Raw genomic sequence first — 55,174 nt, forward strand, 5'->3', positions numbered from 1 at the left:
ACGATGAACGATTCGTGAGTGACAATACACTCACTGTAAACGTCAACCGCCTTAGAAAAAAACTAGACGAAATCTCCCTTGGCGCCTTCATTGAAACAAAAGTGGGTCAAGGTTATCTTGCAAAAGAAAAGGATGATCTATAATGCTGCAAGCATTTCTAAAAGAACGAAGAAGCTGGATCTTGTTCTTTCTTAGTTTGCAGCTTCTCATTCTCTTTGTTGCATATTTGGATACAACGATTCCGCTCGCTTCTCTTTTTTATATCGTGCTTTTGTCTACATTACTCTTCATTGTTTTTCTTTTTTTTCGTTATCGGAAAGAAACTGCTTATTACATGCAACTGAAAGAATGGGATGAAAACATAGACCATCAAATACGTCTCAAACCCTCTTCCCCCTTTGAACAAATTGTACAGGAGGCAACGTCAGAGCAAATTGACCGATACCGCCAGATGACGGCTAAGCAAAAGACTGCGCTGGAAGAAGAAAAAGATGAACTGCTCTCATGGATACACGAGGTGAAAACGCCGCTCACGGCGATGCACTTAATGATTGACCGCATAACAGAACAGCCGCTCAAATCAAATATGACATATGAATGGCTTAGAATACATTTACTCCTTGATGCACAGCTACATCAAAGCAGGATCCAACATATTGAAAATGATTTATTTATTGAAAAACTGGATCTCCAAAACATGCTAACGAAAGAAATCAAAGCGCTCCAATCGTGGTGTATGCAAAAAGGAATTGGCTTTGACCTTTTATTAGAAGAGCGAGACGTATTAAGTGATACAAAATGGTTATCCTTTATGATCAGACAAGTGCTGACAAACGCCGTCAAGTACAGCCAATCATCTGACATTATCATCGAAAGCAAACAAATGAACGAACAAGTGGTGCTCACCATCACAGATCAAGGCAGAGGAATTGACCCAAGAGACGTGTCCCGTATTTTTGAAAAAGGCTTTACCTCCACAAGACATCACAATGACACGGCCTCCACAGGCATGGGGCTCTATTTAACAAAAAAGGGAGCTGACGCTCTTCATATCACAATCGAGGTCAACTCCACATTAGATCAAGGGACAACTTTCACCTTTATCTTTCCGAAAAAGAATGATTTTGTGCATATTGCAAGCATGTGAACATGCAGTTCAAGAAACCCAATCTCTTCATCCAACGATGCATTGAAGAGATTGGGTTATTTTATACAGCCATATCACGCTACTTCACGGCATATTTCTCCTAGCTGTTTCCTTCTATAAATACTCATTAGCAGCCCGACTGACATCATTTCTAGAAGAATATGAGATCCCCCATAGCTCATAAAAGGCATGGAAACTCCTGATATAGGCAATAATCCAAAGTTTGTGAAAATACTTAAGATAAATTTTGCTGCAAATGTGGTTGCCAAACCAATCATTAATATTTTGCCATATGCAGATTGAACTCGTTTCGCTGTATGAACTACTCTATAAATCAAAGTCACAAACAAAATAAAAACGGCCAATCCTGCGAACCATCCGAATGAATAAATGATATACGTCAACATCCAATCAGTGTGAACATCATACAATGCGTACGGATTTATCTGAAAACCATTTGAGCTAAATTCATGAAGTGAGTATTGGTAAAAGTGGGACATATCAGCTTGATAAAGAGAAAATAATTGAACAATGAGATAGACAATACCTGCTGCTGTAAACGGAATAAGCTGTCTCATTCTTGCATGAGATACATACATCATCGTTATGCATATGACCATAAAGGTGATGGTTGCAGAAAGATATCCGACTATATGTAATAAAATAATAGGTAAAGTGACAATCGCTAACCCTAACCAAGACTTAAAATCATTCTTCCAGTTCCAAGATTGGTAAATGCCCGCTAACGAAATAATCAGCAGAAATGGAAAAATTTCAGTCAGATTGATCGATCCATTATTTAAGCTTAAAAAGAGAATACCGTTCACTCTTGTCCCAATCATCATTGTAAGAATCAGCATTCCAATCGTTCCTATATATAAATGCCAAGAATAGGGTAAAAAGCGCCGATAATCAAAAGCAAACAGCCCAAACATCAACGCAAGACCAAATACATAGTAAATGAGACTTTTATAAAAGATATTCGTGTCTTGAAAATGCAGTACATGAGAATGAAACTGAAAATAATACATCACAAACAGCCCAAATGAACAAGTAGCTAGTACAAGAAGTATCGTTTTAAAGTCAACTTGAGTTTTGTGTGTTTCATGGAGCTGCATTCCGAGTATGGCTGCATCTCCAATTTGATTGAGCGCTTGATCTATCGCCTCTTCTTCTGACATGCCCGCACTGACCGCTTCCTCTTTCAGTGTGTATAAATGATCACGAAGCTCAAGCTTTATACTTGCATGTACGTCTTTATTTTTGATTCGTTTACACACATTTTTGATATATTGTTCAAATTTTTTCTCTAGTCCCATACGACTTTCTCCCCATTCAAAACGCCATCTACTGCATCTTTGAAGACATTCCATTCTTCCTTCTTTTCTTTCATAAACGCTTTGCCCTGTTCATTAATCTTGTAATACTTTCTTTTTCGATTGCCATTCCCTTCGCCCCAGTAAGACACAATGAATCCTTTCCCCTCCAAAGTGTGCAAAATAGGATATATCGTCCCCTCTTTGAAGCTAAAAATTCCTTCGGATTTCGACTCTAATTGCTTAATCATTTCATATCCATACATTGGCTTTTCATTTAGCAAGCTTAAAATAAGGGTAGCAGTACTCCCCTTTAGAAGCTCTTTACTCACTTTCATCCATCGTCACCTCTAATACATAGATTTACTATGCATATATTTGATATGCATATCTTACATGAAATCACATACTCTGTAAAGTTTTCATCAGAAAAAAACAAGAAATTTGATACATCATAGCGAAAAACAGATAAAATAATTGAATAACAATCTGAATTCTACATAAGGCTTTGACATATAAAACAAGCATGTGACAACAATGTCACATGCACGTCTGTTTTGTTCGCCAAATCGCAGGAAGTCTGGTCAGCTTCTTTTTATACTAGAGATATCAATTAAATAAAAAAGGGGTTCGACAGATGAACATTTTAGAAGCTCGCAAATTATATAAAAGCTATGGAAATAAATTCAATAAACAAGAGGTGCTGAAAGGCATTGATTTGACGATAGAAGCTGGAGAATTTGTCAGCATCATGGGGCCATCAGGCTCGGGGAAAACGACCCTTTTGAACGTATTGTCATCGATTGATCATGTGTCCAGCGGATCGATTCGGATCGCAGATGCTGAAATGACGCAAATGAAAGATCAGCAGCTCGCTGAATTTAGAAAGAAACAGCTTGGCTTTGTTTTTCAGGATTACAACTTACTTGATACACTCACGGTTAAAGAGAACATCCTCTTGCCATTATCCATCTCTAAAACGCCTAAAAAAGAAGCTTTTGAACGCTTTCAACAGCTTGCAGAGGATATGGGGATTTATGAACTAAGAGACAAATATCCAAATGAATTGTCTGGTGGACAAAAGCAACGGACATCTGCGGTACGTGCCTTTATTCATGAACCAAGCCTCATTTTTGCTGATGAACCAACTGGAGCACTTGATTCCAAATCTGCTTCTGACTTACTGAACAAACTGCAAGAATTCAATCACAAGCGCAAAGCAACCATTGTCATGGTGACGCATGACCCTGTTGCAGCCAGTTATTCAAGACGAGTGATTTTTATCAAAGATGGACAGATCTATACACAATTGAATAAAGGCGCACTAGAGAGAAAGATGTTTTTCGAGGATATTATGAAAACGCAAGGTGTTTTAGGCGGTGTGAAGCATGAACATTAATCAGCTCGTCTTCCGCAATCTGAAGAAAAACTTAAAAAATTACTATTTATACGTGTTTGCACTTGTATTTAGTGTGGCGCTCTATTTTTCTTTTGTCACCTTGCAGTACTCACCAGCACTTGATGATGTAAAGGGGTCCATTAAGGGCGGTGCGTCGATTAAAGCCGCTTCAGTACTACTCATTGCCATTGTTGGAATCTTCCTGTTATATGCGAACAGCATTTTTATTAAACGAAGAGGGAGAGAAATAGGTCTCCTGCAGCTCATTGGCATGACGAAACAAAAAATTGCCAAACTACTCAATGCAGAAAACTTTATCCTATACGTGGTCTCCATGGCTATTGGTATCATAGCTGGATTTATCGGTTCAAAACTCATGCTGATGGTGCTATTTAAAGTAACCGGCGTGAACGCCATCGCCAACCTGCATTTTTCAGGCATGGCCCTTTTGCAGACACTGATCGTCTTTTTCGTCATCTATGGATTAATTATGTTAAGAAATCGATGGTTTATTAATAGACAGACGATTTTATCTTTATTTAGAACCACGTCTTCTACAGAACAGCGTGTGAAAAAAATCTCTGTGTTTGAAATCATCATTGGGGTTCTAGGCATTGCATTCATCAGCTCAGGCTATTATATTTCTTCTCAGCTTTTTACCGGCACATATACGTCCATGCTTGCGTTACTTTTAGCGATGATTTATATTCTAGCCTCTGTCATTATCGGTACCTTTCTTTTCTATAAAGGCTCTGTTTCGTTCATTGCCAATATCGTACGCAAACGAAAAAATGGCTATCTCGCCATTCATGAAGTCCTGTCTCTGTCATCTATTATGTTCCGGTTAAAATCAAACGCACTGCTTTTAACGATTATTACAACGGTATCTGCGCTTGCCATCGGGTTGTTATCTTTAAGCTACATTTCCTATTACTCAGCAGAAAAAACCGCTGAACAACAGATCCCATCACATTTCGTCATGGGTTCTGAGAAAGATACCGATACCTTCACTCGTGCACTTTCTGACAAACATATTGCGTATGAAACAAAGCAGTTCAAGGTCATTCAAGCGAAGTTTGACGCAAAAAAGATCATGGATTCAGAGATTAAAAATATGAATAATGATCCAGGCGTCTTAACTCTACCTGTGATCAGTGAGAAAAACGCACCAAATATTCATGTGAAAAGCAACGAAGTCACCTTAAGCGGCTACAGTGATTTATTGAAGAAATTCATGCCGATTCAAAGTTCAGGTGATGTGAAACTACTTATTAAGAAACCCCTTGATTTAAAGGTCATTGATATGAAGAAAGATTACCTCATTTCTTACAACTTTACGTTTGGTGGTCTACCTGTTGCTGTCGTCAGTCAAAGTGTCTTTGAGCAGCTTGACCAGCAGAAAGATCCTAAACTTCAGATTGAGAATAATCAATATCACGCAGTCAATATAAAAGATGATCAAAACCTTGAACAAGCGAATGATGTGTTTACCTCTTTAAAACTAGGTGACAACAGCATGTCTCAATTGGCTTCAGCTCAGCAGCAAAAACAAACCATCGGATTGATGATGTTTGTAGTCGGATTTTTAGGCCTCAGCTTCCTTGTCACATCAGGCTGTATTTTATACTTCAAACAGATGAATGAAAGCGAAGAGGAACAAAGCTCATACACGATTCTGCGTAAGCTTGGTTTTACGGAGACAGATCTCTTAAAAGGCATTCGGCTCAAACAGCTTTTCAACTTTGGCATTCCGCTTCTCGTTGGGCTCTTGCACAGCTACTTTGCTGTACAATCTGGCTGGTTTTTATTTGGTAGCGAACTGTGGACACCTATGCTGATTGTCATGGCGATTTATACCGTTTTATACTCCGTCTTCGGATTCCTATCTGTCCAATATTATAAAAAAGTCATTAAAGAATCGTTGTAAAGTATTCCCCATAGGCAGTGGCCTATGGGGATATTGCACGTCATTTTGTTGATTCAAACTGATGCGATAAAATATGATCTCTTGCCGCATAAGCTTTTTGTTTGACCTCTTCTAAGTTCACTCCAACTAGCTTCCCATTTTGTTTCACTGCTTTTCCAGCCACATAGACAGAATCAACATTTGAAGGGTGTGCCGTTTGCACAACTGCCCCAGCTGGATCTGTCATCGGAAGAAGATTCATGCTTGTCCGATCGATCAAGATAAAATCAGCTTCTTTTCCAGGTGTGAGCGAGCCGATTTTGTCATCAAGCTTCAAGGCACGAGCCCCGTTTATAGTGGCTGCTTCAAGCATTTGCTGTGCAGACAATCCAAGTTCAGGCCCTGGCATCGTCCCTTCCATCAATAAAGATTGATTTTGAATCGCTCGTTCCGCCTGTAGTCCGAATTTCATTTGAGCAAACAAATCTCCGCCTGTCGCTGTCACCACATCTACACCAAGCGTTGGCAGAACGCCATTTTCAATGGCGAGCCCTGTGACAGGATATCCGTGTCCCATCATCATTTCAATCTCAGGTGTAATCGAGATGGAGCTTCCGCTGTCAGCTAACATCTTCATTTGATCTGCATCAATTGCATTGATATGCACCATATTCAAATCAGGCCCGAGCAGCCCTGCTTGATGAAGCCGCTCAATCGATCGATCCGCCGCTCCCCAATTTCCAAAGCCAATGTGCATACTGCATAATGCATCTAGTGATCTCGCTGTTTCAATATCAAAGACGGTCGTCTCCCATGAAGAAAATTCAGGTCCACGAATGGCAAGTCCCATCGTCAACAGCTGATCCGATGATTGAAAATGTTTTTGTTTCACGCGGGCTGCGTCTTCCATATTCGTGAGCGTACTCTCTCTGTCCCAATACGCTGCATCTCCAGAGGTACCAAAACCAAAGACCGCTCGAATACCCGCATCTTTTAAACCTCCAATGAGTTCTTCTGTATGATCCATAGAATTGATCATCGTCCAGTCGAAAAACGTGGTCACTCCTGCATCTAATGCCTCTAATGCGCCTAAATAATTAGCAATTCGATCATCTGATGGACGTCTCATCGCCCCATAGTTGCCATAATAAATTTTGCTCAAATACGTTTGCAAAGACCAATCTGTTCCGATCCCCCGTATGACAGACTGCCACACATGACGATGGGTATCCACAAGCCCTGGCATGATGACCATGTCAGACGCATCCACAACATCAGCACCGCTTGCTTCAATCGAAGGTCCGACTTCTAAAATATGTGCCCCTTCAATTAATAGATCTCCCTTCTCCAGAAAACCTAAAGATGGATCAAGTGTGATAAGAGCCGCATCTTTAAACAATGTTTTCTTCATCCATATCCCCCTTTTCAAATAAAGAGAATGATTCACTCACTCTCTCTGTCATTTTAAGACATAACAGGTTCAAATTAGAAGAAAAGTGACTCAAGGAATGTGGTTTTATGAGCTGATATTCCGAAAATAGTTGTATATCCGTTTTAATTTCACGTCATGCTTCCCTTTTGGACTTTCCATCATGCCAAATTCAAAGAATTTCACCGGTTTAATCCCGACATATTGTAAAAGAGCTCGTTTCATTAAGATTTTGTGGGCATTTTGCAAAAAGAAGAAAGGGTAGTGGGTCGGTCCTTGCATTGTCGAAACACATACAGCCCTCTTTCCTTTTAACAAGCCTTCTGGAAGCAGCCCGCCTGTTTGACGATAAGCAAAATTCGCTGCAAACATGCGATCAATAAAACCAAGTAGCATGGCTGGCGGCCGCCCCCACCAAATCGGATAAACAAACACGATGTTGTCTGCCCATTTGATTTTCTCTTGATATTCTTGAATCTCAGGGTCCTTATGCATATCACGTCTTTTTTTCTCTTCATTAAAAATAAGTACAGGATCAAATTTGTCTTGGTATAAATCGATGATTCTCACTTCTTGAACGTTTGGATTTTCTTCACTGCCCTTTAGGATTTCTTTAAAAAAAGCACCATTTAAACTATTGTGATGGGGGTGAGTATAAATAATGAGTACATTCATGGCTCGGCTCCTTTAGTTATCATTTGATAACCAAAAGCATACACCCCTCTTTTTTAGTTGTCAAATGATAATTGTTTTTTGATAATAAATTTGGTATGGTACGTAGGAGGTGAAACATAATGAAAAACCCACATTTTTTCAAAGAGTTTGTCACATTTGCTTCTACTTTTTCTGAGCTGAAACATGCTATGATGAGCAAGATCAAACCATCTGATCTAACCACTCTACAATATTTGATTCTGGAGCAGTTAGCCGTCAGTGAGCCGCTAACACCTAGCGAAATCGCCGATTGTCAGCACATGTCTCTTCCGAATGTCAGCAGAGAATTGAAAAAGCTTCACGAAAAACAATTCATTGATAGACAAGAAGATAAAGATGACAAGCGAAAACATGTCATTATGCTGTCTAAAAAAGGCCGTGCGTGTATGGACAAAGCATTTCAACAAATTGAATCCATGCTCATGGACAGCCTTTCTTCCTCTGACCGAAATCAAATGGATGATATCGTACAAGCTCTCCGTCTATTAAATCAAACCATCTTCAAAAAATGATCGAATGAAAAAAGCATGAGCGTATCGCTCATGCAAATGATTTTTGAACACATTAGTAAAGAGATGCTAAAAGATACGTGATGAAACCTATGTTTTATTCGTATTCTTATATAAATTTCACAGCAAAACTGGTACACCAAACGTCAATGTATCAAAGACAGCAAGCACTGCCCCTTTACGCTGTTCTTTATGAGCCATTTAAAACCTCTAAATTACATTTTTATAATGTAGCATAGATCCTATTTTGATCATTTCCTACAGGTAATTGAACCGTCAGCATGTCTGATAAAAATGAACAGGATGTAACTGAAGCTTCTCCCGAAATAGTAGTCAACAAAAAAGCGCCAGATGTTTTCCATCCAACGCTTTTTCCCATGACATGTTCAGCACTCATTTTCATGCATCACGTCTCTTTTGCTCTATGTATCCTTTATCCAATAAGCTGATAGGCGATATATAATGCAACCAGCCAGATCATGACGGCTGATGCTTTATTGATCCGGTTCATCCACTTGCCGTTTGTATCTAGCTTTCCTAACATTTTCCCGAGAAGGGCAAGACCCATAAACCATAACCACGAGACGATGATACAGGCTGCGGTAAATGCCACCTTTTCCGCCCCATGATATTGAAGAGAGTTCGTTCCTATTACTCCTATCGTATCGAGAATCGCGTGAGGATTTAATAGGGAAACGGAACATGCAAATACGATTTGTTTTCTCACAGGCATCAAGTCCATCTTTTCTTGATTACCTGTTGCGGAGCTCGTGTTCCAAACTGACCACCCCATATAAAGTAAAAAGAAAAATCCAATGATAAAAAGACCTATTTGCAAGATAGGAATGGTGAGTACAACAACCGAAACCCCAATGACAGCTAAAGTAATTAAAAGTGTGTCGCAGAGAGCAGCTGTAATGACCACAGGCAGTACGCGATATAATCGAGGCTGAAGGGCTCCTTGCTGAAATACAAATACATTTTGTGCGCCCAAAGGTAAAATAAGACCAAAAGCAAGCACAATCCCATGAATTATCGCAATCGACATTTTCAGAACATTCTCCTTTTCAAGTCATCCTTACACATTTTAACATAAAACATCATGAACGAATTTTACATATTTGATTTGTCCAATAAAAAAAGCGCTGGATGATTTTCCATCCAGACGCTTATTGTTTCTACTGTTATGATGATTTTCGCGCAAGCTCTCTTTCTCTCAGCTCGACACGTCGAATTTTCGCTGACGGAGTTTTTGGTAGCTCGTCAATGAATTCGATTTCTCTTGGATATTTGTACGGTGCTGTTGTATTTTTCACGTGTGTTTGCAGTTCTTTAATCAGCTCATCGCTTTGTGTAGATGCATCACGCAGGACGACGTATGCTTTCACGATTGATCCTCTGATTTCATCTGGACTTGCCACGACCGCACATTCTTTCACTGCTGGGTGTTTAATCAGTGCATCTTCAACTTCAAATGGACCAATTGTATAACCTGAGCTGACAATGATGTCATCCCTGCGGCTTTCAAACCAAAAATACCCGTCTTCATCTTTTTTCGCACGGTCACCGGTAATAAAGTAATCCCCTCGGCGCTGCGCCTTTGTACGCTCTGCATCTTTGTAGTATTCCTTGAATAAAGCCGGCGTTTCAAGATGAACGGCAATGTCACCTATTTCTCCTGGAGCACAGATCTGGCCATTCTCATCAATAATCTCTACTTCATTGCCAGGTGTTGGTTTGCCCATACTGCCCGGCTTGATGTCCATTCCTTTCAGCACCCCGACTAGCAGCGTGCTTTCTGTTTGCCCGTAACCATCTCGCACTTCGATATCGAAATGTTTTTTGAACGTATCGATGACTTCACGGTTGAGTGGCTCTCCCGCAGAAACAGCACTATGCAATTTCGGCAGCTCGTACTGACTGAGGTCATCTACTTTTGCCATAAACCGATATTCCGTTGGTGTACAACATAAAACATTGATTTCATTTTTTTGAAGCAGCTCTAAGTACGTATCCGGATTAAACTTTCCTCCATAAACAAAACCTTCTGCTCCGCTTCCTAAAACAGATAAGAGAGGACTCCACACCCATTTTTGCCAGCCTGGTCCTGCTGTTGCCCATACTTTATCCCCTTCATTAATGGAGAGCCATGCTTTGGCCGCTGTACGTAAATGTGCATACGCCCAGCCGTGTGTATGAACAACCCCTTTGGGATTACCTGTTGTGCCTGATGTATAAGAGAGAAATGCCATGTCCGTACGTGTTGTGTCTGCCAATTTCAACTCGCTTGACTGCTCTTCCTTTTGCGCAACAATGTTTGTCCAGCCATGATCATTCTCACCAATCGAGAATGTTTTGAAATCTTTTGGCTGGTTGGTTCCTTCAAACGATTGAATGAATGATGCGTAAACAATCGCTCCTTTTGCTTCTGCATGCTCAATTCGGTAATCTATATCTTTAGCGCGAAGCATTTCTGAACAAGGAATTACAACCATTCCTGTTTTTAAAATGGCTAAATAAATGCTGTATGCCTCTAGCATACGAGGCACCATCACAATGATTTTATCGCCTTTTTTAAAGCCTGCATTTAATAGAACATGACCAATTTTATTCGCCTCTTCTACTAATGCTGCATATGTCACATGCGCTTCATGGCCATTCCCGTCCTGCCAGTGCAGGGCGATTTTCTCCTGGTCATGACTGAACGCTTCAATCTCACTGACTAAGTTATATTGTTCTGGTGCAATTAAGTCTTCTCTTTTCATGGTACAGCTCCTTTTAGCCTCTTTCTATGAAACGAATCATGTTTCAATTTACCTATTCTAACACTCATAACTGAAAAATGCTTGAATTAGGACCTACTCCTAGTATTATGCCATAATTTTTTCATTTCGTCTTCTTTTTTAAAAATATTCTAACAATTTATGTACAAAAAAAAGAGCGGGAATAAACCCGCTCATAAGCCATAGCTTTTTAATTGTGTGTCTTAGAAAGATCCGCCACCCATATGTTGTTGAGCGTAAGATACAAGACGCTTAGTGATTTCTCCACCAACTGATCCGTTAGCGCGAGCTGTTGTTTCTGGTCCAAGGTTTACGCCAAATTCTGAAGCGATTTCGTACTTCATTTGGTCGATCGCTTGTGCAGCGCCTGGAACGACTAATTGATTAGAACTGCTTTGTCTGTTTTGTTGAGCCATGTGTTCTCACCTCCTTGTGAATATAGAATGTGTAGAAACACATGACTTCATGCGATTGATTTTATGGTAATTATTATGAAATTTTTTATTTAGAATAAATCAGCGAATTTGTCAGCTGCTTTCTTTTCATTTGTGACAACGATTGTTTCGATCTGCTCCACTGCCTCGTCAAGCATTGGCTCGAATTCAGCAAAGCTTTCGTAGCGTTCTACTTTTTCAAGCTTTGGTTTTGTTTTTGGAGATGGCGGTGTAAAGATCGTGCAGCAATCCTCAAATGGCTGAATGCTTGTCTCATATGTGCCAATTCGTCTCGCTTCTTCGATAATGTCATTCTTATCCACGGCAATCAGCGGGCGAATGATCGGTGTGTTTGTGACATGATTAATGGCATACATGCTTTCAAGTGTCTGACTTGCCACTTGACCAAGGCTTTCACCTGTAATAATGGCAAGCGCATCACGCTTGGCTCTTATTTTATCTGCAATTTTGAGCATCATTCTTCTCGTTGAAGTCATCGTATAGTTTTCTGGTACTTGTTTGTGAATGAGCTCTTGGATTTTCGTAAAAGGAACGATGTGAAGCTTGACTTCGCCTCCATAAGCAGCTAAGCATTCCGCTAGATCAATGACCTTTTGCTTGGCACGTTCACTTGTATAAGGTGGGCTAAAGAAATGAACAGCTTCAATTTGAATGCCTCGTTTCATTGCCTGATAGCCTGCCACTGGGCTGTCAAAGCCGCCAGAGAGCATTAGCATCGCTTTTCCGCTTGAACCAACTGGCAGTCCGCCTGCACCTTTTACATCTTTAAATGTAATGTACGTCGCGTGTTCTCTTATTTCAATTCGCAAGTGAACATCTGGCTGTTTCACATTAACGGTTAAGTTGTCTGTATTCCTTAGAACATGTCCACCAATTTCTCGGTTCATTTCATTTGAATCAAGCTCAAATTGTTTATAAGAGCGTTTCGTTGAGACCTTAAATGTATTTCCTTGTTCATACACTTCCTGAACCGCTGAGAGTGCCGCTTCTTTGATGGCATCAAGATCTGTCTCACATTTTACAGCCAGGCTAAAGCTTTGAATGCCAAATACACCTTTAAGCTGTTCTGAAATCGGTTCAGGGTCTTCTCCGTTTAGCATGATCGTAATGCGGTCTCTGTCAGATGCATACTTTAATGCTTCAAAGTCTTTTAATACAAACCGGATATGCTGTCTTAGTTTTTCGATAAATTTCTTTCTATTTTTCCCTTTTGTTGAAATCTCACCAAAACGGACTAAAATATGGTCATACTTCATGTTGTTATCTCATTCCTTTTAATTTTTTCACACTTTGTGCGATCGATGTAATGATTTGTGGCGCTAGCTCTGGTCCTTGTCCATATGTCAAACTGATTCTCATACTGCTTTTGGCTGCTTCTTCTGATTTCCCCATCGCCAGCAGGACACGGCTTGGTTCCTTTTTCTTAGCAGAACAAGCAGACGTTGTCGAAACGTAAATGCCTTCTTTTTCGAGCATATGCAGAAGGACTTCAATTTGAATACCTGGCACTGAAAAATTCACAATGTGCGGTGCACTATGCGTCAGCGGTGTGTTTATGACGACGCCTTCTATCTTTCCAAGCTGCTGCTCTAGCTCCGTTTTTAAAGCGACCATCTCATCATGATGCTTGTTTAAATGTTCAAATGATTGCTTGATGGCTTTTGCTAAGCTGACAGCTCCAGCAGGGTTCTCAGTCCCTGAGCGAAGGCCAAGTTCTTGCTCTCCTCCTGTGATAAAAGGCGCAAGCACGATCTCTTTCTTTAAAAAGAGGGCACCAGTTCCCTTCAAGCCGTGAATCTTGTGGCCTGACATCGTTAAAAGATCAATATCCATCTCTTTAGGCAGCGGAACCTTGCCAATTCCTTGTACGCCATCGACATGAAAAATCACCTCTTTGGCATACGTCCGAATGATGCTTGCCGCTTCCTCTATCGGCTGAATCGCGCCTGTTTCATTGTTTACATGCATGAGACTGACAAGCACTGTATCAGGGCGAAGCACTTCTTTTAAATGCGTCATATCTGCACGGCCATGCTCATTTACTTGAATATAGGAAATATCAAAGCCAAATAATGTTTTCAGCTGTTCAAACGATTCGATGACAGATGGATGCTCAATCGCTGTTGTGACAATATGTCTGCCTCGGTTCATCTTGGCAAGAGCAGCCCCTTTGATGGCAATGTTATTTGCTTCTGTTGCACCTGAAGTAAAAATAATCTCATATTGTGTAAAGCCTGTATAGTGAAGGATTTGTTTTCGCGTTTCACTTAATAGACGGCTCGCATCAATTCCAAGTTGATGCAGCGAAGACGGATTCCCAAAAAAACGCTCACTCACTTGCTGATGTACTTGTAAAACCTCTGGATAAGGCTTTGTTGTGGCACTATTATCAAGATAAATCATATCTTAAACTCCTTACAAAAAAACTTAAAAAATAAATGCATTTATATGTTACCATAATGAAGTCAGACAGAGAATTTTCTGAAAATGGCAGTTGACAACTTTTCATTTTCACTATATCATCCATAGTGCAATTGTCATATAAACACCTAAATTGTCAGAATATTTAAATTTGACACAATACACTGATTGAGGAGGGACTATTTTGAAAAATAGTTTAAGTATAAAAGAAACATTGGCTATTGGACTAATGCTTTTTGCATTATTCTTTGGCGCAGGAAATATGATTTTCCCGCCTGTTCTTGGACAATATGCTGGTGAAAACGTATGGCTTGCCATCGGCGGATTCCTACTTACAGGCGTAGGTCTTCCACTATTAGGGGTTATTGCTGTCGCCCTTACAGGTACCGGAGCCAAAGGCCTTGCCGATAAAGCACACCCTAAATTCGGGACTATCTTCACCGTGATTCTGTATTTATCCATTGGACCATTTTTCGCCATTCCGCGAACTGGTACGGTTTCGTATGAGATAGGATTAGCTCCATTTCTTTCTGAAGGACAGGCTGAATCATGGATTCCATTATTCATCTTTACTCTGGTGTTTTTCACCATTACGTATCTTCTTGCTTTAAACCCTTCAAAGCTGGTTGATCGAATTGGTAAAGTGCTGACACCAATCTTATTAGCGGTTATTGCCATTATTGTGTTTAAAGCTATTGCTACACCGATGGGAATGATCGGTGCGCCTGATGCGACATATAAAGCAAACCCTCTCTTTACTGGGTTTTTAGAGGGTTATAAAACAATGGATGCTCTTGCTTCTATCGTTTTTGGAATCGTGGTCGTAACAGCTGTGAAAGATAGAGGGATCACAGAACGAAAATCACTTGCATCGGCTTGTATAAAAGCTGGTCTTGTTGCAGCAGCGGGACTAGCACTCGTGTATATTTCACTTGCTTATGTTGGTGCTTCAAGCCCTGATGCAACTGGAATGGTCGGAGCAAATGAAGGAGGAAAACTACTTTCACTTTCTGCAAACTTTTTATTCGGTTCTGCTGGTAACATTGTTCTTGGCGCAGCCATTTTATTCGCTTGTCTCACAACAAGTGTTGGACTTGTCTCGTCATGCGGGGAATATTTTTCAAAGCTTTTCCCAGCACTTTCTTATCGTACCGTCGTTCTAATTGTTTCTTTATTTAGCACATTCGTTGCAAACCTCGGACTGGCCCAAATCATTTCTCTATCGGTGCCTGTACTCGTAGCGATATATCCACTGGCCATTGTCATTATTTTATTATCGTTCCTTGACCGCTGGATTAACGGCAGAAGAATCATTTATATCACTTCTCTCATCTTTACTGGTTTCTTTGCCATCATTGATGGATTATTAGCTGCCGAAGTGAATCTAGGCGGATTGCCTGGCATCTTGAAATCAATTGTTCCGTTTTACGATTTAGGCATTGGCTGGATCATACCAGCTATTATCGGTGCTGTGATTGGTGTACTTATTTCCATGTTTACCAGCCCACCAAAGCAACTTGCCTCATAATCATCGCAAATCAAAACATCCCCTTCCAAAGAAGAAGGGGATGTTTTTTATTGTCCTCCATATACTAAAATAGAAAAATTCATGACTTTTGTACGAAAACACATGTTGACATCAGGCGTACATCCTTTATAATTAGTGAATGTTAATGATGAACGATTACTTAGCAGGTAATTAACAGAATATTTCAACATAATAATGGAGGCTTTAAATGCAATGAAGGCAACTTTGTCGACGAAAGATACGGTTATCATAGGTTTTATGCTGTTTGCTCTATTCTTCGGCGCCGGTAATATGATCTATCCACCTGAGCTAGGTCAATATGCTGGGCAAAATGTGTGGAAAGCAATGGGCGGATTTTTATTAACAGGTGTCGGTTTACCGCTTCTTGGGATTATTGCGATTGCTTTAACAGGTAGAGATGCGAAAGGACTAGCTGATAAAGCTCACCCAGCTTTCGGAACAGCGTTTACCGTCATTTTATATTTATCTATTGGGCCACTTTTCGCTATTCCTCGTACAGGAACTGTCTCATATGAGATTGGCGCACTACCCTTTTTAGCAGGAGTACCAGCTTGGCTCTCACTTCTTTTATTTACACTGGCCTTTTTTGGTATTACGTATTATCTTGCGCTCAATCCAACGAAAATTGTGGATCGTGTAGGGAAAGTGTTAACACCGATTAAATTTACGATCATTTTGATTATTATCGTCAAAGCCATTTTGACACCGATGGGCGTCATTGGCACACCTGATGTGTCCTATAGCAATGGATCATTTTTCAAAGGGTTTTTAGAAGGCTATAAAACCATGGACGCTCTTGCATCTATTGTGTTTGGAGTTGTTGTCATCAACGCCATTAAAGGACGCGGCGTGACAAGTAAAAAGGCGCTGACATCTGCTTGTATCAAAGCAGGTCTAATTGCAGCTTGCGGATTAACATTTGTTTATCTATCACTTGCTTATTTAGGCGCTTCAAGTACACACGCCATTGGTTTTGTTGGAGATGGCAGTAAGATCTTGGCTCAGTCTTCGCAATTCCTTTTTGGCAGTTTAGGTAATATTGTGTTAGGCGCGGCGATTACGGTTGCCTGTTTAACCACAAGCATCGGTCTCGTGACATCGTGCGGAGAGTATTTCTCAAAATTACTACCTAAGCTTTCTTATAAAACAGTTGTGACACTCGTGACATTATTCAGTTTTATCATTTCAAATTTTGGACTTGCTCATATTATCGCTTTTTCAGTACCTGTTTTAACTGCGATTTACCCGTTAGCGATTGTGATTATCGTTTTATCACTTGCTGACAAATGGCTTGGTCATAGAAGACCTGTGTATGTCCTTACTTTGATTTTAACTGGCTGCGTTAGTCTGTTTGACGGCTTAGCAGCGGCGAAACTGCCGATTGGTCCTGTGAAAGATCTCTTTCAAACGATCTTGCCGCTATATGATCTTGGCATTGGCTGGATTGTACCTGCCATACTCGGAGTCGTGATTGGATTTGTCATCTCTCTTTTCACTTCTTCTGCTTCAGAAGAACGTCAAAAGCAAGCTTCATAACATGGAAAAAGCTGAAGTCCTAAAATGGACTTCAGCTTTTTTTATTGATGCTGATATTCTTTTTCTTGCTGAGTTAAAAGCTTCTGGACGGCTCCAGGTGATGCTTTTTCGACAGCTGCTGCTGCCACTTCAAATGAATCGTTATAATCATAGGCATAAAATCTTCGTTCTGCCTCTTTTAATTGCTCTGAAAGAATGTGATTTTGACTTCTAAACCGGTTGCCGTATTGTATAATCCGTTCAATTTGATCCACTTTACGAAGCATGTCATGTGTTTCATCAACGACATGTTTTACTGTTTCAGAGGCTTCTTTTAATTGCTGGTTCACTGCTGGCATATTCAGCGGCAAATTTTCTAGCTGCTCCTGCACTTGCTGAATCATCTCCTGCGCTTTTTCAGCACGTTCTTTGATGTCAGCAGGTACACCTGGAATGTTGCTTTTGTGCAGCTGGCGCACTGTATCTGTCAGCATGGTTTTAAGTTCAGCCAATGTTTCTCTTGCCTGTAATTCTTCTTTTCGTAACGATTGAAGGTGATCTTTAAACGCTTCATGAAGCGTTTTGGCATCCTCAATAAAGGTCTCAAGCTGATTGATTTCATCCATTAATAATGTGTATGCGACATGGTCACGATCAAGCTTCTCTCGTATTTGCTTCATGAGCTTTTCAATTTCTTCTAATCGTTTTTCGAAGGCTTTCTGCTGATCCAGCTCTCCCGCTGTCAGCTTGTAGCTTTGTTTCACAAGAGCCGTTTCTGCCTTTGTCTGCGTGTGGTCTTGTTCAAGTTTTTCAAATGCTTCGGTCAGCTCAGGCATTTTGCTCTTGATTTCCTGACCTGCTTCTACTTCTGCTTCTAGCTGATCATACAGCGTCTGAATCGCATCATCAATCATTTGCAGAATGCTTGATGCTTCATCTAAGTTGAGTTCATCAATCAGCAGCTTCTCCGCCCGGGTCAGCTGTTTATTCAAGTTATCCAGCTCTTTTGTGATCTGGATGTGCTCTAGTTTGTAGCCTTTGTCTGTCATTTCTTTATAACCGTCTTTCAGCTTCGTCAGCTGACCTGGCACAGTTTGTTTGCAGTCTGCGATGAGCTTCGGTACATCATTGATATATAATTGCAGCTGATCGAGTCTGCGGTCTTGCTCAAGCAAAATTTTCCTTGCTGTCATGTAGTTTCCGTTTTCTGTCTCTTCTTCATACTGCTTGATCCCTTCCCAGGCCTCGTCCAAGTCCTGCTCCATTTTGTCATAAAGGGTGCCATATAAATGGCTGTAAGCAAGTAGATTTTTTCGTACCGTTTGATATTGCTCTTTGACCTTCTCGATGTCTTTTCGGTTTTGCTCTTCACTTGTGACAAGGTCTGCAATCTCTTTTAAAATGTCTTCGATGTTTGAATCAGCAGCGGTGAGCAGATCTCCTATATGTGCAAGAACTTGCTTCGCTTTGGAGAATCGATATTTATCAGAATACTCCTCTGCATCATATAATAGCTCCTCTACCTTTGGAAGATGGGCTGTGACGATATCGTCCCACTCTGCACGCCATCTTTCAAAAAACTGCTCTGTTTCTCCGGTCATTTTTAAATGTTTGATTTTTGAAATTTCTTCTACAATTGATCTGTTTAAAATTTCAATTTTCCATGCTTCCAATCGGTCAATCTCTTTATATATATTTTTTCTGAGGAAATAACCGACTGAAAACAAAGCAAGCAAAATGACAATTAAACCGATGATAAACTCCATAATGAGCCCCCTTGTTGTGATCTAAGTGATGTCAGGGTAGTGTCCCGAGTAGACCTGAGAACCCTTTCGTGTCCGCTTTGCATTTGTTTTTTATAAGCAGGATTGTATTTTTGCCAATACGATCCATTCACGGTTTTATGTATGTTTTTTCAAGAAAGTCATTCAGGCTTTCTATCATTTGATCACATGTATTGATGTGACCTGTTTTTATGTATGCGGAAGCTGTCGTTTTCATTGTTATTATGATACCATGTAACCAGCATTTTTGGTCATGATTTTTCATTATTTTCGCTGATAAACATGACGTTTTTCAAAATATCGACAAGAGGTGACGACATGTTGAAACAAGATGCACATTTACATACGCCATTTTGCCCGCACGGTACGCTTGATCCTTTTCATTCTTATATTGAAAAAGCAATGAAAAAGGGATTTGATTCCATCACCTTTACCGAGCATGCCCCGCTGCCTCCTTCGTTTCGAGATCCAACGCCTGAGCAGGATAGTGCCATGAAGCTTCAAGACCTTGAAGCGTATTTGACGAAGCTGGATCAGCTGAAACAGGAATACAAAGGACAGTTAATAGTAAAAACTGGGCTTGAGGTCGACTATATCAAAGAGTATGAAGAGGAAACAAGTGCCTTTTTAGACTGCTACGGACCTGAACTAGACGATAGCATTTTATCTGTTCACTTTCTTCCTGCTGACAATGATTATATTTGTCTTGATTTTGATGAGCATGCCTTCGAGCAGCTGATCAGCATCTATGGCAGCACCGAACACGTCTATCAAAGCTACTATGACCAAATTCATTCTTCTATTCTATCATCTTTAGGTCCATATAAGCCAAAGAGAATCGGTCATATCACCCTTGTCCAGAAATTCAAACAACTTTTCCCATACGAAATGTCGCCAGAACTTTGTCAAAGGGTGACCCTTTGTCTTGAAGAAACGGCAAAAAAAGGCATGTCCTTAGATTTTAATACATCAGGTCTTCGTAAAACATATGCCAGAAGTATCTATTTAGATCAATGGATGATTGATCTTGCAAAACAGAAAAAAATTCCGCTCATATTCGGGTCTGATGCCCATCAAGCGGAAGATCTCGGGTATGCGTATGATCAGTTTGAAGACATCATGAGTTTCAGGTGAGGATCAAGTGCCGATTCGTTTGGTTCTAACAGATGATGAAGCGACCGGCTCAGTTCCTTATAGTACGTTTGATAAAAGTAAGGCTCGCTTGGGTTGATATAAAGCACCTCTGTTAAATATTGCGGCTGCAGATATGGCATCATCAGAAGTGATTTTAGCTGGATCATAAATGATGAGAGTGACAGCTGCTTACAAATCACATGGGTGCTTTTTCCTTTTTCAATGATGAGCTGAAACAAGTATTTTTCCTTTGTTAAATAGGTGGACATGATTTCCCTGATCAGCGTTGAATCAATGGTCACTTCTCGATAAACGAAACGGGTTAATTGACGATTTTCATGCTGATAAGATAAAATATCAAAAACCACATGAAGTAAACATTCTTTTGCATGACGGGTTTCCATGTGCTGGATGTGCGATTCAATCATCTGAATATAGCCTTCATAAAAATCGGATACGAGCTGCTCAAGCAGCCCTCCTTTTCCTTGAAAGTAATAAGATATATGGGCAACGTTGACGTTTGCTTCCTTCGCAATCTCACGGACAGAGGTTCCAGAAAATCCTTTTTGGTTAAAAAGTCTGATGGCAGCTTCAATAATACGGTCTTTTGTTTGCACGGTTGTTGATGTTTTCATCCGCTCACCCCTCTTCATGTGTACATACTTCAAGGTGAAGGCGGAAGTTCCTTTAATCATTGCTCGACAAATCCCACATGCGAAGCGCAAGTTATGTATTTTTGAGATAGAAAGTAGGAGATTTTCATGTTTCATGTCGAAAAACAGTCTGGTGATCCATCGAAAGACTATCAATTACTCATCAAGCAAGTAGAAGCGATTACGGATGGTGAACCTGATCTCATTGCCAACCTAGCCAATGCTGCGGCGCTACTTTATCACTCGCTTCCTGAAGTCAATTGGGCAGGATTTTATTTAGCAAAAGGCGGAGAGCTTGTGCTTGGTCCATTCAACGGACTGCCCGCATGTGTACGCATTCCTTCTGGAAAAGGGGTTTGCGGTACAGCATTTGCGACAGGTGATGTACAGCGTATCGCTGATGTCCATGCATTCCCTGGTCATATTGCATGTGATGCAGCATCGCAATCTGAAATTGTGATCCCACTTAAAGTAAATGGACAAATCATTGGGGTACTCGATATTGACAGTCCAGTGAAAGATCGTTTCAATGAAGTGGATGAAACGTACTTAGTTCAATTTACAGAGGTTCTCCAAAATGCGTTATCAGCCTCTACTGATGCGTCATGATGCTTGAAAAGCAGACAATGTGTCTGCTTTTTTATTTTGCATTCTTCCCGGATGAATGCCGACCACGTTTGACCTTCTCCTCTTTAAATAGGTTGACTTCTCCTATCTGGCGTCATATAATAGAGTTTGTGTGAAATATGGCAGCCTTTTTGTTCGGCTTTTTTGTATCATTTTGTTCCTTCTATATGGAGGTGCATCTTGTAACTCCCTGCTGCTGGAGCGAGGATGCATGAAAACATAATGACGGAAAAGACAAAGAACAGACGGTTTTTATTTTTCACAAATAAAAACAATAAGGAGGAGTCACATTATGGCTCGCTATACAGGTCCAAGTTGGAAGATTTCCCGCCGTTTAGGCATTTCATTAAGCGGAACAGGTAAGGAACTTGAAAAACGCCCTTACGCTCCAGGCCCACATGGTCCAGGACAACGCAAAAAACTATCTGAATACGGTTTACAATTACAAGAGAAGCAAAAGCTTCGTCACATGTACGGTGTCAACGAACGTCAATTCCGTACACTATTTGACAGAGCTGCTAAACTTCCTGGTAAACAAGGTGAAAACTTCATGATCCTTCTTGAAACTCGCCTTGACAACCTAGTATACCGTCTTGGCCTTGCTCGTACGCGCCGCCAAGCTCGTCAGCTAGTAAACCATGGTCACATCCTTGTTGATGGAAGCCGTGTAGACATCCCATCTTTCTCTGTGAAACCAGGTCAAACGATTGCTCTTCGTGAGAAATCTCAAAACCTTGCAGTTGTGAAAGAATCAGTTGAAGTGAACAACTTCGTACCTGAATACCTTACTTTCGATGCTGAAAAGCTTGAAGGAACTTTCACTCGTCTTCCAGAGCGTTCAGAATTAGCGCCTGAAATCAGCGAACAACTAATCGTTGAGTTCTACTCTCGTTAATTAATTCGCTTTTTAACTAGCGATACTAAGCACCCTAGAATTGTTGATATATCAACGTTTCTAGGGTGTTTTATTTATCTCTTGCTTTGCAATATGTTTTCATCCTTACCTCTTGGTTTTGGTGGTACTTGTTATAACGTGTCATGATGGACGTTTTTCAAAAAACTTTTTTTAAATATATCTTCTAAAAAGACAAAATAATTAATTTCTTCAAAAAATATAGATCATTTAGGGGCAAAAATTTATGTTTAGTTTTGATGATCAAGATTTAATTCAAATGCTTAGTTTAGGAACTGATTCAGAGGTAGAATTGGATGCAATGAAAGAAAAGAAAGTTGAGTTCAGAAAATATTTTGGCCAATTGCTAAGTCAAAGTAGAAAAAACGCAAAAAGCAATGAATGTTTTTATTGTGGCGAAAAATGTAGTAGTTTTTGCAATTCGCACTCAATACCTGCTTTTTTCCTCAGAAACATTGCTCATGAAGGGGTTGTTTATAATAACCATAAATTAATAAACATGCCATTATTGGATGATGATATAGGTATAAATAAAACTGGTACTTTTCAATTAATTTGTAGAGATTGTGATAGCAAAATATTTAGTGACTATGAAAATCCAGATAATTATGAAGCTACACCAACCTCAAAAATGATAGCACAAATTGCAATGAAAAATTATTTAAAAAGCATAAGTAAAAGAAAATTAGAAATAGAATTGTTTAATAATATTATGGATAGTAACGAACAACCATTTGAAAACATTGAGCAAAAACAAATTATAAATAATTTAGATTTACAAGAATATATTGAAGGATTTAATCGTGCAAAACGAGTAGAAAAAAAAGGATGGGAAAATGAGTATTATTTATTTTATCATCAAAAACTAGACTATGTTGTTCCAATCGCTTTCCAAAGTACTGTTGCATTGCTAGCTGATTTTGAGGGCAATATTATTAACAATATATACAACTATTCACCCGAATATCAAATAAAATCGGTTCATATATGTGTATTCCCACTTGAAAGTTCCAGTGTAATTATGATGTTTGTAGATTCAAAAGAAAAGAGATATAGATCCTTCTACAAGCAATTCCGAAAACTGCCTCCCGAAAAAAAATTAGCTGCAATAAACTTTATAATTTTTAGTTATTCTGAAGATGTATATATACAAAAAAAAATCAACGAAAAAGTTTTAAAGGATCCATTTCTGGTTGATGTCAGCAGAAAATCCTTAGAGTTAATAACTCCAAATCCAATTATAGATGTTAATCCTTTGTTAATAAGTAAAGAAAATGTTAATTTTGATAAAATGCATGAAATTCCTAACCTGCTCTTGAAGGAGTTCAAAGTTCGATAATTTTCAAGGTTTTTTTACATTTGTTAATTGAATTGCTTTGTAATGAGCAATAACAAAAACCCTAGAAACAAAGTTATATCAATGCTTTAGGTTTCTTTGTGATGATTAAACTAGTCGCACGTTGCTGGTCTTGTTCATTTGAATATAATCACGACTCTTTTAATGATAAACCACCTGGCATGGTATAAACCATTCTTCTCATTTTCCTTTTATTTGATTCCTTTAGTATTGTTGATATGTTACCAAGTGCTATCCTTTTTCGTTGTCTCCATAGGAGTGAACTTTCTTTTCGGTGAATACATTACCTGTAATTCATTTCTTTCATTGTTGACCTTCTGTTTATTAGTCAGTGGGATTGCTTTTTTGGTCGATCTTTTTAGTATTCATTGGTAAAGGAATTTCCACTTTGCTAAGATTCCCTCAATGGTTCACGTTTATCTTTGAATTTCTACTCTCATGGATCGTTGTGCATTTCTCAATTAAGTTTGTCCTTAATATGAACATAGTCAATATCTCCATTTGGGAGCACGGCACACTCATTTTATCTTTCTTTGTCAGCTTCTTATTTATTGGAATTGATCTCATCTACTCAAGTATTGAACAACGAAAACAGCCGCTGGATGAACAAGCAAAAAGCTCCTAGAGATGATTCTAGGAGCTTTTGCTTGCCCAATTTGTGATCAGCTGCTCTGTTGTCAGGACAGTCGCAAATTCATCATGCAGTGTTGCAAGTGAGAGGCGATGGATCGTTTCTGCGTCATAATATGTACCGGTTTGATCTGCGAGTCCAAAGGCGGCTGTCGCATCCGAAATGAGGTATGTATCAAAGCCTAGGTTTCCACTCATTCTTGTTGTGGTAGATACGCAGTGCGGTGTTGTGAGTCCAGCGATCACAACAGTGTCGATCTCGTTTGATCTTAGTTGTTCCTCTAAGTTTGTACCTATAAAGCTGCTGTTGACTTTCTTTTGTATGACCGTTTCTTCATCTAGCGGTTTAGCGATCTCTTTGAAGGAGTGCCCTTCATTTGCTGGATGAAATAAGGAGTGCGGCTGATCCGATGTATGCTGAATATGAATCACTGTCCAGCCTTTCTCTCTCCAAAACGTCAATAGACGACTGATGTTCTTCTCTGCATCTAGATTATTCCGTTCTCCCCATTTTTCGTGCTCGAATGCTTTCTGTACATCGACCATAATCAAAGCCTTTTGATGTTGTTGCACAAATCCCCACCTCCGAAGAATCTGAATCATTACTTGTAGTGTAAGGAATGGTGGTTGATTTGTACATGTTTTTATTTGGCTATGTACGATGTTTTGTCTGTTTTTGCAGTAAAAAGACAAAACATACACTGGCTATTAAGTAATAGATACCAATGATGGATGTACAATTAGATATGACTTCTGTCCATTGCACTGATTTGACGATTGCCATCCAGATTATATAGATGATCAGAAATGAACATGGGAAATAGAGAAAGTAGCCTAAGAAATGTTGTTTGAGTTTTTGCGTCATCTTTTATCCTCCTAAAAATCTTCTCCAACACCTAGCAGCTCCCATATAACCATGACATCAAAAAAGACAGCACAAATCGCTGTCTTTTTCATTTTTTAATTCGTATTCTGTCCTCCGCCATTCAATCCTTCTTTCACATAGCCTTTGACTTGGCTTGAGGTTAATAGACCGATATGTCCAACGCCGTGGATGAGGACGTTTCTTGCGCCAATCAAGCGTGAGAGGCTGTTGACGACAATGAGATCGGCTGAGCTATAGACAGATGTGTAAAGAATTTTTTGGTTTGGATCGGTGCCTGGTAATGCTCTGAGTGAAACGAGCCCGTTCGCTCCACCAAGTGTGACGACGTTTTCAATTTTATCTCCGCCGTCTAGGTTTTTAATATAGTATAACGTGTTCGCACCACCCATACTATGAGCCACAATATCTACTTTTTTGGCGCCCGTTTTGGCTAGTACATCTTTGACGAATCTCGAGAGACGCGGGCCATTGTTCAGGTTATTACCTGTTTTGTCTATGAAATCGATTGCAAAAAGCTGGTTTTGATCCCATCCCTGTGATACCAAGTATCGTTTGATCGAAGCAAAGTTATAAGACGCACCGCCCATGCCGTGTACCATTACAACCGGATTATGCGCAGCCGCTTTGGCTTCTTTCGGCTGGATGAAGGCCATTGATCCAACCACTAATGCAAGCGCAATCAGAATTTGCAAACTCCTTTTCTTTAAAACGATCATGTTCATTCCCCCTTAATTTTCTGATACGTCTCTATTTTAAACAAGAAAAATATGACAGAAAAGTGAACAAGGTAATATTTATCAGATGATTTCACAGCACAATACCTAATGAAAAAGCACCATGGTCTTTTTGAAATTAAAACAAAAAGACTACGGGCCTCTCTATCTTTCATATATAATGTGAATAGACAAAAGGAGGTTCTGCTAGATGCTGTTTACTCAAACACCTGCACTACCCTATTATGCCGTGATTTTCACATCAAAACGAACAAATGTCGAGCAGAAAGAATACGCCGTGGCTGCTCAAAAAATGGAAGAATTAGCGAAAGAACTAGACGGGTTTCTTGGAATAGAAAGTGTACGAGATGAACATGGTGTTGGAATCACTGTCTCTTACTGGGATTCATTAGCAGCCATCAAAGAATGGAAAGCACATACAGCACATCAGCGTGTTCAAAAAAAAGGAAAAAAAGATTGGTATGAATCCTATACAACCCGAATTTGTAAGGTAGAACATGCTTATACAAACGAAGATTCACTCCTTGAATAAGAAACAGACAAATGAGAGAAAACCGCTCTGTAAAAGCTTAATTCCTACTTCTGAATAAAAAAAGCACCTCAATGTATATGAACATTTGAGGTGCTTTTCATGATACTTACTGTTTCATAAGGATTTATTTATACGTCACAAGGAAATATTTCTTTTTCCCTCTTCTTAAGACGGTAAATTGTTTTTCAATTCTATCTTCAGCTGAAAGGACGTAGTCTTTGTCGGTTTGTCTCTCTCCGTTGATGGAAACTGCGCCATTCGTGATATCTTCACGTGCTTGACGTTTTGATGGAGACAGTTTTGATTCGACAAGAACATCAACAAGTGTTAATTCTTCTGCACTGTCTTTCTCCATTGATGGTACATCTTTAAAGCCTACTTTCACTTCTTCTGCTGTAAGAGATTTGATCTCGCCTTTAAATAGCGCATTTGAGATGTTGACAGCCTGTTCTAGTGATTCACGGCCATGCACAAGTGTTGTGACTTCTTCTGCCAAACGGCGCTGTGCTTCACGCTTTTCAGGGGCTGTTTGCACTTTTTCTTCATACGATGCGATCTCTTCTTTTGATAGGAACGTAAAGTATTTTAAGTATTTCACGACATCACGGTCATCTGTGTTGATCCAGAATTGGTAGAATTCATATGGAGATGTTTTTTCTTTATCTAACCAGATGGCACCACCTTCTGTTTTCCCAAACTTCGTGCCGTCTGCTTTTGTCACAAGCGGCATTGTGAGACCGAATGCTTTTCCGCCTTCTGCTTCAGACTTACGGATCAACTCAAGTCCAGATGTGATATTTCCCCACTGGTCACTTCCGCCGATTTGCAGCTTACAGTTTTCATTTCTGTAAAGGTTCAAGAAGTCTAACGATTGCAGAATCACGTAGCTGAATTCTGTGTACGAAATCCCTGTTTCAATCCGTGAGCTCACGATATCTTTTGCCAGCATGAAGTTGACACCGAAGTTCTTTCCAATATCACGAAGGAACGTGATGACATTCATTTGACTGATCCAGTCATAGTTATTGACGATGACAGCTGGGTTGTCACCTGCTTCAAAATCAAGGAATTGAGAGAGCTGGCCTTTGATTTTCTCTGACCACTGTTCGACGATTTCTGCTGGGTTTAGTGAACGTTCTGCTTTTTTGAAACTTGGGTCACCAATCAGTCCAGTTGCGCCACCAACAAGTGCAATCGGATGATGGCCTGCTTCTTGGAATCTGCGCAATGTTAAAATCGGCAGTAAGTGACCAATGTGCAAGCTGTCAGCTGTTGGATCAAAGCCGGAGTATAGCTTGATTTTTTCTTCTGCTAATAATTTTGTTAAACCTTCTTCATCTGTTTGTTGCTGAATTAATCCTCTGAACGATAATTCTTCCATCAATTGACTCATATCCAAATCTCCTTTTTTTACAATTCAACATAAAAAACGCCCCTTCGAATGAACGAAGGGACGATATATATCGCGGTACCACCCTGCTTAAAAGACAAAACAACACGTCTTTTCACTTACACTGATAACGGACAGATCCGTTCTTCCACTAATCAGGCAACATGCATGCTCCTTTTCGTAAAAGCGGTTCGTGAGGGTAATTCGAATATCTCTTTGTACTGACTCGCACCAGCCGTCAGCTCTCTTGGACAGGGAAAGATGATTCTACTGAATCTCAGTCAAAACCTTTTCATATTCAACTAAAGTCATTTTTAACATACTTTTGATATCAAGTCAACTGACGGAAGCGATTAATCTTCCATTGTCGAGAGATCGCCAGCAGGTAAATTCAGTTCCCACGCTTTTAGCACACGTCTCATAATTTTACCGCTGCGTGTTTTTGGCAGTTTGTCTTTAAACTCAATTTCTCTCGGTGCTGCATGTGCAGCGAGTCCTTTTTTCACAAACGTGCGAATCTCTTCTTTCAGCTCATCTGTCGGTTCGTATCCGCTTCTAAGCGCTATAAATGCTTTAATAATTTCACCGCGCACAGGATCTGGTTTTCCGATGACACCAGCCTCTGCAATGGCCGGATGTTCCACCAGTTTACTTTCTACCTCAAATGGACCGACCCGCTCTCCTGACGTCATGATGACATCGTCGACACGTCCCTGGAACCAGAAGTATCCATCTTCATCCATATAAGCTGAATCTCCTGAAACATACCAATCTCCCGGCATAAAGTAAGATTCATATTTTTCAGGATTGTTCCAGATCGTATGCATCATAGATGGCCAGCCCTTTTTGATGGCAAGGTTCCCCATCCGGTATGGCGGAAGTTCATTTCCGGCATTATCTACAATCGCAGCTTCAACGCCTGGAATTGGTTTCCCCATCGAACCTGGTTTGATATCCATGCATGGATAGTTACAAATCAGCTGTGCACCTGTTTCTGTCATCCACCAAGTGTCATGAATTCGTTTGCCAAATACAGCGTCTCCCCAGCGAATGACTTCTGGATTAAGAGGCTCTCCTACACTTAACACATGACGGAGTGAGCTGAGATCATATTTTTGAATGAGATCGTCTCCTGCTCCCATCAGCATTCTGAAGGCTGTCGGTGCACTGTACCAAACGGTCACACCAAGCGATTCGATGGTTTCGTACCACGTATCAGGATTGAACCTGCCGCCTAAAATGACATTCGTCGCTCCATTCAACCACGGAGAAAAAATACCGTACACCGTCCCTGTTACCCAGCCTGGATCTGCTGTGCACCAGTAGACATCTTCTTCTTTCAAATCAAGTACCCATTTACCCGTCTGGCCTTGCTGCACCATTGCGCCATGAACATGGAGCACACCTTTTGGCGTACCAGTGGACCCTGACGTGTAATGAAGCAGATATCCATCTTTTTCATCCATCCACTCGATTTCAAGCTCCTTCACTGCCTGTTCAAATGCTTCTTCAAAGTGAATCGTCCGCACACCACCTGCATCCTCTTTTTCACCACCGACAATGATGACGGATTCAAGCTTTGGAAGTTCTGCAAACGGAATCCGCTCAAGCAGATCAGGCGTTGTCACAATCACTTTTGCCTCACTATTTTCTAAACGATCTTTGACAGCACCTTCCATAAATGCCTCAAATAACGGACCGACGATCGCACCAATTTTGACAGCACCAAGCAGTAGAAAATAGAGCTCAGGTGATCTTGGCATAAAGATAAACACGCGATCCCCTTTTTGCACATGTGCCTGTTCTCTTAATAGATTTCCTGCTTTGTTTGTCTTGATTTTCATATCCCTGAACGTATACTTTTCATCCCGCTGTGAATCTTTGTAGTGAAGCGCCACCTTGTTTTTACGAAACGAGTCCGCATGTCTGTCAATCGCTTCATAAGCTGCATTTACTTTTCCTGTTTCATACCAAGAGAAATTTTTTCTCGCTTCCTCCCATGAAAATTCTTTGTATGCTTGCTCATAATCATTTAAATGATAGTCCCCTTTTACTGATGGTAGCGTTTCCACTTTCATCAAACAGTCCCCCTTTGCATACGTTTACAATGACCATTATAGTATAGATGACTTTTTTTCTCAATTTTTAAAAAACTTCTGATGAAACCGTTTTAATTATTGCAAGATTTAAGATAGAATAGAGACGACTCACTAGAATTTGAGGCGGTGGATACGTGGAGCATCCTAAAACTTATTATTCAAAAACCATTGAGCGAGAAACAGGTTCCATCCTGATCGAAGGACCGGTACCTGCATCAGAGCTTGCGAACTATACGTTTCATGAAGGACTAACGGCATTTCGCACGCCTGAGGAACAGAAACAAGCACTTGTTGAAATAGCAGATCTTCCTGAAGGACGTATTATCATTGCTAGGGTGGATGAGCTTGTCGTAGGCTATGTCACGTATTTGTACCCTGATCCGCTTGAACGCTGGTCAGAAGGCAACATGGACAATTTAATTGAGCTCGGTGCCATTGAAGTCGCTCCTCCATTCAGAGGCTGCTCACTTGGCAAGCATTTACTGGATGTGAGCATGATGGATGAGCAAATGGAGAATTACATTATCATTACAACTGAATATTACTGGCATTGGGATTTAAAGGGGACAAAGAAAAACGTGTGGGAGTACCGCAAAATGATGGAGAAAATGATGAACGCAGGCGGTCTTGTCTGGTTTGCAACAGACGAGCCAGAGATCAGCTCACATCCAGCCAATTGTTTAATGGCACGGATCGGAAAACATGTGAGTCCAGATTCAATCGAGCGTTTCGATCGTCTTCGCTTCCATCAGCGCTTTATGTATTAACGTTCAATTCGTTTTTTTGGCAAAGGGGATTGGTAAACATGATGATTGAACAAATTATGGAGCGTGATGTGATCACGCTGCGAAAAACCGATACGATTGAAGAGGCCATTCAAAAAATGAGTGCACATCACATTCGGCATATTCCCATCGTATCTGAGCAGGGATCTGTCATTGGGATGGTGACAGATCGGGATATTAAAAATGCCAGTCCAAGTACTTTTGAAACAGAGAAAAGGCAGCTTTTTATTCAGCGGCCGGTTGAAGACATCATGGTGCTAGAGACGATTACCGCTCATCCGCTTGATTTCGTTGAGGAGATTTCAAGTGTCTTTTTTGAACACGGAATTGGCTGTCTTCCCGTTGTGAGACGCGGCAAGCTTGTAGGGATCATCACAAAAACAGATTTACTTCGTACGTTTGTAAGACTAACAGGTGCAGATCAGCCTGGATCACATTTAGAGGTTGAAGTAGCGCAAGTGACAGAGGGTCTTGCAGACATTACGTCCATTTTAAAAGAGCAGCATATTCAAATGCTGAGTGTACTCGTGTACCCACATGCCAATGAAGCCTCTAAAGTGCTCGTCTTCCGCCTTCAAACGATGCATGCAGATCATGTGATGAAGCTGATTCGTGCAAAAGGCTATAAAGTGCTCTGGCCTATGGAGCAGACGATCAAATGAAGGAAGCGACCTTTGTTTTTTCACCATCTTTTCAAACGTATCAGTTTCACCAAGATCATCCCTTCAATCAGCTTCGCGTCTACTTAACTTATGATCTTCTTCAAAAAATGAAGGCGTTAACGGATGATGAGATTGTCGCACCTCGTATGGCGACGCTGGAGGAGTTAAAGCTTGTCCATACAGCAGACTACATTCAAGCAGTACAGCGGGCAAGTGAAGGAAAACTGTCCACCGCAGAGGGGGAACGTTATGGTCTTGGCACTGAGGACACCCCGATGTTTGCAGGGATGCACGAGGCAGCTTCTCTCCTAGTTGGCGGGACATTAACAGCGGTTGATCAAGTGATGCTTGGACATTCGCAGCATGCGCTCAATCTTGGCGGCGGGCTTCATCATGGATTTAAAGGACGTGCCTCTGGCTTTTGTATTTATAATGACAGCTCGGTGGCCATTCAGTATATTCAAAAGACATATGGCGCTAGAATTTTATATATTGATACAGATGCTCATCATGGCGATGGTGTCCAGTTTAGCTTCTATGATGATCCAGAGGTATGTACTGTTTCTATTCATGAAACAGGGCGCTATTTGTTCCCTGGAACTGGACAAGTACAGGAAAGGGGTCATGATAAAGGCTATGGCTATGCATATAATATCCCGCTTGACGCATTTACAGAAGACGAATCATTTTTAGAAGCCTATCGAACAGCAGTGACAGAGATTGCTGCTTTTTTTAAACCAGATGTCATTTTGACGCAAAATGGAGCAGATGCCCACTATTATGACCCTTTGACGCATTTATCTGCTACCATGAAAATATATGAGGAAATTCCTAGAATTGCCCATGAGCTGGCGCATCAATATTGTGATGGAAAATGGATCGCTGTGGGCGGAGGCGGCTATGATATTTGGCGTGTCGTCCCAAGAGCATGGAGCCGCATTTGGCTTGAGATGAAAGGCATTACACCACCAGATGCGCTTCCTCAGGAATGGATTCGGGCATGGGAAAAACAATCTCCTGTTCCGCTTCCATCCACATGGCTAGATCCTGACGATTTATATCCACCGATTCCAAGAAGAGCAGAAATTACAGAAAAAAATGCGCAAACGGTAGAAAAAGCACTCATGCCTGTTAGACGAGAAAAGAAAAAGGCATAAAAAAAAGCAGGCGTCCACTGATCAAGTGAGCCTGCTTTCTTTTTTATTTCGTCGATTGTCTTTCTTCAATTCTATGTGGTAATTCAACAATTTGATCTTCTACTTGTTCTTTGTTCATGAGCTTTGTCAAAAGTCTCATCGCAACAGCTCCAATATCGTAAGTCGGCTGAACAACTGTTGTCAATTGAGGGCGCACCATGAGGGATAGTCTTGTGTTATCAAAGCCAATCACTTCTAAATCTTCAGGAATTGATACGCCTCTGTCCTGCGCTCCATGAATGACACCTAGCGCCATTTCGTCAGTCGCTGCAATCACAGCCGTCGGCTTGTCAGATTGCTCAAGCAGATTAGCGAGCGCTTCAATACCAGAGTCATATGAGTAGTCTCCTTCAGCAACAAGCGCTTCGTCAAACGCGATACCAGCTTCTTCAAGCGCACGCTTATAACCAGCAAGCTTTCTCATAGAGTTAATTGGTTCTGACATTGGTCCAGATACAAACGCAATTCGTTTATGTCCTTTTTCAACTAATAGCTGAACTGAATCATAAATGGCTTGTTCATAGTTAATGTTGACTGATGGTGTTTGTGCCTGCTCTTCAACAGATGCTGCAAGTACAATGGGTACAGGAGAGCGCTTAAATTCTTCCACATGCACATCTGTAATGTTTCCGCCCATAAAAACGATTCCATCTACTTGTTTGCCAAGCATTGTGTTTAACAAATGAAGTTCTTTATCAGTATTTTGGTCTGAGTTGCTCAAAATAATGTTGTACTTGTACATCGTCGCAATATCTTCAATTCCTCGTGCAAGCTCTGAATAGAAGATACTTGAAATATCAGGGATGATGACCCCAACTGTTGTGGTCTTTTTACTTGCAAGGCCTCGTGCGACTGCGTTTGGACGGTAGCCGAGACGATCAATTGCTTCAAGTACCTTTTTTCTTGTTGTTGGTTTTACGTTTGGATTACCATTAACAACGCGTGATACCGTTGCCATACTTACGTTTGCTTCTCTTGCTACATCATATATTGTAACATTATTCACATAAATCACTCCTTCAAATACACTTCATATCTATAGCATTCACCAATTGGATAGAGACATGTCAGATACGAGGAAAATAATATCCTATTTGTCATTAAAACGATGAAAAGAGACACATAATTTTTCAATCTACATCAAAATGACATTCTTTTATGAAATTATACACGTTTTTTCTTCATATGAAAACGTTCCCTTTCTTTTTATAACTAAATTAAACAAACTTTAATGAGCTTGTTACCTGTAAATTGAATCATATTTCACCAAAAATCGTCGCGAACGTCAGCTATGACAATGATCTTAGCAGATTCTATCGAATTTTAAAAATGAAAACATTGTGAACAAGCATATTTTTAGCTTGCAATGTGCTCTCTTCCTTTCATTCCCAATCTTGATCGTATTTTTTCATGAAAAAACCGCCGGGCTGTCATCCGGCGGCTTTTCTATTTATGATTACGCATGAATGTTGACAAGTGGTCTTAATGCATCTAACCATTTTTCGAATTGTGGAATGTCCATTTGCTGCGCTGAATCAGATAGGGCAACAGATGGATCTGGATGCACTTCTGCCATCACACCGTCTGCTCCAATCGCAAGAGCTGCTTTAGCTGTTGGAAGAAGTAGATCTCTTCGTCCAGTTGAGTGTGTCACGTCAACAAAGACTGGTAAATGTGTCTCTTGTTTCAAGATTGGCACAGCCGAGATATCTAGTGTATTTCTTGTGGCTGTTTCGTATGTGCGGATGCCTCGCTCGCAAAGGATGATTTGGTCATTTCCTTGTGCGATGATGTATTCAGCTGCATTGATGAATTCTGAAATTGTTGCTGCTAGACCGCGTTTTAAAAGAACTGGTTTATTCACTGATCCAGCTTCTTTTAAAAGCTCGAAGTTTTGCATGTTACGTGCTCCAATTTGGATGACATCGATATGCTCAATCGCTTCTTCAATATGAGCAGGATTCACGATTTCACTAATAACTGCAAGACCGTATTCATCTGCTACACGTTTTAGAATTTTTAGACCGTCTACGCCAAGTCCTTGGAAGTCGTATGGACTTGTGCGAGGCTTAAATGCGCCGCCACGAAGAAGTTTTAGTCCCTGCTGTTTCGCTGCTGCCGCTACTTCTGCAACTTGCTCGTAGCTTTCAACGGCACATGGTCCAACGATGAAACGTTGTTTTCCGTCACCGATCGCTTCTCCATTGATATTTACAATTGTATTTTCAGGTTTTTTCTTACGAGAAACAAGAAGTGCTTTGCTGTGGTCATCTTCTTGAAGCTCTAAACCTGCTTTGAAAATTTCTTTGAAAATATGTTGAATCGTTGAATTTTCAAATGGGCCATCATTTTCTTCAAGAATTTGATTAAGCATTGTGCGCTCTCTGACAGGGTCATAACGGTTGACACCTTGCGCTTCTTTTGCCTTTCCAATTTCTTTTACAATGTTTCCTCTTTCATTGATCAGTTTTAAGATTTGAAGATTTAGTTCATCTGCTTGCTGTCTCAATTGTTCCAATTCATTGTTGCTCATTTTTGTCATCCTTTCCTCTGCCCGCTCTCGCTTTTTATTTTTGATCTCTTATAATAGGGTTTATTATAAACAAAGATTTCGGAATTGTCACGAAAAAATTCTTTATTACCCAAACGCTTTTAAGCGATAAAGTATTATGTGTAAGATTATAGCATACTTTTGATGCAAGTAAACCTTTTTTATAAAAAAAACGTCAGCAATCGCTGACGTTTCAGCGGGTAGACAAACCCTCGCATTCTTTGTCAGTCCTGCGCGCTGGTACTCACGAATGACAAATTCGCTCCGTGCCAGTGCTCGTCCTTCCTAGACTGCAAAGGTTTTCTATCACGCTGAAAAGAAGACAAAGGGCTAAAATAAAGTACATTTTAGCCCTTTGTCAACAATCTTGAACGTCAGCAATCGCTGACGTTTTTCTACATGTTATGTTCAAGCGCTTCTTTTGTAATGCTTGAGTGAGAAGCATGCCACTTTACTTTGCCACCACTAAAGATGAGTGCCTGCGGGCTTTCGTGCTTGATCCCTGACTTTTCAGTCACATAGGATGAAAGCTCTCTTGTGTTTTGAATTTGCAAGAAATAAGCAGGAACATCCTCGTGTTCTGACGCAAACGCTTCAAACTCTTGAAAAGCAGCTTGGCTGATTGGACATGTCAAACTGTGCTTAAAAAAGACAAAGGTTCCGTCTTGATTTGTTAGTTGGTCAAACTGTTCTTCTGTTTCTATGAGTTGTTTAGACATGATGTGCTCCTTCCTAACTTAAGCAGCGAGTTAGCCTTTCGTAGATTGTTCTACTTTTTCTTTGACATCTTTGATGCCGTCTTCAATGTCTGCTTTTGCTTCTTGTGCTCTTACTTTTGCTTCATCTGCTACATCTGAAGCTTCATTTGCAATATTTGCTGCAGCATCTTCTGTTTCGCTTTTTACTTGTTTAGCTTTTCCAGCTGTACGATCTTTTATGTCTTTTACTTTGTCTAAAATCTGGTTTGACTGCTCTGCTACGAGCTGAGACAATTCAGATGTTTTGTCTTTCGCAATCGTCACATATTCAGTGCCTTTTTCCTTTGCATCTGTTGTGAGACGATCTGTTTTCTCTTTTAGGGCATTCGCTTGGGTGTTCAAATCATCGCGAAGCTCTTTCCCTGACTTTGGTGCTAAAAATAATGCCGTTGTTGCACCGATAATGCCACCGATAAGTGTTCCGATCAAAAAGTCTTTGCTATTGATTCCGTCTTTGCTCATGATTATTCCTCCTATGCGAAAATGGTTGATTATTGTTGTTTACGCTGTTTCCATTTTTTATAGATTTCAAGTGCTGCGTTACTCCAGCTTACCACATCCGTGACTTTCTCTTGATTTCGTTCAACGGATGAAGAAACCGCACCAGCTGCCTGCTTTATGCTTGTATTAAATTGGTTGATCGAGCCACCAATTCCCTGCACCGCATCCACAACTGTGTTAAGTTTTGCCGATTTGTCTTGAATATCTTCAGCAAGCTGATTGGTCTTATGTAGCAACTGTGCTGTCTCTGTGGTGATGCCTTGCATCTGTCCTTCAAGACCTTCTAAAGTTGATGCGACATTCTTTAATGTCAGCTGTAAGGATTTCAATGTTTTGGACAAGTAGATGACAAGAATGAGGAAAGCGATTGCGATGAGTGCAACGCTTAAATAGAGAATAATAATCATCTGATACCTCCTTTGCTGCGGGCATATTCAATTCAATACCCTCTCGTTGTATCATTCAAACATCGCCTAGAATGACCGATTGAATAATAATTCTACACTTATTCGCCAATTCCTGTCCACAGCGAACGAAAAAAAGCGGCACATCTTGTCACATTTAGCCCCTTTGTCACATTTTATTCAAAATAAAAAAGCGCCGATTGAATCGGCACTTTTTGACAGGCAATTATACTGCGACTTTCTCATAAGCACGAAGATACTTTTGAATATCTCCTGCTCCCATAAAGACCAAGATCGCATTTTCATGTGTTTTCAGCACAGATGTCTCTTCTTCTTCAATCAATTGGGCTTGCGGAATTTTTTCCCGCAAATCTTCAATGCTTAGTTTCCCAATGTTTTCACGAGCTGAACCGAAAATATCACAGAGGTATACATAGTCTGCTTTTTTCAGACTGTCCGCAAATTCACTTAAAAATTGCTGTGTACGAGTGAAAGTGTGCGGCTGGAAGACTGCTACAATATCACGGTCTGGATACTTTTGGCGAGCTGCTTCGATCGTGACTTCAATTTCAGTCGGATGGTGCGCATAGTCGTCAATTAAGACTTGTTCACCGACTACTTTTTCATTAAAGCGTCGTTTCACACCGCCAAATGTCGTTAAAGCACCTTTGATGAGCTCTACATCAATGGCCTCATAGTGGCATAATGCAATGACCGCTAATGAGTTAAGGACATTGTGGTTTCCGTAAGCAGGAATGTAGAAGGTATCATAAAACGTATTACGTACAAATACATCAAATGTGGTGCCTTCTGTGTTTTTCACAACATTTCGTGCTTGGAAATCATTTTCTTCATTGAATCCGTAGTACACAACAGGTACTTTTGCTTGGATCTTGAGCAGATGCTCGTCATCACCGCAAGCGATGATGGCTTTTTTCACTTGAAGTGCCATGTTTTGAAACGCATCGAACACGTCATCAATATCCGTGAAATAATCAGGGTGATCAAAATCAATATTGGTCATGATCGCATAGTCTGGATGGTAGCTGAGGAAATGTCTGCGGTATTCGCACGCTTCAAATACAAAATACTCGCTGTTTTCTTTCCCCATTCCAGATCCATCACCGATTAAGTAGGAAGTTGGTTTTGCCGCTTGCATCACATGTGCAAGCAGACCTGTTGTCGATGTTTTACCATGAGCACCCGTAATTGCAACGTTTGTGAATGAATCCATGTATTCTCCAAGAAATTTATGATAACGAATAACAGGAATCCCTTCAGAAAGAGCACGCTCAATCTCAGGGTGTGTATCTGGGAATGCATTTCCTGCAATCACCGTCATCCCTGGCTGAATATTACCTGGGTCAAATGGAAGAATTTTAATATTTCGTTCTTCTAATGCTTTTTGTGTAAAGATATGTTTTTCGATATCCGATCCTTGGACAGTATACCCAGTATCATGAAGAATTTGGGCCAGTGGACTCATACCTGTCCCTTTTATTCCAACAAAATGATAAACAGTCATAATTGTACCTCCAACAAACGTCTATCTGACTTACAGTATATGACGCTCATTTCAATTTGCAACTTGTGATTTTTGTCTCTAGCTGATCACAAATCGCAGCTCCAAATAAAGATTTTTTTCCGATCTTCCTATTCTAATCAATATTAACTATGATTAGTATCCGACAACTTTCCCATTTCTAACACCTGCTTTCGCTCATTTTCATTAAAAAGCGTTCAGACAGGCATGCGAAAAGCGTCCAATTCAAAAATTGCACCTATGTGCTATCATACCATGTTTATCAAAAAAATGAAGTGGTTTGTTTAGATCAATTGTTCTAAGTCACTCAGTGTCATGAGGACCTCTCTTGGCTTACTGCCTTTTGCCCCAGAGATCATTCCTTCACGTTCCATCATATCAATCAATCTTGCTGCTCGATTGTAGCCAATTCTAAATCTTCTTTGCAAACTGGATGTACTTGCACTATTTTGCTCGATGGCGAACCGGCATGCGTCCATAAACAATTCATCTTCGTCTGTAATGGCAGAGCCTTGGAGCATCAATTCTTCCTGTTCAAAAAGGAACACAGGTTTGCGCTGTTTTCTCACATGCGCTACCACTTCATCAATCTCTCGATCTGATACAAAGTTCCCTTGTAGTCTTGTCGGTTTGCCAGAGCCATTTTCTAAGAACAGCATGTCTCCTTTTCCGAGAAGCTTTTCAGCACCTGCCATATCAATGATCGTTCTTGAATCCACTTGGCTTGAAACAGAGAAAGCAATTCTTGTTGGGATGTTTGCTTTAATGAGGCCTGTAATGACATCAACAGAAGGTCTTTGCGTCGCAATGAGTAAGTGAATCCCGCATGCTCTTGCTTTTTGGGCAATTCGGCAAATGCTTTCTTCGACTTCATTTGGTGCGACCATCATTAAATCAGCCAGCTCATCAATGACAACGACGAGATATGGCAGTTTTTCACCCATTTGTTTTTCTTTCACCAGTTCGTTAAATCGTTTGATTTCTCTCACACCAGAGTGTGCAAACAGTTCGTAGCGTCTTTCCATTTCATCTACTACCCATTTCAGGGCAGCTGTGGCTGTCTTGGCATCAGTAATAACCGGGCTCACAAGATGCGGAATGTGATTATACGGTGCCAGTTCGACCATTTTAGGGTCGATTAACAGCATTTTCACTTCATCAGGTGAGGCTTTAAACATCAGGCTCACGAGAATGGTATTAATACAGACACTTTTCCCTGAACCTGTTGCTCCGGCAATTAAGCCGTGCGGCATTTTTTGTAAATCAACCACAACGGGCTGACCGGAAATATCCAATCCGAGCGCCGCCGTTAATGGAGATGGATTGTCTCTGAAGGCACTGCTTCTGATCATTTCTCTTAAGAAAACCATTTTACTGTGAAGGTTCGGCACTTCGATTCCAATCGTGTTCTTCCCAGGAATCGGCGCTTCGATTCGAATATCTTTTGCAGACAAACTGAGTTTGATATCATCTGACAGGTTTGTAATTTTGTTCACTTTCACGCCTGGTTCAGGATGCACTTCAAATCTTGTAACAGAAGGACCTTGTGTCACATGAACAACACTTGCTCTGACATTGAAATTTTTCAGTGTGGCATTGAGCAGTTCTGCCCGTTCTTTCACCCATGTTCCGTCCTCTTCTTTTTGTGCTGGCGGAACGTCTAGAAGGGCTAAACTCGGAAATACATATCCTTGTGCATCTGCCGTTTTCTTCTGTCCTTGCACGCGCTGATCACTTTTTAACATCATGACGTTAAAAGGAACGGTGGAGGTTTGACCGCTTGAGCGCTTTGGCTGTGGAGAAGACGGTTTTGGTTCTTCACGTTTTATTTCAGGCGTTTCTTCAGGTGTTTCCTCAAGCTCTTCTGCCATATCCCCGGCGATCTCTGCTTGTCCAGAGTCAGCAAATTCATCTGATGCTTCTTCAACTGGCTTGACTTCATCATCTGTTAATTTTTCTTCCGGCAGGGAATCATCATCTTGCAAATCTTGTATGATCACCGGTTCTTCTTGTTCAAATGCTACCGCTGACACGTCTACTTGACTTTCTTCTATCCGTGCAGCCTCTGCTCTTTCCTCCATAGCCTCTATGTTCTTCTCTTCCAGCACCGCAGTTTCTTCTACCGGGCTTTCTATCTCCATGTCAAGTGCTGGTGATGGGCTTTCAGCTGTTTCAAATGTAAAGCTCTCTTTTTTCTGAGCATCATCTTCAAGCGGAATCATCGGCTCTTCTTGTTCAATGTTGACTGCCTGTTCTTGCTCCATCTCTAGAGGCTCGTTAGATGCTTCAGCTTGCTCCATATGTAAGAATGCTTCCCGATCGTCTTTGGTCTGTGACAAAGCTTGATCTTGATCCTCTTTCTCACTGAAAGGCTCGTCATATAAACGTTCCATCGTTGATTGAACGTGATCTTGATATGCGAGTTCCTCTTGCAAAGTAAGCGGCGTCGTGACAGGTTGCTTCTCTACTTGTTCTTCTGTTTGGGCTGACATCATGTCTTCCATACGTTGTTCTTTTCGTATAGACGGGATGTTCATTTGCTGTCTTACATTCCGTTCACGCTCTGCTTCTTCTGATAACAGTGTGACACGCTGTGACGTTTCTTCTGCCGATTTCATTTTGACAGAAGATGTGTCTTCTTTGGCTGCTGCATGTTTTGGACGCATATCCTGGTGGTAGCCATAGATGGGTGAAGGGATTTGCTCTGGTTTAAAAGGCTTTTTATTGAGATCAGGCTGCACCGTTTGTTTTGGCTGATAGGTCGTCTGCTTTGCCTTTGGCTGACTTGGCCGCGTGCGCCTTCTTTCTTGTTGCTTTGCTGCCTCACGTGCAGGTTCATCTGGAACGAGAGGAAAGCGAAAATTGCCTTTTGGATATTCATAATACACTTTCGTATCTTCAACTTTTTTATATTCTTTATGCTGTTCAACAGCTGGCTGCTTTGGTGCAATCGGACCTGTTTCAGGCCTCTCAGCTTTTTCTTCTTTTTTTTCTTCTCCTAAAAATACACTAAAAAATTTATCTAACCAACTCATCATTTATCACTCACTTTAACTCCCCTTACGTTTTCTTGGGCGATTTTTAGTATACCATTGCTTTTTCATGCAGAAAAGCGAGAAAAGTGCTACGCTTTGCTGTTCATGCTGTCTGTAGATGAAAAAAAGTCACTAAGTACGTACTTAGTGACTTTTGGTATAACACATTCTTCGCTCATTTGTACCCGTTTATGGGAGGTTACGCTTCAAATGGTTCGCCAGCTTGGCGGCTTCCTTCTAGAACAAGGATTCCTTTTTCAGCAGGCGCATTCGGAAGATCTAATTCTTTTGCAGAACAAATCATTCCGCTTGAAGGAACACCTCTTAGTTCAGCATCTTTGATCACCAAACCGCTCGGCATCACAGCACCGACCTTTGCAACCACAACATATTGACCTTGATCAACGTTTGGTGCACCGCACACGATTTGTAAGGTTTCATCGCCAACATCTACTTGGCAAATGTTCAGTTTATCTGCATTCGGATGTTTTTCTTTTTCCTTCACATAACCGACCACAAACTTAGGTGATAGATCAACTGTTAATGTTTCACTGACACCGTTGCGGTTCAAAATTTCATTGATATCTTGAACAAGCGTTTCAGAAAGCGGTACAGATCCGTTTTCTTCAATTTTCATGTAAGTAGATGCATTGAAAATATTAAAACCTGTTGTTTCTTTTGTGTCTTGATTGAAGATTCTTACGACGTCTCCAAACGTTTCATGACCTACTTCTTCTCTTGTTACATCTTTCAATGAAATAAGGAGTGTGTCGCCGACACCTTCTGCATTATAAAAAACGTTCATTCTTCAAAATTCCCTTCTACTGCTGTTTTGGTCTGCTTTTTGCAAGAATAAAGATCGGTTCAAGCTTGCCTTCGTCATATAAAAATGACAAGGCCGTAATCGGAACCGTGCCGCTGGCGAAGAAGCTCATCGACATTTGCCCTAAAATATCATAGCCTGATTCATTGCGTACATCTGCAATGATGAACACATCTTGATGGGGAACGGAAATGGCCATTTGCCCCTCTACTTTTTGCGCGTATTCTTGTAAAATCGATTCATTTAATATTCTGCTTGCATCGTACCCGTCATTTGCACGGAAGAAATAAAAACGGTTGCCCGCCACTTCATCCATTTTCACGACAGTCTTTAGTGAACGGACGTTAAAACTTGCGGTTTCTCTGATTCGTTCTTTTGTCCAGTTTTCCTTTTGCAGCATCTTCTCGTCAATTAATCTGTAGGTGCTTCCAAGGTCAAGTGCATAGTAGATTCTTGTCTCTGCTGTATGCTCATCAAAAACGAGTGGAATCTCATCACTTGATGTTTCTGGAAAGGACGTTGAACGAATGACCGGATAAATGTGCTTCTCTTTGCCTGAGATGTGCTGCGCTTCACCTTTCATAGCGCTGAGCGCCTCTTTCACATAATAAACGATCTCATCCAGTGTTTCATCAGGCTTTACTTCCCACTTTGCAATAATCGGCGGGAGCTCAAGCGTGATGCCCTTTCCTGTATGTTTATCTTCCACACGAAGCGTATCTTTTTCCCTGTCAAACTGGTGGGTCCAGCTGTCGTTCGTCAGACGGCTTTTCAATTGATTGGCAAGCTGTCTTGATGTCATTTTCGCCATGATAAGACTCTCCTTTCGTTATTTAGAAAGAGAATCTGTTAAAAATGCTTCAATCTCTTCCTTTGTCTTACGATCTTTGCTGACAAAACGGTTGATCTCTTGTCCGTTTTTAAAGACTAAAAAGCTTGGAATTCCGTAAATTTCCCACTCTGCACAAGTGTCGATGAACTGATCTCTATCCACATAGAAGTATTCAAATTCTGGATAGTTTGCTTCAAGCTCTGGCAAAAACGGCTCAATAAATGTGCAGTCCGGGCACCAGTCAGCTGAAAATAGTAATACGGTTAAGTCTTCTTGAATCACTTTTTGTAATTCTTCGTTTGATTCAATTTTTTTCATGTTTGATTCCTCCAGTTTGTATACTTAAATCTCCGAATTGTATATAGCCTTTCTTTCTCATCCATTCTGATACTACCAAACTAATCACTGCCGGGCCAACGATATGCAAGAGAGCAATTGCGAGGAAAACGGAAGGATGAAATCCCATGACTGTGAGAGTCATGAGCTGGCCGACAAGACCGCTCGTTCCCATACCCGCTCCTGCCGCATTATTGACCATCCCAAAGCCAATGATACCAATTGGCGCAAGAATCAGTCCTGCAATCGTCGGCGGAATGAGAATGAGTGGATTTTTCACAATGTTCGGCAGCTGTAGTTTTGATGTTCCAATGCCTACCGCAGCAAGACCACCAAAACGATTTTCTCTAAATCCTGCAGCAGCAAAGCCGACCATCTGCGCACAGCAACCAATCGTTGCCGCACCAGCAGCAAGACCGCTTAAATCAAGCATCAGCGCAAGCGCAGCGCTTGAAATCGGTGAGCTAAGAGCAAGTCCAACAATGGTTGCAACCAGCATGCCCATGATGAGTGGACTTTGGTCAGTCCCCCATACGATCAGCCTGCCGAGCCCTGTCATCACCGCCTGAATCCCAGGGCCGATGAAAGCAGCGGTGAGAAAACCTGTGATAATGGTCACAAGCGGCGTTAAAATAATATCAATTCTTGTCTCACCACTGATCAGTTTGCCTAATTCCACACCAATGAGAGCAGCCACGAAGCTTCCAGCAGGTCCCCCAAGCTCTGCTCCAGCGGCACCTGAAACAACACTTGCGAAAATAATTAAAGGAGAAGCGTTTAAGCGATAAGCAACCGCTACGCCAATTGCTGGTCCCATTAGCCCCATAGCGAGCGTTCCCATTTCCACGATGAGAGGAAATGATAACAGGCCGCCTGCTGTTTTTAAAATCAGCCCTACCACTAATGTAGCAAATAGACCTAAAGCCATATAAGAGAGTGCATCAATAAAATACACCTTTGGCGAAAGGGAAATACCCTTTCTTTTTAAATAAGTCATCAACGTCGTCTTCCTGCTTTCTCATAGGAAAGACGAAGAGGCCTGTCCTTCCCATTATATGTAGTCTTCTTACGATGAAAAATAGTCTCTACCATGAATATCATAATCATATTTTTTTTGCTTTATCAAGCACTTCTTGTGTAACATGAAAAGAAACAGGGCAAACCTTTACTAAGTTTGTGCACAAGGAGGAGATTGTTATGCAATTAACGGTTTATTTAGCTGGAGAAATTCATAGCCAATGGCGCGATGAGATTAAGGAAAAAAGCCAGTCTTTGAAACTGCCAGTGACGTTTGTTGGTCCAATGGAGAATCATGAGCGATCAGATAACATCGGAGAAGATATTTTAGGCGGGCAGCCAAATGCCATCTTGAAAGACGATGCGGCTTCTGATTTGAACAATTTCCGCACCGAACTATTATTAAATAAGGCAGACGTTGTCATCGCCCGCTTTGGTGAGAAATATAAACAGTGGAACACGGCAATGGATGCTTCTTCTGCCATCGCCAAAGGAAAACCCCTTATTTTGATTCGTCCTAAAGAATTACATCATCCCCTAAAGGAACTATCAAACAAAGCAAATATCACTGTCGAAACAGTGAATCAAGCAATTAAGGCGTTGTCATACGTATTTGAACAGGAATAAGAAAAAGGCTGTGCTCTTAAAAGAGGCAGCCTTTTTCTTATCATTTACACTTGTTGATAAATCGAATCCACCGTGCTTTGATCACAATTTTTCACAAGACGAACAATTAATTCTTTTGCCGCTGCATAATCGTCCACATGCAAGACAGAGTGACTTGTATGAATGTAACGCGCACATACACCAATAACAGCAGACGGTACACCTTGATTTGAGATATGAACACGTCCAGCATCCGTACCGCCCGGCGATACGAAATATTGATATGGAATATTGTTTGTTTCGGCTGTATCGAGGACAAATTCTCTCATGCCTCGGTGCGTAATCATCGTGCGATCATAAATACGAAGAAGTGCACCTTTTCCAAGCTGGCCAAATTGTGATTTGTCTCCCGTCACATCATTTGCAGGACTCGCATCTAGAGCAAAGAACAGATCCGGCTGAATCATATTCGCAGCTACCTCAGCCCCTCTGAGCCCTACCTCCTCTTGTACGGTTGCACCTGAATACAATTGACATGAGAGGGTTTCGTCTTTTAATTCTTTCAATAATTCAATGGCAAGTCCGCACCCATAGCGGTTATCCCAAGCTTTGGCTAAAATCTTTTTCGGATTGGCCATTGGGGTAAAGACCGTTGCAGGAACGATTTGCTGCCCTGGGCGAACGCCAAGTTCTTTCGCTTCTTCTTCACTGTCTGCACCAATATCAATGAGCATATCTGACGGTTTTACTGGTTTGCTTTTTTGTTCTGGTGTCAGAAGGTGCGGAGGTGTGCTCGATACAACTCCCGGAATTGGCCCGTGATCCGTATGAACATCCACGCGCTGCGCAAGCATCACTTGACTCCACCAGCCGCCAAGTGTTTGAAAACGAATCATTCCATTTTTCGTAATGGATGACACCATAAAGCCGACTTCATCCATATGACCAGCCACCATAATCTTAGGTGCGTTCTCTGGACCTTTGCGGACACCAAACACTCCGCCAAGACGATCCTGTATGAGTTCATCGGAATATTTCTCAAGTTCCTTTTTCATAAAAGCACGCACATGGTGCTCATTACCTGGAGTCCCCTGTAATTCTGTTAAATTTCGGAAAAGCGACATTGTTTCTTCGTTCATTTGACAGTTACCCTCATTTCTATGTAATGACCATATAAATTCCTATAAAAATAACACTCACTTTATACTATAAGAATTCTTTCGGTTTTCCAAGTATCTCTCCAGAAATTTTGAATATGCTTTCAAGTATTCGGATTTCTTAACATCGCTGGACAAGTTTTGTATAATGGAAAAAACAGCAATACGGAGGTGCAGCACGTTGAAGTTAAAACATGTTCTGATTGGTGCGAGTATAGGCGTAGCCGCTGCAATTGTTGCAAAGAAAGTCTTTTTCCCTACGTATATCTCGTCTGAAAAAGCGTTAAAAATTGTGAAATCTGCTTTTAAACAGCGCGGCCCGATTGATGGCTCTTGGATTTATACTGTACCAGAACCGTATACCGTAAATGGTGAAACGATTGATGTGTACAAATCTGGCATTACACGCTCCGCCTTTGGCGAGCTTGAACAGTATGAAGTCATGATTGATGCAAAAACAGGCATGATCGTTGATGTCATTGATTCTGTTGCTTAATAAGAAAGCTTCGCAAAGACAAGTCCTTGCGAAGCTTTTTTTAGATGGCTTTGATTTTTTTGTATACAGGGTGCCACATGGCGTCTTGCACAGCCTGAATGAGATCATCAGGGGTTTCTTCCGCAATTCCTTCGTCAATCGCTGCTTGTGCCACACGGACAGCCACTGTCGCTGAAACTGTTCTGAGCTGATCAACACTTGGAAGCATCGCAGCACCCGGTTTTCCGACATTGACCATGCTCGCAATCGCTTCAGCACTCGCAACAAACATGCTGTCTGTCATGAGGCGGGCTTTACACACAATCGTTCCAAGACCAAGGCCTGGAAACACAAGGGCATTGTTTGCCTGCCCAATTTCATATGTCACACCGCCATATTCAACTGGATCAAACGGGCTTCCCGTTGTGACAAGCGCACGTCCTTCTGTCCACTCAATGAGATCTTCCGGCTTTGCCTCTGAAAGAGGTGTTGGGTTAGACATCGGTAAAATCGCTGGCCGCTCTACATGTGACGCCATTTCTTTCACTATTTCCTCTGTAAATGCCCCACCTACAGTTGAGGTACCAATTAAGATCGTAGGTTTCGCCTGCTTCACGACCTCTAACAAATCAATTGAATGCTTTGGACCATTACGTGCATAGTCCTTCACTTCATCAGAACGTCTTGCATACGGCTTTTGGAATGGCTGAATGTCAGGTGAATCATCTGTGAGCAGTCCCGTTTTATCAATACACCAGAAATGATCATATGATTCCTCTTCTTTGACACCATCTCGCACGATGGCATCACGAATTTGCTCGGCTATACCAATCCCTGCTGTGCCTGCTCCAAAGATCACGATTCGGTGATCTTTCAGCGGAACCTTCGATGCTTTTGCACAAGCCAGAACGGCAGCAAGTGAGACGGCTCCAGTTCCTTGAATATCATCATTAAACGTACAAATACGGTCCTTATATTTTTCCAAAATGGCGCGCGCATTTTTTGTACCGAAGTCTTCCCAGTGAAGAAGTGCATTTGGAAAAGTCGCACGGGCAAGCTCAACATATTGATCAATAAACTGATCATAGCGCTCTCCTCGAACGCGGGAGTGCTGATTTCCCACATAAAGCGGATCATTTAAAAGGCTTTCCTGGTTGGTCCCAGCATCAAGCACCACTGCCAGCACACGGCTAGGATCAATACCTGCTGCGGCTGTATAAACAGCCAGCTTCCCGACTGAAATGGCAATTCCGCCAACACCCCAGTCGCCGATGCCTAAAATTCCTTCTGCATCTGTTGCGACAATGAGATCAATTGATTCATCCACTCCGTAAGATGCAAAAATTTCTTCCATTCCTTCTAGGTCATCAATGGATAAATAAATTCCTCTTGGCTTTCTATACTCGTGGCTGTAACGCTGAATCGCTGTTCCTACGGTCGGTGTGTAAACAATCGGCAGCATTTCTGCCAAATGCTCATTTAATAATTTATAAAAGAGCACTTCATTTCTGTCATGAAGCGCAGTTAAATAGACATTTTTCCCAAGTGCGTCTGGCTGTGCTTTGAACTGTTCATATGCACGCTTTGCTTGATCTTCTAGTGTTAACACCTTCGGCGGCAGAAATCCTTTTAACCCAAGCTCTTCCCGCTCTTCCTTTGTAAATGCGACTCCTTTGTTTAAATAAGGGACAGACATGACTTCGATCCCTCTTAACGGTGTCTCGATGACATCACCATGTACACGATAAAATTGATTCACCTGCACTCTTCCTTTCACAAGTTCATTTTGTCGTTATTTTGTGTGAAAGGCGAAAAAACATACAGATGATCTTTTATCTTCCGGTTTCTCTTTTGACCTCATGGGTCATTGCCCCGTCTTCATCCCACTTTACAGCACGGTAGATGGCATCATGATAAAACAAGTACCATGCATTGTTTTCTTCGGCGAATGCCTGCCATTTTTGCTTCGCTGGGATCGAGGTCATTGGATAATCATCGTATGCCAAGACCCAAAGCGGGTTTTTATGAGCGTGTGTCGGCATGATATCCGCTAAATGAATAGCTGTTTCTCCCTGACTTGTGAGCGTTAAGATGCTATGCCCATCGCTATGTCCACCTGTATGATGCAGGCGAATGCCTTCTGTTACTTCAATGCTATCTTCAAATGTCATGACTTGATCGGCAACAGGCTCCCAGTTTTCTTTCCAATATGTATTTCTTGAGCGGATGTTCGGTGCTCTCATTTCGTCCCATTCAATTTTGGACGTGATGATTTTTGCCTGTTGAAAAACAGACACGAGCTTATCGTCTTCACGTTTTGTCAGCCCGCTTGCATGATCAAAATGCAAATGAGTCATTAAGACGTAATCTATATCAGATAGGCGCAAACCGAGAGCCGCAAGTGATTCTTCTATTTTCGTTTCCTCTGTGACGCCATAATTGCGTTTTTGTTTCTCTGTCAGCTTCCCTGACCCGATGCCGGAATCTACTAACAGATGAAGACCGTTCGACCGTATGAGTATTGGATCACACCGTAATTCAATTTGATTTCGATCATTCACAGGGTATTTTTTTGACCATAATGGCTTTGGCACCACGCCAAACATGGCACCGCCATCCATGTGTGTATCTCCCCCATTTAACCAGAACAGTTCCATTTCACCTATTTTCATTGTCTCCATTGCTGTCATCCCTCCTTTTTCTATCGTAGCAAATACAAAGGAAAATCGCATGTGCTAATCTTTTTATCAAAAAAAGGCTGACCGCAATCGTTCGTTGCAGCCAGCTTTGTTCGCTTGTTATTCAGGGAATTTTACTTCTGATCGATAGATCGGTTGTCCCATGGAAGAGAATTTCTCTTCATATTCTGTCATGACATTTCCTTCGAGACCATCCTCATGTAAATCAAGGCTCACATACGTTAAAAGGAGTCCGTAAGACGAAAAGCTTTTCAAGGAATATTCAAATAGTCCGCGGTTATCGGTTTTGAAATGTAATTCACCGCCTGGACGGAGGATCTGTTCATATCGCTTTAAAAAGGCTTTAAACGTCAACCTACGTTTTTCATGCCTTGATTTTGGCCACGGATCAGAGAAGTTTAAATACACCCGGTCAATCTCATTTTCCGCAAAGACATCTGTCAGTGTCTCTGCGTTGATGTTTAGAAGCTTTACGTTTTCTACATCTGTTTCTTTGATTTTATCGACTGCCGTCACAATGACACTTTTAAATAATTCAATGCCGATATAGTTTATCTCAGGATGAAGCTTGCCCATTCCGGCAATAAAGCTCCCTTTTCCTGTACCGACTTCGATATGGATTGGATGATCATTTTCAAACAGCTCATGCCATTTCCCTTTGTATTGTTCAGGGTTGGCTAAAGCAATATGAGCATTTTCAGCTAAGTAATCATCCGCCCACGGTTTATGTCGCATTCTCAATTTGATACACCTCTATTTTCTTTACATTTTATCAAGATACCATGAAACATAAAGAGCCGCAAGACAGCATCTTATCCGCACATATGAAAAAGACCAGCTGCTAATTGGGCTGGTCTGCTTCATGTATAAAATCAAAGCTGAATGCACAGTTTAACCACATAAATGACACGCCTTGAAAGGAGCATACGTATGGGATTAAACCGCCAACATCAGCTTCAATTAATCAAAGATATTTTAACTGATCACCAGCTGGATTGCTGCGGGACTGTTGCAGAATATGAACAGGTGGGACGCGTGATTCAGTTAATGCTGGCAAAAGAAGATTTGGATGCTGACGTTCGTCAGCTATTAACAGATATTTATGATTACAGCCAAAAAGGCACCTCTGTCAGTTCAATTGATGCACATATCGAAGCGCATCAATCGCATCTATCTAACTGGGTCGAGAACATTCCACTGTCTTAATGGATGTTTAACCGTTTTAAGAGTGCATGTAGCTCGGCTTGCACTTCTTTTTGCGCTTTTTCATTTCCTTTTCTTTTATGCCAAACGACAAACGAGACGGTTTCAGCCAGCACATACCATGCCATGCGTTTTCGCAAGTTGTCGGTCAGCGGAGCACCATACATAGAGAGCCAGCTTTCCCAGTTCTCTTCTTCAACATAATGGTATAAGAGCGGTCCAAGATCAATCGCTGGATCCGCAATCATTGCCCCGTCCCAATCAATTAAATAGAGCTGGTTTTCATCTGTCAGCAGCCAATTATTATGGTTGAGGTCACAATGGCATACGACCTTATCCTCGAAATGAACTGCCTCCACATGTTTCTCTAAATACTGGATGGCACGCGTGATATCATGTGAGTCAATCTGCTCTTTTAAGATCGATGCCTTGAGATGCATCAAGATCGATGCCGGGTCAAGCGAGTGCTTTTCTAATCGTTTCAGCATATCGAGCAGCTCTTTTGATGTATGAATTTTTCTTAGCTGCTCCGCTACAGGACGGTCATTCATGTCCTTTGGCTTCAGCTCTCTGCCGCTCAGCCAGTGCTGTGCAGTGATGACATCCCCATTTTCCATCCGTTTTGTCCAGACAAGCTTCGGCACAATGCCTTCAGCTGACAAAACCGCAAGAAACGGTGACGTATTGCGTTTTAAAAATAGCTTTTGGTCATTGTGTGTTGCGAAGTACGCATCTCCCGTAGCGCCTCCAGCAGGAGAGATGTGCCATTCGCTACCTAATATTTGTCCCAACCAGTTCATATCAATTTTCAACCCATCATTTCTTAAAATATTTTAAATCATGCTTTTTTAGTCGACAAAATTCAGCCGATTGAGATCAATTGGCTGTTTATTTTTTATTTATATGATCATAAAAACAAAAAGGACAGCTATTGAGAATGAGATGCTAAACAATAGCCGTCCTATAGATTTTATCGCTACCTTCTTATACTCGTCAAGCAAAACTAGAAAATCAGGACAAGAACCTTATGAAAAGGGAAGTCTTTTTTCATGTTTCTTTTGCTCGTGCGCACACTGGCTGCTTCTTAGCCACGTAATTTTAACGATCGCTCACTAGCCTTAACAAACACTGGAGTGGCGCCAATCACTTCTCCATCGGCATGAAATAGGATTTTTTCATCTGCCTCCAAGTAGGCTTCTTCATGCTGAAAAAGGGTGACTCCCTCCATTACAAGGTGCTTTTTAAAAACCATTGCACTTAAAAATAAGAGGACTTTCAATGGATTCAAATCCGTGACAACGATTGTTTGAAATCCTGATTGCCTCGCACTCGCTTCCGGCGCTGCTTCCAGCCCGCCCCCATAATAAGGGTGATTACATACGATCACAAACCACACTTGGCGAAATACTTTTCTCTCATTTTCAATAAAAAGAGCAAGGTCAAACGGTTTGAAAGACCATAACGAATGTAGAAAGGACAGCGGATAGATGATAAACCCGAGTTTGAGTCGGTTTAGCCACTTTTTCCCTCTAAAATGTACCGTTCTCTTCAAGACATGCGCATCAAACCCAACACCAATATGATTGAGAAAAAGAACAGATTGCGGACTTTCTGCATGATCTTGAAAGGAACCGAGAGAAAATGTTTTCGTCAGCATCCTCTTTTGTTTTCTCACTTCTTTGATCACATCATGACGCTGGATGCCCAGCCCCTTCGCAGCATCATTCCAATGACCTGCTGGGACAAAGCTTAGCTGCACATGATCGATTTCTTTTAAACCATTTAGCACTTCATGAATTGTGCCGTCACCGCCAATGACGATCAACCGTTTCAATCTGTCGTCTTGCATAGCGCTAATCTGTCTCGCCAAAACTTCGGCATGTCCTTCATGCTGGGTAAGAAACGATCTGTAGGAGATCTCTACCTTTTGTAATTCTTTCTCTATGCTTCTCCAAGTGCGGAGTCCTTTTCCTTGTCCTGCTGCTGGATTGACGATAAAGTACCATTCATTCATATATTAGCTCCACTCAGGTCTCATTTTTTGGTGACCTTGATATGCCTTTAATCGAGCCATTCCTGCCTTCTCTTGCTGTCTGATTCACCATAAGCGAGCAATGCCTTTGTCGCTTTGAATTGCTGGTGCTTTGTCGGCGCGGTGTTTTTCCGCTGCTTTTCAAACCAATCCTCCGCTTTCTTCTTATCGACAACCTCCATCCCGAATGGAACTTCGGGCAAGTCAATATACGAGGTGCGGCTGATGAGGATTTTTTTCACAGGAAGCTCTACACCACTTTGCTGTAAAATTTTTGACACAACAGTTCCAGAGCGAAGAAGGCTTGCGCAAGGGTTCAAGACGGATTGAACAGCTTTTCCAGTCGCCCGTTTTTCCCAAAAACGTTCCTTCGATCCAATATATACGCTGTCTGGCTCTGCTTCTAAGAAAGATAAACAGATGACTTCAAGCGGCGTAATGAGCACTGGACACAATTCCATCTCAGCTTTTTGAATGAGCAGCACCGGCTTGTACATCACAAAATAAGAATCTGGCAGCTGCCTTGCAAGCATCCGCAGCTTTTCATCATATCGAATGTGGTGAGAGACAGTTGAAATATGAGAGATCGTCGAGCTGGCCCATTTTAACTGAACATCGTAAAGATGATCCTTAAAAAAGTGAATCAGCTTCGTTTCATCGGTAGGAACGTTTGTAAAAACACCTTGTTCTATATCTGTTGGCTCGTTAAAAAGACTCAGGTCACGTTCCTTTTTCATATCGGCTTCTTTTTGCTTTCTTTTTAAGGAGAATTTCTTTCTCTTTTCTTCCTCTTGCTCAGGTGCTTGCTCGGTGGCTTGGTCAGCCTGCTTTTGCACCTGCTCTTTGGAAGCCTTTTTTAACTCGTCCCATCTTTGTTTTTTCAACCGAATAAACTGATTGATGTAATGATGCGGGTCTTGTTCATATCGTGATATATAATCTTGGATTTTAATAATTTGCGCCATCTGCTGCTCACTCCAACCTCTAGAATCATTTATGTAGTGTAAATTGTTTGATCGCGTGATAACGTGGGGTTTCTTTTAGACGAATTTCAAATAAAGCGATACTAGAAACCTCCATCGAATATGGTTCTTTCCGTAAGGGCGCTTGTTCTATATAGGACTGTTCTCTATTCCATTTGCGCGCAATCGTCATATGTGGATGAAAGGGTCTCTTTTCGACAGGATGACCTGCTGTCAAAACGGCTGCTTTCACCTTTTCTCTTAAATCCATCAAAGGCTTACTTTCACTAGGCTTTGCAAAAAAAACTCTCGGCCGCTCCTTTTGACCAAATACCCCTATCTCATTCAGCTTCAGCGGGAAAGCAGACACCTCATGAGACAGCTGTGCAAGTAGCTCAGATATCTTATTTAAACGGTCTTCTGGAATCGCGCCTAAAAACACAAGGGTGACATGATAATCAATGGGCGCTGTCCATTTTTGAAAGGAAAGTCCGCTCCTCTTGTCTATATCCGCTTTCATTTGATACGCGAGTTGTTCAGGGATTGGAATCCCGATAAAATAATGACGGCTTTCAGTCATATCTTCACCTGTCCTTTTTAACAAACTTTACGAATCCCCATTGATGATAGTATAACTAAAGTAATGCGGAATGAGAAGAAAGGGTGTCACATGATGAAGGTTGCACAAAATATAGCTGAATTAATAGGTCATACACCACTTGTAAAATTACAGCGCCTTCAGCCAGAACATGGCGCTGCTGTTTATTTAAAACTGGAATCATTTAATCCTAGCGGAAGTGTAAAAGATCGGGCTGCTTACAATATGATCCTTGAGGCAGAAAAACAAGGAAAGCTCACAAAAGGGGCAACGATTATTGAACCAACAAGCGGGAATACAGGAATTGGCTTAGCGATGAACGCTGCTGCAAGAGGCTACAAAGCCATTCTGATCATGCCTGATACGATGACCCAAGAAAGAATCAATATTTTAAAGGCATACGGCGCACAGGTCGTTTTAACCCCGGGGGAGGAAAAAATGCCAGGCTGTATTCGCAAGGCAGAAGAATTAGCTGCTCAAATTCCTAATAGCTTTATTCCCATGCAATTTGACAATGGTGCGAACCCCGATGCTCATAGAGGGACAACGGCTGTAGAAATTATTGATGCAGTGCAACAGATTGGGCAGCCGCTTGCCGCTTTTGTCGCCACTGCTGGAACGGGCGGAACCATTACAGGCACTGGAGAGGAACTAAAGAAAGCATTCCCGGAATTGACGATACGTGTGGCAGAGCCAAAGGGGTCTCCTGTTTTATCAGGCGGGAAACCTGGCAAACATAAGCTTGTTGGCACAAGTCCAGGATTTATCCCACAAATTTTAAACGAACAGGTGTATGATGAGATTGTGCAAGTGAGTGATGAAGATGCTTACGGCATCACACGAAAGCTCGCCCGTCTTGAAGGTATTTTAGTCGGTCCATCATCTGGTGCGGCATGCTATGCAGCCATTGAAGCAGCCAAGCAAATGCCAAAGGATCACATTGTCATTTGTATGACAGCAGACACGGGTGAACGTTATTTATCAAGTGATGTGTTTCAAGATTAAAAAAGGAACAGGGCGTATGCTCCTGTTCCTTTTCCTTTCAAATTGTTGACAAAGGGCTAAAATGAACTTGATTTTAGCCCTTTGTCTTCTTTTCAGCGTGATAGAAAACCTT

At 41.2% G+C, this 55,174-nt stretch carries 56 protein-coding genes and 1 other annotated feature (1 of these 57 only partly in view); of the genes, 20 read left to right on the plus strand and 36 right to left on the minus strand.

The window, feature by feature from the left end:
• Together ACTJJD_RS03950 and ACTJJD_RS03955 are read left to right on the plus strand one after the other, a co-directional pair.
• Positions 1–143, plus strand: partial view of a response regulator transcription factor gene (locus tag ACTJJD_RS03950; protein WP_440608126.1) — the final stretch only. 547 nt of this gene lie to the left of the window's left edge; only the last 143 of its 690 coding nucleotides appear in the window; its start codon lies off the left edge, out of view; its stop codon occupies positions 141–143.
• A complete protein-coding gene (locus ACTJJD_RS03955; RefSeq protein ID WP_058337290.1) occupies positions 143–1,147 on the plus strand; it encodes a sensor histidine kinase in 1,005 nt (334 codons plus the stop codon). The genes ACTJJD_RS03950 and ACTJJD_RS03955 overlap by 1 nt, the downstream gene beginning before the upstream one ends.
• A gap of 74 nt (positions 1,148–1,221) precedes the next feature.
• Here the strand turns inward: ACTJJD_RS03955 and ACTJJD_RS03960 are convergent, their stop codons facing one another.
• Complete coding sequence (locus tag ACTJJD_RS03960; RefSeq protein WP_242730909.1) at positions 1,222–2,466, minus strand: FtsW/RodA/SpoVE family cell cycle protein; 1,245 nt, start codon at positions 2,464–2,466, stop codon at positions 1,222–1,224.
• Positions 2,457–2,801: a PadR family transcriptional regulator gene (locus ACTJJD_RS03965; protein ID WP_047945291.1), complete on the minus strand. Its 345-nt coding sequence runs from the start codon at positions 2,799–2,801 to the stop codon at positions 2,457–2,459. Before ACTJJD_RS03965 ends, ACTJJD_RS03960 begins: the two co-directional genes overlap by 10 nt.
• Positions 2,802–3,100: 299 nt before the next feature.
• On the opposite strand from ACTJJD_RS03965, the gene ACTJJD_RS03970 reads away from it, so the two are divergent.
• Positions 3,101–3,862: an ABC transporter ATP-binding protein gene (locus ACTJJD_RS03970; protein ID WP_007501759.1), complete on the plus strand. Its 762-nt coding sequence runs from the start codon at positions 3,101–3,103 to the stop codon at positions 3,860–3,862.
• On the plus strand, positions 3,852–5,789 hold the full coding sequence (locus ACTJJD_RS03975) for an ABC transporter permease (protein ID WP_242730911.1): 1,938 nt from the start codon (positions 3,852–3,854) through the stop codon (positions 5,787–5,789). The genes ACTJJD_RS03970 and ACTJJD_RS03975 overlap by 11 nt, the downstream gene beginning before the upstream one ends.
• 40 nt (positions 5,790–5,829) lie before the next feature.
• On the opposite strand, the gene ACTJJD_RS03980 is transcribed toward ACTJJD_RS03975, so the two are convergent.
• Both ACTJJD_RS03980 and ACTJJD_RS03985 read right to left on the minus strand, forming a co-directional pair.
• Positions 5,830–7,179 carry an amidohydrolase family protein gene (locus ACTJJD_RS03980; RefSeq protein ID WP_440608127.1) on the minus strand — a complete coding sequence of 450 codons (1,350 nt, stop codon included), beginning with the start codon at positions 7,177–7,179 and terminating at the stop codon, positions 5,830–5,832.
• A gap of 105 nt (positions 7,180–7,284) precedes the next feature.
• A complete protein-coding gene (locus ACTJJD_RS03985) occupies positions 7,285–7,872 on the minus strand; it encodes an NAD(P)H-dependent oxidoreductase (RefSeq protein WP_008343104.1) in 588 nt (195 codons plus the stop codon).
• 119 nt (positions 7,873–7,991) lie between these two features.
• On the opposite strand from ACTJJD_RS03985, the gene ACTJJD_RS03990 reads away from it, so the two are divergent.
• Positions 7,992–8,423 (plus strand): MarR family winged helix-turn-helix transcriptional regulator, encoded by a 432-nt coding sequence (locus ACTJJD_RS03990; protein ID WP_008343103.1) that lies wholly within the window; start codon positions 7,992–7,994, stop codon positions 8,421–8,423.
• A 220-nt stretch (positions 8,424–8,643) separates the two neighbouring features.
• Here the strand turns inward: ACTJJD_RS03990 and ACTJJD_RS03995 are convergent, their stop codons facing one another.
• The 6 genes from ACTJJD_RS03995 to ACTJJD_RS04020 form a co-directional block, all read right to left on the minus strand.
• The gene (locus ACTJJD_RS03995) at positions 8,644–8,823 is read right to left on the minus strand and encodes a hypothetical protein (RefSeq protein ID WP_046344213.1); all 180 of its coding nucleotides are present in this window, start codon (positions 8,821–8,823) and stop codon (positions 8,644–8,646) included.
• Positions 8,824–8,853: 30 nt separating this feature from the next.
• Positions 8,854–9,468, minus strand: coding sequence for a LysE/ArgO family amino acid transporter (locus ACTJJD_RS04000; protein WP_046344214.1), 615 nt, complete (start codon positions 9,466–9,468; stop codon positions 8,854–8,856).
• Positions 9,469–9,604: 136 nt separating this feature from the next.
• Positions 9,605–11,185 carry an acyl-CoA synthetase MbcS gene (gene mbcS / locus ACTJJD_RS04005; RefSeq protein WP_008343095.1) on the minus strand — a complete coding sequence of 527 codons (1,581 nt, stop codon included), beginning with the start codon at positions 11,183–11,185 and terminating at the stop codon, positions 9,605–9,607.
• 221 nt (positions 11,186–11,406) lie between these two features.
• A complete protein-coding gene (locus ACTJJD_RS04010) occupies positions 11,407–11,619 on the minus strand; it encodes an alpha/beta-type small acid-soluble spore protein (protein ID WP_003216385.1) in 213 nt (70 codons plus the stop codon).
• An 89-nt stretch (positions 11,620–11,708) separates the two neighbouring features.
• Positions 11,709–12,914 (minus strand): tRNA uracil 4-sulfurtransferase ThiI, encoded by a 1,206-nt coding sequence (gene thiI, locus ACTJJD_RS04015; protein ID WP_165379040.1) that lies wholly within the window; start codon positions 12,912–12,914, stop codon positions 11,709–11,711.
• Between the two features lie 4 nt (positions 12,915–12,918).
• The gene (locus ACTJJD_RS04020) at positions 12,919–14,061 is read right to left on the minus strand and encodes a cysteine desulfurase family protein (RefSeq protein WP_242730917.1); all 1,143 of its coding nucleotides are present in this window, start codon (positions 14,059–14,061) and stop codon (positions 12,919–12,921) included.
• Positions 14,062–14,263: 202 nt separating this feature from the next.
• On the opposite strand from ACTJJD_RS04020, the gene brnQ (ACTJJD_RS04025) reads away from it, so the two are divergent.
• Entirely contained in the window at positions 14,264–15,607 is a 1,344-nt protein-coding gene (gene brnQ / locus ACTJJD_RS04025; RefSeq protein ID WP_440608128.1) for a branched-chain amino acid transport system II carrier protein, read from the plus strand.
• Positions 15,608–15,820: 213 nt separating this feature from the next.
• On the plus strand, positions 15,821–17,164 hold the full coding sequence (brnQ, locus tag ACTJJD_RS04030; protein WP_242730919.1) for a branched-chain amino acid transport system II carrier protein: 1,344 nt from the start codon (positions 15,821–15,823) through the stop codon (positions 17,162–17,164).
• Between the two features lie 41 nt (positions 17,165–17,205).
• Here brnQ (ACTJJD_RS04030) and ezrA read toward each other — a convergent pair whose 3' ends face one another.
• A complete protein-coding gene (gene ezrA / locus ACTJJD_RS04035; RefSeq protein WP_165379041.1) occupies positions 17,206–18,909 on the minus strand; it encodes a septation ring formation regulator EzrA in 1,704 nt (567 codons plus the stop codon).
• Positions 18,910–19,245: 336 nt separating this feature from the next.
• Here ezrA and hisJ point away from each other — a divergent pair, with 336 nt between their 5' ends.
• Positions 19,246–20,061, plus strand: coding sequence for a histidinol-phosphatase HisJ (gene hisJ, locus ACTJJD_RS04040; protein ID WP_242730923.1), 816 nt, complete (start codon positions 19,246–19,248; stop codon positions 20,059–20,061).
• On the opposite strand, the gene refZ is transcribed toward hisJ, so the two are convergent.
• On the minus strand, positions 20,031–20,696 hold the full coding sequence (gene refZ, locus ACTJJD_RS04045; RefSeq protein ID WP_440600205.1) for a forespore capture DNA-binding protein RefZ: 666 nt from the start codon (positions 20,694–20,696) through the stop codon (positions 20,031–20,033). The two genes, hisJ and refZ, sit on opposite strands and share 31 nt — an antisense overlap.
• A 126-nt stretch (positions 20,697–20,822) precedes the next feature.
• On the opposite strand from refZ, the gene ACTJJD_RS04050 reads away from it, so the two are divergent.
• The 4 genes from ACTJJD_RS04050 to ACTJJD_RS04065 all read left to right on the plus strand — a co-directional run bounded on the left by ACTJJD_RS04050 (position 20,823) and on the right by ACTJJD_RS04065 (position 24,236).
• A complete protein-coding gene (locus tag ACTJJD_RS04050) occupies positions 20,823–21,323 on the plus strand; it encodes a GAF domain-containing protein (RefSeq protein WP_041092574.1) in 501 nt (166 codons plus the stop codon).
• 310 nt (positions 21,324–21,633) lie between these two features.
• Positions 21,634–22,236 carry a 30S ribosomal protein S4 gene (gene rpsD, locus ACTJJD_RS04055; RefSeq protein ID WP_007501777.1) on the plus strand — a complete coding sequence of 201 codons (603 nt, stop codon included), beginning with the start codon at positions 21,634–21,636 and terminating at the stop codon, positions 22,234–22,236.
• Between the two features lie 244 nt (positions 22,237–22,480).
• Positions 22,481–23,593 (plus strand): hypothetical protein, encoded by a 1,113-nt coding sequence (locus ACTJJD_RS04060; RefSeq protein WP_144739789.1) that lies wholly within the window; start codon positions 22,481–22,483, stop codon positions 23,591–23,593.
• Between the two features lie 496 nt (positions 23,594–24,089).
• On the plus strand, positions 24,090–24,236 hold the full coding sequence (locus ACTJJD_RS04065) for a hypothetical protein (protein WP_235672437.1): 147 nt from the start codon (positions 24,090–24,092) through the stop codon (positions 24,234–24,236).
• An 8-nt stretch (positions 24,237–24,244) separates the two neighbouring features.
• Here the strand turns inward: ACTJJD_RS04065 and ACTJJD_RS04070 are convergent, their stop codons facing one another.
• From ACTJJD_RS04070 to ACTJJD_RS04080, 3 genes are all read right to left on the minus strand, one after another.
• Positions 24,245–24,844 carry a cysteine hydrolase family protein gene (locus ACTJJD_RS04070; RefSeq protein WP_113747093.1) on the minus strand — a complete coding sequence of 200 codons (600 nt, stop codon included), beginning with the start codon at positions 24,842–24,844 and terminating at the stop codon, positions 24,245–24,247.
• 49 nt (positions 24,845–24,893) lie between these two features.
• Entirely contained in the window at positions 24,894–25,106 is a 213-nt protein-coding gene (locus ACTJJD_RS04075; RefSeq protein WP_113747092.1) for a hypothetical protein, read from the minus strand.
• Positions 25,107–25,201: 95 nt separating this feature from the next.
• Positions 25,202–25,780: an esterase/lipase family protein gene (locus ACTJJD_RS04080; RefSeq protein ID WP_373368006.1), complete on the minus strand. Its 579-nt coding sequence runs from the start codon at positions 25,778–25,780 to the stop codon at positions 25,202–25,204.
• A gap of 271 nt (positions 25,781–26,051) precedes the next feature.
• Here ACTJJD_RS04080 and ACTJJD_RS04085 point away from each other — a divergent pair, with 271 nt between their 5' ends.
• Entirely contained in the window at positions 26,052–26,393 is a 342-nt protein-coding gene (locus tag ACTJJD_RS04085) for an antibiotic biosynthesis monooxygenase family protein (protein WP_039170277.1), read from the plus strand.
• Between the two features lie 124 nt (positions 26,394–26,517).
• Here the strand turns inward: ACTJJD_RS04085 and tyrS are convergent, their stop codons facing one another.
• Both tyrS and acsA read right to left on the minus strand, forming a co-directional pair.
• Complete coding sequence (tyrS, locus tag ACTJJD_RS04090) at positions 26,518–27,786, minus strand: tyrosine--tRNA ligase (protein WP_251185174.1); 1,269 nt, start codon at positions 27,784–27,786, stop codon at positions 26,518–26,520.
• 53 nt (positions 27,787–27,839) lie between these two features.
• Positions 27,840–28,077: a binding site (T-box leader), on the minus strand.
• 59 nt (positions 28,078–28,136) lie between these two features.
• Positions 28,137–29,861: an acetate--CoA ligase gene (gene acsA, locus ACTJJD_RS04095; RefSeq protein WP_270111727.1), complete on the minus strand. Its 1,725-nt coding sequence runs from the start codon at positions 29,859–29,861 to the stop codon at positions 28,137–28,139.
• 155 nt (positions 29,862–30,016) lie between these two features.
• Between acsA and ACTJJD_RS04100 the strand changes: the two genes are divergently transcribed.
• From ACTJJD_RS04100 to ACTJJD_RS04110, 3 genes are read left to right on the plus strand one after another with little or no spacing between them, the layout of a single operon-like run.
• Positions 30,017–30,649: a GNAT family N-acetyltransferase gene (locus ACTJJD_RS04100; protein ID WP_159159892.1), complete on the plus strand. Its 633-nt coding sequence runs from the start codon at positions 30,017–30,019 to the stop codon at positions 30,647–30,649.
• Positions 30,650–30,687: 38 nt separating this feature from the next.
• Entirely contained in the window at positions 30,688–31,329 is a 642-nt protein-coding gene (locus ACTJJD_RS04105) for a CBS and ACT domain-containing protein (RefSeq protein ID WP_440608129.1), read from the plus strand.
• Positions 31,326–32,486 (plus strand): acetoin utilization protein AcuC, encoded by a 1,161-nt coding sequence (locus ACTJJD_RS04110; protein ID WP_024718705.1) that lies wholly within the window; start codon positions 31,326–31,328, stop codon positions 32,484–32,486. Before ACTJJD_RS04105 ends, ACTJJD_RS04110 begins: the two co-directional genes overlap by 4 nt.
• A gap of 43 nt (positions 32,487–32,529) precedes the next feature.
• Here ACTJJD_RS04110 and ccpA read toward each other — a convergent pair whose 3' ends face one another.
• From ccpA to ACTJJD_RS04165, 11 genes are all read right to left on the minus strand, one after another.
• Positions 32,530–33,531 carry a catabolite control protein A gene (ccpA, locus tag ACTJJD_RS04115; protein WP_008343056.1) on the minus strand — a complete coding sequence of 334 codons (1,002 nt, stop codon included), beginning with the start codon at positions 33,529–33,531 and terminating at the stop codon, positions 32,530–32,532.
• Positions 33,532–33,981: 450 nt separating this feature from the next.
• Positions 33,982–35,058: a bifunctional 3-deoxy-7-phosphoheptulonate synthase/chorismate mutase gene (locus ACTJJD_RS04120; RefSeq protein WP_017358315.1), complete on the minus strand. Its 1,077-nt coding sequence runs from the start codon at positions 35,056–35,058 to the stop codon at positions 33,982–33,984.
• Positions 35,059–35,471: 413 nt separating this feature from the next.
• Positions 35,472–35,795, minus strand: coding sequence for a bacillithiol system redox-active protein YtxJ (ytxJ, locus tag ACTJJD_RS04125; protein ID WP_007501805.1), 324 nt, complete (start codon positions 35,793–35,795; stop codon positions 35,472–35,474).
• 30 nt (positions 35,796–35,825) lie between these two features.
• The gene (locus ACTJJD_RS04130) at positions 35,826–36,296 is read right to left on the minus strand and encodes a YtxH domain-containing protein (protein WP_073413802.1); all 471 of its coding nucleotides are present in this window, start codon (positions 36,294–36,296) and stop codon (positions 35,826–35,828) included.
• A 29-nt stretch (positions 36,297–36,325) separates the two neighbouring features.
• A complete protein-coding gene (locus tag ACTJJD_RS04135) occupies positions 36,326–36,742 on the minus strand; it encodes a DUF948 domain-containing protein (RefSeq protein WP_017367864.1) in 417 nt (138 codons plus the stop codon).
• A gap of 223 nt (positions 36,743–36,965) precedes the next feature.
• Positions 36,966–38,264, minus strand: coding sequence for a UDP-N-acetylmuramate--L-alanine ligase (murC, locus tag ACTJJD_RS04140; protein ID WP_076822439.1), 1,299 nt, complete (start codon positions 38,262–38,264; stop codon positions 36,966–36,968).
• A gap of 302 nt (positions 38,265–38,566) precedes the next feature.
• Positions 38,567–41,320 (minus strand): DNA translocase FtsK, encoded by a 2,754-nt coding sequence (locus ACTJJD_RS04145; RefSeq protein WP_440608130.1) that lies wholly within the window; start codon positions 41,318–41,320, stop codon positions 38,567–38,569.
• A gap of 196 nt (positions 41,321–41,516) precedes the next feature.
• Positions 41,517–42,122: a YtpR family tRNA-binding protein gene (ytpR, locus tag ACTJJD_RS04150; protein ID WP_007501813.1), complete on the minus strand. Its 606-nt coding sequence runs from the start codon at positions 42,120–42,122 to the stop codon at positions 41,517–41,519.
• Between the two features lie 16 nt (positions 42,123–42,138).
• A complete protein-coding gene (locus ACTJJD_RS04155) occupies positions 42,139–42,951 on the minus strand; it encodes a DUF1444 domain-containing protein (RefSeq protein ID WP_008343044.1) in 813 nt (270 codons plus the stop codon).
• Positions 42,952–42,969: 18 nt separating this feature from the next.
• The gene (locus tag ACTJJD_RS04160; RefSeq protein ID WP_003217665.1) at positions 42,970–43,290 is read right to left on the minus strand and encodes a thioredoxin family protein; all 321 of its coding nucleotides are present in this window, start codon (positions 43,288–43,290) and stop codon (positions 42,970–42,972) included.
• A complete protein-coding gene (locus ACTJJD_RS04165) occupies positions 43,277–44,305 on the minus strand; it encodes a PTS transporter subunit IIC (protein ID WP_019743715.1) in 1,029 nt (342 codons plus the stop codon). Before ACTJJD_RS04165 ends, ACTJJD_RS04160 begins: the two co-directional genes overlap by 14 nt.
• A gap of 200 nt (positions 44,306–44,505) precedes the next feature.
• Here ACTJJD_RS04165 and ACTJJD_RS04170 point away from each other — a divergent pair, with 200 nt between their 5' ends.
• Positions 44,506–44,952 (plus strand): YtoQ family protein, encoded by a 447-nt coding sequence (locus ACTJJD_RS04170; protein WP_041507650.1) that lies wholly within the window; start codon positions 44,506–44,508, stop codon positions 44,950–44,952.
• A gap of 44 nt (positions 44,953–44,996) precedes the next feature.
• Here the strand turns inward: ACTJJD_RS04170 and ACTJJD_RS04175 are convergent, their stop codons facing one another.
• Entirely contained in the window at positions 44,997–46,070 is a 1,074-nt protein-coding gene (locus ACTJJD_RS04175; protein ID WP_008343043.1) for a M42 family metallopeptidase, read from the minus strand.
• A 199-nt stretch (positions 46,071–46,269) separates the two neighbouring features.
• On the opposite strand from ACTJJD_RS04175, the gene ACTJJD_RS04180 reads away from it, so the two are divergent.
• Positions 46,270–46,584, plus strand: coding sequence for a PepSY domain-containing protein (locus tag ACTJJD_RS04180; RefSeq protein WP_003217759.1), 315 nt, complete (start codon positions 46,270–46,272; stop codon positions 46,582–46,584).
• Positions 46,585–46,624: 40 nt separating this feature from the next.
• On the opposite strand, the gene ACTJJD_RS04185 is transcribed toward ACTJJD_RS04180, so the two are convergent.
• From ACTJJD_RS04185 to trmB, 3 genes are all read right to left on the minus strand, one after another.
• Complete coding sequence (locus tag ACTJJD_RS04185) at positions 46,625–48,322, minus strand: NAD-dependent malic enzyme (protein ID WP_035391093.1); 1,698 nt, start codon at positions 48,320–48,322, stop codon at positions 46,625–46,627.
• A gap of 73 nt (positions 48,323–48,395) precedes the next feature.
• On the minus strand, positions 48,396–49,244 hold the full coding sequence (locus ACTJJD_RS04190) for a YtnP family quorum-quenching lactonase (RefSeq protein WP_440608131.1): 849 nt from the start codon (positions 49,242–49,244) through the stop codon (positions 48,396–48,398).
• Positions 49,245–49,361: 117 nt separating this feature from the next.
• Entirely contained in the window at positions 49,362–50,003 is a 642-nt protein-coding gene (gene trmB, locus ACTJJD_RS04195; protein WP_007501825.1) for a tRNA (guanosine(46)-N7)-methyltransferase TrmB, read from the minus strand.
• A gap of 189 nt (positions 50,004–50,192) precedes the next feature.
• On the opposite strand from trmB, the gene ACTJJD_RS04200 reads away from it, so the two are divergent.
• Positions 50,193–50,468, plus strand: coding sequence for a YtzH-like family protein (locus ACTJJD_RS04200; protein ID WP_017358323.1), 276 nt, complete (start codon positions 50,193–50,195; stop codon positions 50,466–50,468).
• Here ACTJJD_RS04200 and ACTJJD_RS04205 read toward each other — a convergent pair.
• The 4 genes from ACTJJD_RS04205 to thpR all read right to left on the minus strand — a co-directional run bounded on the left by ACTJJD_RS04205 (position 50,465) and on the right by thpR (position 54,039).
• Positions 50,465–51,265, minus strand: coding sequence for a phosphotransferase family protein (locus ACTJJD_RS04205; protein ID WP_025207816.1), 801 nt, complete (start codon positions 51,263–51,265; stop codon positions 50,465–50,467). The genes ACTJJD_RS04200 and ACTJJD_RS04205 overlap by 4 nt on opposite strands.
• 284 nt (positions 51,266–51,549) lie before the next feature.
• The gene (locus ACTJJD_RS04210; RefSeq protein WP_440608132.1) at positions 51,550–52,479 is read right to left on the minus strand and encodes a YegS/Rv2252/BmrU family lipid kinase; all 930 of its coding nucleotides are present in this window, start codon (positions 52,477–52,479) and stop codon (positions 51,550–51,552) included.
• 47 nt (positions 52,480–52,526) lie between these two features.
• Positions 52,527–53,462, minus strand: coding sequence for a hypothetical protein (locus ACTJJD_RS04215; RefSeq protein WP_008343036.1), 936 nt, complete (start codon positions 53,460–53,462; stop codon positions 52,527–52,529).
• Between the two features lie 25 nt (positions 53,463–53,487).
• Complete coding sequence (gene thpR, locus ACTJJD_RS04220; protein ID WP_440608137.1) at positions 53,488–54,039, minus strand: RNA 2',3'-cyclic phosphodiesterase; 552 nt, start codon at positions 54,037–54,039, stop codon at positions 53,488–53,490.
• A 93-nt stretch (positions 54,040–54,132) separates the two neighbouring features.
• Between thpR and cysK the strand changes: the two genes are divergently transcribed.
• Positions 54,133–55,062 carry a cysteine synthase A gene (gene cysK, locus ACTJJD_RS04225; RefSeq protein ID WP_440608133.1) on the plus strand — a complete coding sequence of 310 codons (930 nt, stop codon included), beginning with the start codon at positions 54,133–54,135 and terminating at the stop codon, positions 55,060–55,062.
• The last annotated feature ends 112 nt before the right edge of the window (positions 55,063–55,174 follow it).

It is taken from the genome of Bacillus sp. 22446 (assembly GCF_052044955.1).
In the GTDB taxonomy this organism is placed as follows: domain Bacteria; phylum Bacillota; class Bacilli; order Bacillales; family Bacillaceae; genus Bacillus; species Bacillus altitudinis.

What these genes read in the sequence shown, in the direction of transcription:
- ACTJJD_RS03980 (WP_440608127.1), bottom strand. Translation starts at nt 7,179, where the DNA reads ATGAAGAAAACATTGTTTAAAGATGCGGCTCTTATCACACTTGATCCA.
- ACTJJD_RS04085 (WP_039170277.1), top strand. Translation starts at nt 26,052, where the DNA reads ATGCTGTTTACTCAAACACCTGCACTACCCTATTATGCCGTGATTTTC.
- ACTJJD_RS04010 (WP_003216385.1), bottom strand. Translation starts at nt 11,619, where the DNA reads ATGGCTCAACAAAACAGACAAAGCAGTTCTAATCAATTAGTCGTTCCA.
- ACTJJD_RS04075 (WP_113747092.1), bottom strand. Translation starts at nt 25,106, where the DNA reads ATGACGCAAAAACTCAAACAACATTTCTTAGGCTACTTTCTCTATTTC.
- cysK (WP_440608133.1), top strand. Translation starts at nt 54,133, where the DNA reads ATGAAGGTTGCACAAAATATAGCTGAATTAATAGGTCATACACCACTT.
- tyrS (WP_251185174.1), bottom strand. Translation starts at nt 27,786, where the DNA reads ATGAGTCAATTGATGGAAGAATTATCGTTCAGAGGATTAATTCAGCAA.
- thiI (WP_165379040.1), bottom strand. Translation starts at nt 12,914, where the DNA reads ATGAAGTATGACCATATTTTAGTCCGTTTTGGTGAGATTTCAACAAAA.
- rpsD (WP_007501777.1), top strand. Translation starts at nt 21,634, where the DNA reads ATGGCTCGCTATACAGGTCCAAGTTGGAAGATTTCCCGCCGTTTAGGC.
- ACTJJD_RS04020 (WP_242730917.1), bottom strand. Translation starts at nt 14,061, where the DNA reads ATGATTTATCTTGATAATAGTGCCACAACAAAGCCTTATCCAGAGGTT.
- ACTJJD_RS04215 (WP_008343036.1), bottom strand. Translation starts at nt 53,462, where the DNA reads ATGGCGCAAATTATTAAAATCCAAGATTATATATCACGATATGAACAA.
- ACTJJD_RS03985 (WP_008343104.1), bottom strand. Translation starts at nt 7,872, where the DNA reads ATGAATGTACTCATTATTTATACTCACCCCCATCACAATAGTTTAAAT.
- ACTJJD_RS04170 (WP_041507650.1), top strand. Translation starts at nt 44,506, where the DNA reads ATGCAATTAACGGTTTATTTAGCTGGAGAAATTCATAGCCAATGGCGC.
- ACTJJD_RS04165 (WP_019743715.1), bottom strand. Translation starts at nt 44,305, where the DNA reads ATGACTTATTTAAAAAGAAAGGGTATTTCCCTTTCGCCAAAGGTGTAT.
- ACTJJD_RS04190 (WP_440608131.1), bottom strand. Translation starts at nt 49,244, where the DNA reads ATGGAGACAATGAAAATAGGTGAAATGGAACTGTTCTGGTTAAATGGG.
- ACTJJD_RS04210 (WP_440608132.1), bottom strand. Translation starts at nt 52,479, where the DNA reads ATGAATGAATGGTACTTTATCGTCAATCCAGCAGCAGGACAAGGAAAA.
- hisJ (WP_242730923.1), top strand. Translation starts at nt 19,246, where the DNA reads ATGTTGAAACAAGATGCACATTTACATACGCCATTTTGCCCGCACGGT.
- ACTJJD_RS04060 (WP_144739789.1), top strand. Translation starts at nt 22,481, where the DNA reads ATGTTTAGTTTTGATGATCAAGATTTAATTCAAATGCTTAGTTTAGGA.
- ACTJJD_RS03970 (WP_007501759.1), top strand. Translation starts at nt 3,101, where the DNA reads ATGAACATTTTAGAAGCTCGCAAATTATATAAAAGCTATGGAAATAAA.
- ACTJJD_RS04200 (WP_017358323.1), top strand. Translation starts at nt 50,193, where the DNA reads ATGGGATTAAACCGCCAACATCAGCTTCAATTAATCAAAGATATTTTA.
- refZ (WP_440600205.1), bottom strand. Translation starts at nt 20,696, where the DNA reads ATGAAAACATCAACAACCGTGCAAACAAAAGACCGTATTATTGAAGCT.
- ACTJJD_RS03965 (WP_047945291.1), bottom strand. Translation starts at nt 2,801, where the DNA reads ATGAAAGTGAGTAAAGAGCTTCTAAAGGGGAGTACTGCTACCCTTATT.
- ACTJJD_RS03975 (WP_242730911.1), top strand. Translation starts at nt 3,852, where the DNA reads ATGAACATTAATCAGCTCGTCTTCCGCAATCTGAAGAAAAACTTAAAA.
- ACTJJD_RS04000 (WP_046344214.1), bottom strand. Translation starts at nt 9,468, where the DNA reads ATGTCGATTGCGATAATTCATGGGATTGTGCTTGCTTTTGGTCTTATT.
- ACTJJD_RS04110 (WP_024718705.1), top strand. Translation starts at nt 31,326, where the DNA reads ATGAAGGAAGCGACCTTTGTTTTTTCACCATCTTTTCAAACGTATCAG.
- ACTJJD_RS04050 (WP_041092574.1), top strand. Translation starts at nt 20,823, where the DNA reads ATGTTTCATGTCGAAAAACAGTCTGGTGATCCATCGAAAGACTATCAA.
- ACTJJD_RS04175 (WP_008343043.1), bottom strand. Translation starts at nt 46,070, where the DNA reads ATGAACGAAGAAACAATGTCGCTTTTCCGAAATTTAACAGAATTACAG.
- ACTJJD_RS04130 (WP_073413802.1), bottom strand. Translation starts at nt 36,296, where the DNA reads ATGAGCAAAGACGGAATCAATAGCAAAGACTTTTTGATCGGAACACTT.
- ACTJJD_RS03955 (WP_058337290.1), top strand. Translation starts at nt 143, where the DNA reads ATGCTGCAAGCATTTCTAAAAGAACGAAGAAGCTGGATCTTGTTCTTT.
- ACTJJD_RS04160 (WP_003217665.1), bottom strand. Translation starts at nt 43,290, where the DNA reads ATGAAAAAAATTGAATCAAACGAAGAATTACAAAAAGTGATTCAAGAA.
- ACTJJD_RS04070 (WP_113747093.1), bottom strand. Translation starts at nt 24,844, where the DNA reads ATGATTCAGATTCTTCGGAGGTGGGGATTTGTGCAACAACATCAAAAG.
- brnQ (WP_242730919.1), top strand. Translation starts at nt 15,821, where the DNA reads ATGAAGGCAACTTTGTCGACGAAAGATACGGTTATCATAGGTTTTATG.
- ACTJJD_RS03990 (WP_008343103.1), top strand. Translation starts at nt 7,992, where the DNA reads ATGAAAAACCCACATTTTTTCAAAGAGTTTGTCACATTTGCTTCTACT.
- ytpR (WP_007501813.1), bottom strand. Translation starts at nt 42,122, where the DNA reads ATGAACGTTTTTTATAATGCAGAAGGTGTCGGCGACACACTCCTTATT.
- ACTJJD_RS04065 (WP_235672437.1), top strand. Translation starts at nt 24,090, where the DNA reads ATGAACATAGTCAATATCTCCATTTGGGAGCACGGCACACTCATTTTA.
- ACTJJD_RS04155 (WP_008343044.1), bottom strand. Translation starts at nt 42,951, where the DNA reads ATGGCGAAAATGACATCAAGACAGCTTGCCAATCAATTGAAAAGCCGT.
- ytxJ (WP_007501805.1), bottom strand. Translation starts at nt 35,795, where the DNA reads ATGTCTAAACAACTCATAGAAACAGAAGAACAGTTTGACCAACTAACA.
- thpR (WP_440608137.1), bottom strand. Translation starts at nt 54,039, where the DNA reads ATGACTGAAAGCCGTCATTATTTTATCGGGATTCCAATCCCTGAACAA.
- ACTJJD_RS04120 (WP_017358315.1), bottom strand. Translation starts at nt 35,058, where the DNA reads ATGAGCAACAATGAATTGGAACAATTGAGACAGCAAGCAGATGAACTA.
- ACTJJD_RS03960 (WP_242730909.1), bottom strand. Translation starts at nt 2,466, where the DNA reads ATGGGACTAGAGAAAAAATTTGAACAATATATCAAAAATGTGTGTAAA.
- ACTJJD_RS04105 (WP_440608129.1), top strand. Translation starts at nt 30,688, where the DNA reads ATGATGATTGAACAAATTATGGAGCGTGATGTGATCACGCTGCGAAAA.
- ACTJJD_RS04080 (WP_373368006.1), bottom strand. Translation starts at nt 25,780, where the DNA reads ATGGCCTTCATCCAGCCGAAAGAAGCCAAAGCGGCTGCGCATAATCCG.
- acsA (WP_270111727.1), bottom strand. Translation starts at nt 29,861, where the DNA reads ATGAAAGTGGAAACGCTACCATCAGTAAAAGGGGACTATCATTTAAAT.
- ACTJJD_RS04145 (WP_440608130.1), bottom strand. Translation starts at nt 41,320, where the DNA reads ATGATGAGTTGGTTAGATAAATTTTTTAGTGTATTTTTAGGAGAAGAA.
- murC (WP_076822439.1), bottom strand. Translation starts at nt 38,264, where the DNA reads ATGACTGTTTATCATTTTGTTGGAATAAAAGGGACAGGTATGAGTCCA.
- ACTJJD_RS04205 (WP_025207816.1), bottom strand. Translation starts at nt 51,265, where the DNA reads ATGAACTGGTTGGGACAAATATTAGGTAGCGAATGGCACATCTCTCCT.
- mbcS (WP_008343095.1), bottom strand. Translation starts at nt 11,185, where the DNA reads ATGAAAAGAGAAGACTTAATTGCACCAGAACAATATAACTTAGTCAGT.
- ACTJJD_RS03995 (WP_046344213.1), bottom strand. Translation starts at nt 8,823, where the DNA reads ATGAAAATGAGTGCTGAACATGTCATGGGAAAAAGCGTTGGATGGAAA.
- ezrA (WP_165379041.1), bottom strand. Translation starts at nt 18,909, where the DNA reads ATGGAGTTTATCATCGGTTTAATTGTCATTTTGCTTGCTTTGTTTTCA.
- ACTJJD_RS04135 (WP_017367864.1), bottom strand. Translation starts at nt 36,742, where the DNA reads ATGATTATTATTCTCTATTTAAGCGTTGCACTCATCGCAATCGCTTTC.